The sequence below is a fragment of the Proteus sp. G2675 genome, assembly GCF_963886535.1.
GTDB lineage: Bacteria > Pseudomonadota > Gammaproteobacteria > Enterobacterales > Enterobacteriaceae > Proteus > Proteus mirabilis.
In genome coordinates, this window is sequence record NZ_CAWPCB010000024.1 from 115,344 (window position 1) to 168,246 (window position 52,903).

Here is a 52,903-nt window from a genome sequence, read left to right on the forward strand (position 1 = left end):
CAGATAAAGAGAATAGTTTTCTAATTCAATCATGGGTATCTGATAATCAAGGTAATAAAAATAATGATTTTATTGTTACCCCTCCTTTATATATTCTTGACGCTAATAAAGAGAATGCTTTAAGAATTATGTATACAGGTGAACCTTTACCTGCAGATCGCGAAAGTTTATTTTGGATGAATGTCAAAGCTATTCCTTCTTTAGATGAAAAGCTTGCTAATGAAAATACACTACAAATTGCCATCCAGAGTCGGATAAAGCTTTTCTACCGTCCTAGTGGATTGTCCGCTTATACTGAAAAATATGCCAATGAAGTGACTTTTTCCTATAAAAATGGGGAGTTAATTGCCCATAATCCAACACCTTATCATATTACTATGGTCAATTTAGCTGCAGCCGACAGTCAACTTCCTTCAAGTATTATGATTAACCCATTTTCACAATTAACATTAGGAAAAGTTAATCAGAATGCTAATACCATTTCATTCCAAACCATTAATGATTATGGCGCACAGGCTCCTGTTTTAAAAAAAGAAATCGTTCATTAATCACAGCATCTTTTTCAACCCTGTTGGTCAAAAACCATGGTTAATAAGAATACTAATAAAGATATCGTTTATTTTCTCTTTCCAAGTGTCATTGCATTGTCATTGACGCTGTCCTTTTCATCATATAGCGCAAACCGATTTAATCCTGCATTTTTGGCTGACTCTCCTGATGCCGTCACCGATTTAAGTTATTTTGAAGCAGGCAACCGCATTAAACCCGGTGATTATCTTCTTGATATTGTTTTTAATCATGAGTATCTGCGTAGTGAAAATATTCATTTTATTAGTCAAGATAACCATGTTATTCCTTGTTTAAATCGAGATTATTATCAATCACTCGGGATCAATATTAAACTATTTGCTGATTTTGAAAAATTCTCGGCAAATGAATGTATTGATATTGAAAAAATCATTCCAGATTCTGTTGTTAATTATGATATTGAGAAACAAGCTTTAAATATTCAAGTCCCTCAAGCCGCGTTAGATTTGAAAGCACGCGGTTATATTCCACCAGAAAAATGGGATAACGGTATAACAGCAGGTATTTTAAACTACACCTTTAGTGGCGCTAATAGCTGGGGAAATTCTCATAATAATAGCTACTACTTAAATCTACGTAGTGGGATCAATATTGGTGCTTGGCGATTACGCGATTATTCCACTTGGAATTCGTCAAACGGGAAAAACCAATGGAACCATATCAATGCCTATCTGCAACGCAATATTGTGTCATTAAGAAGCCAATTACAAATTGGTGATAGTTATACCTCATCAACACTTTTTGACAGTGTTAATTTTCGAGGTATTTCATTAGAAAGTGACGACACTATGCTACCTGATAGCCAAAGAGGATTTGCACCTGTAGTCAGAGGTATTGCTAAAGGCAATGCTAAAGTGGTGATCCGCCAAAACGGTTATGTGATTTATCAAACCTTTGTTTCTCCGGGTGCTTTTGAAATCCGTGATCTCTATCCAACGTCAAATAGTGGCGACCTCTATGTCACCATTGAAGAAAATGATGGTAGCAAACACAGCTATGTTGTGCCTTATTCTGCTGTACCTATTTTACAGCGAGAAGGCCAAAAACAGTTTGTCATCCAAGCCGGTGAAATACGCCAAAATAACCAAAATAAAAAACCTCGCTTTATACAAGGTCATCTTATTTATGGCTTACCCTATGACACCACTGTCTATGGCGGTGCATTAGCAACAAAAGATTACCAATCTTATGCCCTAGGAGCAGGTAAAAATATGGGTACCCTAGGTGCCTTCTCTACCGATATCACCTTTGCTCATAGCCAATTGCCAAATAACTCAACATCAGATGGTTATTCTTTACGTTTTCTTTATGCCAAGTCGTTAAACCAATTTGGCACAAACTTTCAATTGCTCGGTTATCGTTACTCTACTTCGGGTTTTTACACATTAGATGAGACATTAAATACACGTATGTCCGGTTATCTGTATGAAGATAATCAAAAAAAACCGTTGAGTTATTTTAATTTGCATAATCGCAAGAAAGGGAGCCTACAAATTAATTTATCACAACAACTGGGGGATTATGGCTCTATTTTTATGATGACCAACTGGCAAAATTATTGGGGAACTAATGAGAAAAATGTCCTAGTACAAACCGGCTACAATGGCAATATTAAAGGGCTCTCTTATAACGTCATTTATAGTTATAACAGAATGATGAATAGTGGTCAGCGTGACCAAACATTGTCTGTGGGTCTTTCTATCCCATTACAATTGCTAATGCCGACAAGTTATCAATCCATCAATAGCACTTATCTCACATATAATTACAGCCACAATAATAACGGTTACTCGACACATAATGCGGGGATTGCTGGTACATTATTGGAAGACAATACCCTTAATTACAGTGTTCAACAAGGTTATAGCAATCAAGGCGGAAACTATACCGGTAGTGCGGCGTTGGGTTATCAAAGTCGCTATGGCAATTTAAATGCTAGCTATAACTATCATCAAGATGCTCAACAAATTAACTATAGCCTCGCTGGAGGTATGCTACTCCATAGTGGCGGATTAACCTTAAGCCAACCCTTAAGCGCTAATGCCATTTTAGTAGATGCTCGTAATACTGCGGATGTACCGATTGATAATGCGACAGGGGTTTATACTGACTGGCGAGGGTTTGCCGTTATTCCCTATGCTACCGCTTATCGACAAAATCGAGTGGCATTAGACACCACCGCATTACCCGATAATGTTGAAATTGAGCAAAACATTAAGCAGGTGATCCCAACACAAGGCGCCGTCATTAAAGTTCAGTTTGATGCTAAAAAAGGGTATCGCTTATTACTGACGCTACAACACCAAGGTCGCCCACTCCCTTTTGGGGCAATAGCAACTGATAAACAAAATCATCTGTCCGGTATTGTTGGCGATGATGGCTTACTCTACTTATCGGGTGTCCCTGATTCAGGAAAATTAGAGATCCGCTGGGGGCATAATGCCTCTCAATACTGTCAAGTGAACTATCAATTACCCGCCTCTCAACTTGATGAACCTTTTGTGAAAATGACACAGGAGTGCCAATAATGCACAAATTAATGCTTATTGTAGCGTTGTCATTACTGTTTACCACTAAGGGATCTGCTTACGATACATTGGTACACATTAATGCCAGAGTAACAGGAAACACATGTACGGTAGAGACAAACTCAAAACGTATTACCGTAAAATTAGGCCAAATCGCCACAAAAGATTTTATTTCTACGACGATAACTCAACAACGTACGCCTGTTATCCCTTTTAGTATTAAATTAGTCGATTGCCAACCTGAAGCCAGTGCTGTGAAGGTCAGTTTTAATGGTCGTGCCGATCCTATTGATAACGCCTTACTCGCCATTGATGCAACGGGTGCCAAGGGAGTTGCCATTTCCATTATGGATAACTCAGGAGCTTCCATCGATATTAACGATAAAAGCCAGTCTTATACCTTATTGCCTAACCAAGATAATACCCTGCAATTTTATGCTCGCTATGTAGCGACTCAACTTCCTGTTCAAGCCGGATCGGCGAATGCAACAGCAACCTTTTTACTGGAGTACCAATAATGACACGCTCTTTTTCTTTCTTCACATTGCTGGTTTCTCTTCTTTGTATCCCGAGCCAAATGGCATGGGCTATTGCAGATCCATTAGTGGTAACCCCTCCACCTATGAATTTTGATGGTGCCGCCGATGGTACTCCCGCAGGAACGCCCATCACATCAACTTGGATAGGTGAAACCTCTGTCCATAATGGTTTCAAATGTGAGAAGAAATTTTTGCAAAAATGTTGGGTTGAAACCCTCTATGCTAATGCTACTGGTTCAAAAATTAGCGGGATCTACTATTACGAAGGTAGTAATCGTTATCCTGTTTATTCACTCCCCGGAGTTAAAGGTATTGGCTATGCTTTTGGTTTAAAAGATAACAATGATAGTGTTGCTTACGTACCTATTGATGTTGATAACGGTTCGGGTGCAACGGTGATTTATCCTGCAGTAGGCTCTACCGTTAACCATAATGTGGATCGCGTTTCACTGAAAGGCAAAGTCGTCTTTGTGGTGACAGATAAACATCTTGAGACTGGCGTTTATAACATTCCATATACAGTTATCGCCAATACATGGTCTGAATATGGTGGAGGCCATAAAGGCAATAATACCTCTATCGTAGCAATTAACCCCGTCACTATTACTATTAAAGCTCGAGGCTGTACCGTAAATACCAAAAATCTCACCTATGAATTAGGTGATATCTCAATGCGAGATATGGCAGCCATTGGTTCAACATCAAAAAGTCAGGCTAAACCCATCTCTGTTACATGCGATAGTAATGTGCATTTATATGCCAGCATGACCGATCAGTCTACCTATTCTAATAATACAGATATCCTCACACTGACATCAGACTCTGATGCTTCTGGTATTGGTATTCAATTTTTCTTTAATGATAATCCAACTCCCGTGGTGTATGGCCCTGATATCAGTGCGATAGGACAACCTAACCAACGTTTACTCCATATAACAACTTCTAACAACGAAAACTACATATTAAACCTGTCAACTCGCTATATCACGACTGGGACACTAAAACCGGGTAAAGCAAACGGATTAGCCAGTCTCACTTTTTCTTATCAATAATGATTTGAATTTTTAAGGCTGATGAAATGATTGATAGCAGCAAAACGATTAATTTTCGTATAGGACAACGAATACGTCACTTGCGAAAAAATTTAAAATATTCGGGGAAACTATTTGCCAAAGAGTTAGGCATAAGTCAGCAACAACTTTCACGGTATGAACGAGGAACAAATAGGATCAGTATTGAGTTTGTTTATTTAATTACTGAAAAGTTTGATGTTCATATCAGCTATTTCTTACAAAGTAACTATATGATTAATATTGAGCAACAACGAAATATACAAGAAAAAAACAGCCTGCTGATTGCCGAGGCTTGTATAAAAAATGGCACTAATCGCCCTTAACTTATTTATCCTTTCGGTTCAAATACACACTGTCATCTATTTTATCGTTGATTTAATGATAATGTTCTCTTTTTTCTATACAAAATAAGAAGCCACCGTTTAACGGTGGCTTTTTGATACTGATAAACTTAATTAACGACCCGCTTTCAGTTTTTGGTAATAACTTTCGTATAAAACCGTCGCTTCACCCACATCATTTTGCCATTCGCCTTTACTGATAATCTCTTCACTAGGGTAAAGTGAGCTATCTTTTGTGATAGCTTTTGGCAATAATTTTTGTGCCGCTAAATTAGGTGTTGGATAGCCGATATTTTCAGCCACTTTTGCAGCAACTTCAGGGCGTAATAAGAAGTCGATAAGCTTATGCGCACCTTCAACATTTTTTGCATTTGCAGGAATAGCTAAGCTGTCCATCCAGAAGATACCGCCCTCTTTTGGCCATACCAACTCAATAGGAGCACCGGCTTCTCGCGCAATAAATGCAGAGCCATTCCAGATCATCCCTAGATTCACTTCTCCTTGCATATAAGGATTGGCAGGATTATCCGAATTAAAAGCCAGTACATTAGGCATCAGCTTTTGTAACTCTTTATAGGCTTCTTCAATCTGTTTTGGATCTGTGGTATTACCTGAATAGCCTAATTTTAATAAAGCCATTTGGAATACTTCACGTGCATCATCCGTTAACAGTAAACTATCTTTATATTCCGGTTTCCATAAATCAGCCCATGAAGTAATGCTACTTACATCAACTTCATCACTATTAATCCCTATCGCAGTCGCTCCCCAAATATAAGGGATTGAGTAGTCATTTTGAGGATCGAATGATTTATGTAATAAACTTGGGTCAAGATTATCAAAATTACTGAGCTTTGATTTATCAATCTTCTGTAGCATCCCCTCATGACTCATTTTAGAAATAAAATAAGTTGAAGGAACCACCAAATCATAAGCACCGTCTTTATAGGTTTTTAATTTGGTATACATGCTTTCGTTAGATTCGTAGGTGGAGTAAATCACCTTAATCCCAGTCTCTTTTGTAAACTGTTCCAGCAATCCTGGCGGTACATATTCCGTCCAGTTATAGAAATAGATTGTCTTACCATCATCAGCCGATGCTGTACCAATACTTAATGCCATTACACTGGCAGCAAGTACAGAGGACCACTTTTTCATTTAGGCTTCCTTCAGTGGTTGATGCGTTAATATCAAATAGGCGTAACGCCTACCTCCAACAGATTTGGTCATCAAGACCGTAAAAAGTGCGAGAAACTCGCACTAATACTTTTAAATTACGCTTTGCCAGTTCTATCTCGTAAGATCAACTGACTAATTAATACTAATACTAATGATAGCCCTAAAAGGATGGTTGCCAGTGCATTCACTTCCGGTGAAACACCTACTTTTACCATTGAGTAAATTTTTAATGGTAAAATTTCATAGCTTGGTCCAGTCACAAAAGAGGAGACAACCACGTCATCCATCGATAACGTAAAGCTTAATAACCAACCCGAGGCTACTGCTGGCATCGCTAATGGCATAATGATTTTACGTAAAATAGTAAATTCACCCGCCCCTAGATCCTTAGCGGCTTCAAGCATTTTGACATCAAAACCACTGAGTCGCGAATAGACCGTGACCACCACAAAAGGCAGACAAAAGGTAATATGCGACACCAGTAATGACCAAAACCCTAAGGAAATGCCTAATAGCATAAATAAAACCAATAATGAAATCGCCATCACAATATCTGGCGACATCATCACCACAAACAGCATACCACCAACAAACTTTTTACCACGAAAACGATAGCGATAAAGCGCCACCGCAGCCAATGAACCAATCAACGTCGCAAAGGTTGCTGAGGTGACTGCCATCGTTAATGAATGCCCTGCAGCTTGTAGCAGGCTGTCATTATTTAATAAAATGGTATACCAGTCAGTGGTAAAGCCTTTCCAGTTGATCCCGAAACGTGATGAGTTAAAAGAGTTAACTATCAGAATGATAATCGGGATATAAAGATACGCGTAAATGATGGACATAAATCCACCCCGCAATAACCGTCCTATCATTCTATTTCTACCTTCTTATGCAGTAGTTTTACGGCTCGGTAATACACAAATAGCATTAACCCCATCACCAGTGTTAAACAGATACTGGTAGCTGCCCCAAATGGCCAGTCGCGAATATTTAAGAATTGGCTCTTTATTACGTTACCAATAAGTAGGTTTTTCGCGCCCCCCATTAAATCCGCCACAAAGAATAAGCCCATGGCAGGTAACATTACCAATAAACAACCTGCGATGATCCCCGGCATAGTTAATGGGATAATAATACGAATAAAGGTCTGTAATTTATTCGCACCGAGATCTCGAGCCGCTTCCAAACAGGGTTTATCCAGTTTTTCAATGCTGGAATAGAGTGGCAGAACCATAAAAGGTAATAAAATATAAACCAACCCTAATACTACCGCCTCTGGGGTATAAATGATCCTTAGCGGTTTATCGATAAGCCCTATCCACAATAGAAACTCATTAAAATAGCCTTTCGTACTGAGAAAAATCTTTAACCCATAAATACGAATAAGTGAGTTAGTCCAAAAGGGAACTATTAATAAAAACAGCAGTAATGGTTGTATTTTCTTAGGTATTTTTGCCAGAAAAAAAGCAAAAGGATAACCTAATATTAAACAAGCTAAGGTCGCTACCAATGCCATATTAATAGAGTGCAGTAATACTTCTGCATACATTGGATCAAATAAGCGATAATAGTTATCGAGCGTAAAAACCATCTCGACTAAATTCGCATCATCACGGGTTAAAAAACTGGTGGCGATGATCATGATATTCGGTAAGAAGACGAACACCATTAACCAACCCACAACACCAGTAATAACGATGTTTTGAAATAGTTTACGTGTTTTCTTCATCAGCCAGCACGACCTCCCAGCTCTCAACCCAAGTTACCGCTATCTTTTGGTCTAACGAGTGATCAACATCCGGATCATCTTCATTAAAGAATTCACTCACCATCACCATCTTGCCATTTTCCATTTCAACAACAGAATCTAGCGTCATGCCTTTATAGTTACGTTCACGAACATAACCGATAAGTCCCGGAAGGTTTTCAAGATCGTGTATCTCTTCAACGCGCAGATCTTCTGGTCTGAGTAACACTTTCAGTTGCTGATTTTGAGTAACAGGTAATTGCGTGTAAATATCGCATTCGTGCCCTTCAACATCCGCTCTAATACGTGTCTCATCAATACGATGTAGGACACGTGCATCAAAGATATTGATTTCACCTATAAATTGAGCAACGAATAAGTTAGTTGGCTCTTCATAGATTTCTCGAGGCGTGCCGTCTTGCTCAATACGCCCTTCTTTCATTACCACGATCCTATCTGACATAGTCAGTGCTTCTTCCTGATCGTGGGTGACGAAAATAAAGGTGATCCCCAGTTTTCGTTGTAAGGCTTTTAGCTCATTTTGCATCTGCTTACGTAATTTGTAATCCAGAGCAGACAATGATTCGTCTAACAACAATACCTTCGGCTTATTGACCACCGCCCGTGCAATCGCGACGCGTTGCTGTTGACCACCAGAAAGGTGAGCAGGACGACGTTGGGCAAAGTCCTCCAGTTGCACCATACGTAACGCTTCCATAACGCGACTATTGATCTCTGCAGCAGGTGTTTTCTGCATACGTAGACCAAAAGCCACATTTTCAAATACGGTCATATGGGGAAACAGGGCATAACTTTGGAAAACGGTATTTACAAAACGCTGTTCTGCTGGAATATGGGTAATATCCTGTCCATCTAGGATAATTTGCCCATCATCCGCGTCTTCTAAGCCCGCAATTAAACGTAATACCGTCGTCTTACCACAGCCTGAAGGGCCGAGTATGGTTAAAAACTCGCCATGGTTGATAGTCAGATCGAGGCGGGAAATGATTTGTTTTCCGTCGAAACCTTTACTTAAGGATTTTAATTCGACTAGTGGTGTCAGAGATGTTTTCTCAGTCATTTAAGGTAATACTCTATCCCGAAGAATAATGCAGATAGAACCGCCGCCGGAAAAGACTGTGTGAGCTGCCGGAGCAGTATGCTCCACAGAAGCCCAAAACCAGCAACGCCGTATGTATAGTACAAGGGGCAAATGATAAACGTAGTGAGGTAAAATTGAAAGCAAAAAGGTACATTTCTTATGAAAAACTATTCATTTTTAAGCTTTTCATCATAACTCTAGACTTTGTTATAAAAAACAAAAAATATAATATAATCAAATAATTAATAATAAGCATAAATACTAATAAATTATTTTAATTTATGATTAAATAAATTTTTTATCACAAATCATTCTATCGCGGTATTTTCAAGTCTAAAACAGACTTAAAAAAGATTATTTTCAGCAAGATAAATACTAAAAATACCTTCCATAGTCTTAAGCCATAGAAGGTATCCTTTCTATTAATTATATTGGATTAAATTTTTTAAATGTAAGATGGCATTATTCACATTAGGCAAAGGGCCAATCTTTTCATTTAATGATGGATAGGTTCCTGTTTTAATCAGTAGCTCTCGCATCTCTATTGGCGTTAATACCGTGTTGGTTTTATCTTTATACCAAGATTGAATAACTGCAGCCGCCCCCGCGACTAATGCACAGGCTGATGATGTTCCACTAAAATTAGCCGTATATTTGTTATTCCCATCACCATGAAAAAGATCACCATATCCGGCAGTAGTCACATCTTCTCCCCATGCTTGCACATGAATGGGGGAGCCATGCGTTGAGAAAGGTAAACGATTTAGCGTATAAGGCGAGCCCGCACCGACACGTATAGAGTGGTTATCGCTACGTTGACGATAGCTATCATAAAAAGGTAAATCGAGATCAACCCCCCCATTGCCGGCAGCCATGATCACAATAATCCCCGCTTCTGTTAATGTACGAGTTGCCTCCCAGATATGCATTTCATAATCAGCAGGAACATAAGCATGATGTTCACAAACTGTCTGCATCTCATATAAAACAATATCACCCGCGTGTAATTTCTGTTTACTGGCAATAATTGCTTCAATACGACCACTACTTAATTCTGATATGGCATAAAACATATCTAATTTATAAGCAAGCCCAGTAATACCTTTACCGTCTTTTTTCCCCATAATTAACCCCGCCACTGCCGTACCATGGTCGGCTTGATCGGTTTTTTCAGTTAAAGGAAAAAGTGGCGTGATATTATTAGCTAACAAATCGGGATGTGATAAATCAAAATCCCACTCAATATCGGCCACCTGTATACCTTGCCCATAAGCATTTTTATTCCAAGCGTCTATAATACCTAACCCGTTTATTTCATTTGATTTTATTTTTGGGGTTTTTAAATAATGCTGATGGCGAGTTAAATCCGGCGTAATATTAGGTGGCTGTACAGGTAATTTTGGAATTTTTTGCACATATTCTATATCAGGATGTTGTTTTAATATTTTAATAATTTCATCTAATGTATATGTGTTATCATTAGGTAAATTTAAATAATAGTAATCATTTAAATGATTTGATGTAAGAGAAAGATGATTTTTAGGTGGTAATTGTGATGACGATAATACTGGAACAAAAGAAATATTAGATAAAAATGTATTATATTGATTATGGTAACCAGAGCGTAATAGTTTTTTATTTTGATCAAGTGAATGTATATTTTTTAGTTTGACTAGTATTTTCCTTTCAATATTCATAACCAATGCTCCTTTTCTATTTTTTATTTTTACTTTTGTTTTATAACGTAGATTTTTGAGCATTGGCTATTTTCATTTTTAATAGCATTGAGATAAATTTAATTATTAAGATAATATACTGTGTATTAGTCGCCCCTCTCATATCGAACTAAACACATTCCTCCATCAAGCAAATGGCGTAGCAAGTAGCAATAACTTGACCAAAATGCATCTACTTTAATCTTTAATACTTATCTTTCTGGCTGTATCATACTTAACAACTTGCTATGTTATACTACTCCTTTATTTCTACCTTTATGTTCATCAGGGTAGTCGCCATCTAAATCGACGAAAGAATTACAGCATGTCAGAAAATACAGAACGCAATAAAACAACAGAAAATCACCCTATTAATGATAATAAAAGAACAGATAATTTGAATCGCTTCTCTGTTGCACCTATGCTCGATTGGACTGATCGCCATTGCCGTTATTTCTTTCGCCAGCTTACCAAAAATACTTTGCTGTATACTGAAATGGTCACAACAGGTGCCATTATTCATGGCAAAGGTGATTATTTAAAATATAGCAACGAAGAGCACCCGATCTCATTACAGCTTGGCGGCAGTGATCCACAAGCGTTAGCGCAATGTGCAAAATTGGCACAAGAGCGTGGCTATGATGAAATTAATTTAAATGTAGGTTGCCCTTCTGATCGGGTACAAAATGGACGCTTTGGTGCTTGTTTAATGGGTGAAGCACAACTCGTTGCAGATTGCGTGAAAGCTATGCGTGATGTGGTCGATATTCCTGTGACGGTAAAAACACGTATTGGCATCGACAACCAAGATAGTTATCAATTTCTATGTGATTTTATTGATACCGTCAGCCGTGATAATAACTGCGATACCTTTATTATTCATGCTCGCAAAGCTTGGTTATCGGGATTAAGCCCCAAAGAAAACCGCGAAGTGCCTCCTTTAGATTATCCTCGTGTTTATCAATTAAAACGTGATTTCTCGCATCTCACTATGGCAATTAATGGGGGAATTAAGTCACTAGAAGAGGCGCAGGAGCACTTAAAATATATGGATGGTGTTATGGTAGGTCGCGAGGCTTATCAAAATCCATCAATATTGTCTCATGTGGATCACGTGCTTTTTGATAATCAGTTACCTGTTACTAATGCCGTCGCTGCCGTAAAAGCTATGTATCCTTATATTGAAAAAGAGCTCTCACAAGGCACTTATTTAGGTCATATCACCCGCCATATGTTGGGAATTTTCCAAGGTATTCCTGGGGCAAGACAATGGCGCCGTCATTTAAGTGAAAATGCCCACAAACAAGGTGCTGATTTAACCGTGCTAGAGAATGCGCTCAAGTTTGTGACCGAAAAATAGTCCTTTTTAACCCGTGATAAAAATCCATCTTACTCAAATTGCTTAATCAACTATTTAGTTAATCAGTTAATAAAGATGGATTTTTTATACTTGTAAACTTTAAAAACTATGGGATCAATAGACTTGAACCTTGAGATTGACGACTTTCAAGATAACGGTGTGCGGCTTTAGCATCAGCTAATGCAAATTTCTGATTATCTGGCACACTGACATCAATTTTACCACGACCAATTAACGTAAATAGTGCTTCACTTGCTGCATCTAACTCTTCGCGCGTCGTAATGTAGCCGGAAATAGAAGGACGAGTAACATAAAGTGAACCCAATTTATTAAGAATACCTAAATCAACCCCTGTTACCGCACCAGAAGCGTTACCAAAACTGACCATTAAGCCTCGGCGTTGCAAACAGTGCAACGAATCCAACCAAGTTGCTTTGCCAACAGAATCATACACAACGGGTACTTTTTGGTTATTGGTGAGCGCAAGGACACGTTCAACAATAGATTCAGTTTGATAGTTAATCACTTTCCATGCACCTGCGGCCTTAGCTTTAGCCACTTTCTCATCACTGCCTGCTGTACCAATCATTTTAGCGCCAATCGCTTTCGCCCATTGGCTGGCAATTAGCCCGACGCCACCAGCCGCTGCATGGAATAAAAAGGTTTCCCCTGCACGTAATTTGTATGTTTCATTGAATAGATAATAAACCGTTAATCCTTTCAAAAAAGAGGCGGCGGCTTGTTCAAAAGAGATATTATCAGGCAGGCGAGCTACTTTATTTTCTGGTACATTATGCGTATCGCTGTAGGCGCCTAATGGAGATTGTGCATATACAACTCTATCCCCTTCTTTAAGTGAAGTAACATGAGCGCCTGTTTTAATCACAACACCGGCAGCTTCAGTTCCTAAGCCACTTGGGAAATGCTCTACTGGATATAATCCGCTACGCACATAAGTATCAATATAATTAATGCCAATGGCTTTATTGGCAACCTGTACTTCGTTATCGCCTAGAGGGGCGGGGGTAAATGAAGTTAGCTCGAGTACATCGGCATTACCATGAGCTGCAAACTGAATGCGTTTAGCCATCGTAATCTCCTTTATAAGATTGATGATTGACCTAGGATTATATAAACCAGCGTTGTAACGACCTGTAGAGATAATGACAAATGATCGTTATTTCTACAAGGCACAGATTATTGGGTTAGCGTATACTAATGCGCTGATTGATATTTTTTCGACTTTGTGCAGGATTTATGGCCAGAAACAAGACCACTGACAAGCTAATGTCTGAGATAAAAGATCGCCAAATGGAAGGGTTGAAGCTTCCCCCCCATTCGCTAGAAGCCGAACAATCGGTGTTAGGCGGTCTAATGATAGATAACGAGCGTTGGGATAATGTCTCCGAGCGTGTCACTGCCGATGATTTTTATAGCCGACCTCATCGCACTATTTTTGCGCAAATGCAGCGTTTACTTGAGCTGGGTAAACCTATTGATCTGATAACCTTATCAGAAGCACTAGAACAAAACGCAGAATTAGAAAGCGTTGGAGGCTTTGCTTATTTAGCAGAACTATCCAAAAATACGCCAAGTGCAGCCAATATTAACGCTTATGCCGACATTGTTCGTGAGCGTGCTGTCGTTCGCGATATGATCAAAGTCGCCAATGAAATTGCTGATGCTGGATTTGATCCCCAAGGACGCACCAGCGAAGATCTGCTCGATTTTGCTGAATCTCGCGTCTTTCAAATTGCCGAAACCCGCGCCAATAAAGATGAAGGGCCAAAAGCAATTGATGCCATTTTAGAAGAAACCGTTGAAAAAATAGAGCAACTCTACCAAAAACCTCATGATGGTGTGACGGGGGTATCCAGTGGCTATCAAGATCTGGATAAAAAAACTGCCGGACTGCAAAAATCAGATTTAATTATTGTCGCAGCACGTCCTTCTATGGGTAAAACCACCTTCGCGATGAACTTATGCGAAAATGCGGCAATGACGGAAGAAAAACCTGTACTTATCTTTAGCTTAGAGATGCCAGGTAACCAAATCATGATGCGTATGCTCGCTTCATTGTCTCGCGTGGATCAAACCCGTATTCGTACTGGGCAACTTGACGATGAAGATTGGGCGCGTATTTCAAGTACCATGGGTATTTTGCTTGAAAAACGTAATATGTATATTGATGATTCCTCTGGTTTAACCCCCACCGAGGTGCGCTCTCGTGCCCGAAGAATTTATCGTGAACATGGCGGTTTAAGCCTAATCATGATTGACTACTTGCAGTTAATGAGAGTACCTTCATTATCTGAGAACCGAACTTTAGAAATTGCTGAAATTTCACGCTCTTTGAAAGCATTAGCTAAAGAATTACAGGTTCCTGTTGTCGCTCTGTCACAGTTAAACCGTAGTTTGGAACAACGTGCTGATAAGCGCCCAGTTAACTCTGACTTACGTGAATCGGGCTCTATTGAGCAAGATGCCGACTTGATTATGTTTATCTATCGTGACGAAGTTTATCACGAAAATAGCGACCTAAAAGGGGTGGCAGAAATTATCATTGGTAAACAGCGTAATGGCCCTATCGGTACGGTAAGACTAACCTTTAATGGTCAATGGTCTCGCTTTGATAACTACGCAGGCCCTGCTTACGACGACGAATAACCATCCACCTTGACGGAATAAAAGGAAATAGAGAAATAACATGAAAGCGGCAACCGCAGTAATAGATCGCCGCGCTCTGCGTCACAATTTTCAGCATGTAAGAGACTATGCACCACATAGCCACCTGATAGCTGTCGTGAAAGCAAACGCTTATGGTCATGGGTTATTAGAAACAGCATATACTTTAATGGATGATGCTGATTGTTTTGGCGTAGCACGTATCGGTGAAGCCTTAACATTACGTAGTGGGGGGATTGTGAAACCCATCCTACTACTTGAAGGCTTCTTTGATGCTGTTGATTTACCCATTTTGGTGGTTAACCATATTGAGACTGTTGTTCATAGTGAAGAGCAACTCGAAGCGTTAGAAAATGCCGATTTAGAAGAACCCGTAAAAGTCTGGATGAAGCTCGATACTGGAATGCATCGTTTAGGCGTCCGTCCTGAAGAAGCTGAGGCTTTTTATCAACGACTTTGTGCTTGTAAAAATGTCCAACAACCCGTCAATTTGGTCAGTCATTTTAGTCGCGCGGATGAGCCTGATATTCCTGAAGTCACACAAAATCAAATTCAGCTATTTCAAACCTTTATCCAAGATAAAGCGGGTGATAAATCTATCGCTGCTTCTGCGGGAATTTTATTTTGGCCACAAGTCCATTATCAATGGGTTCGCCCTGGGATCATCACATACGGTATCTCACCAACGGGTGATAACAGAACAGGTAAAGACTTTGGTTTAACCCCGGCAATGACACTAAAAACGAGCCTTATTGCGGTTCGTAAACATAAAGCAGGTGAACCCGTTGGTTATGGTGGTACATGGGTAAGTGAAAAAGATACTTATCTGGGTGTTATTGCTATCGGTTATGGTGATGGTTACCCACGTAGTGCACCTTCTGGTACTCCTGTTTGGATCAACGGTCGAAAAGTGCCGATTGTTGGACGCGTTTCCATGGATATGATCAGCGTCGATTTGGGATCTGAGCTAATTGATCGTGTTGGTGATGAAGCTATTTTATGGGGAGATGTGCTACCCGTAGAAGAAATTGCCAAATATACTGGTATTAGCGCGTACGAATTAATTACCAAATTAACTTCGCGCGTCATTATGGAATACCTAGACGAACAATAGCACACAAGATATTGTATCTATCTGGCACACAAAAAGTGATTGGAGAATAAAAGCCGTGTTTCAACAGGTTGAAGCGTTTGCGGGAGATCCGATTCTCTCATTAATGGATGTCTATAATAAAGATCCACGTCAAGATAAAATTAACCTAAGTATTGGTCTTTATTATGATGAAGAAGGCAAAACCCCCATTCTAGGCACTGTATCTGTGGCACGTCAGCAGCTTAATGCGATGACACCTACCGCAACACTGTATTTGCCAATGGAAGGACTCGCCCCTTATCGCCACGAAGTACAGACTCTCCTTTTTGGTGCTGATAACCCGCTTATTGCAGACAAAAAGATTGCTACCATACAAACATTAGGTGGCTCCGGAGCGCTAAAAGTCGGCGCAGATTTTCTACATCGCTATTTTCCAAGCTCTGAAGTTTGGATCAGTGATCCCACTTGGGACAATCATGCGTCTATTTTTGCGGGCTCCGGTTTTAAAGTAAATTATTATCCTTATTTTGATCCCGAAACCAAAGGGGTCAAATTCAATGCATTAATAGATTGCTTTAAAAAGCTTCCTGAAAAAAGCATCGTACTGATGCACCCATGTTGCCATAATCCAACAGGATCCGATCTCACCAAAGCACAATGGGATCAGGTCATTGAGATCCTCAAAGCGCGTCAAGCAATCCCTTTCCTTGATATTGCTTATCAGGGATTTGCTGAAAGTTTAGATGATGATGCTTATGCGGTTCGCGCTATGGCAAAAGCAGGGTTACCTGTATTAGTCAGTAACTCATTCTCTAAAATCTTCGGGATTTATGGGGAACGGGCGGGTGGCTTATCGATTGTATGTGATAACGCGAAAGAGTGTGAGCATGTATTAGGGCAATTAAAAGCGGGCGCACGTCGTATCTATTCAAGTCCTGCTAACTATGGCGCACAACTGGTTAATCAAGTTTTATCAGATCATGTATTAACCGCACAATGGCAAAAAGAAGTGGCTCATATGCGTGACCGCATCAAAGAGATGCGTGTGACTTTAGTTAATGCCTTAAAAGAAGCATTACCTGAGAAAAACTTTGATCACTTATTAACACAACGCGGTATGTTCAGTTATACCGGCTTTTCACCAGAGCAAGTAGATAGATTACGTGAAGAGTTTGGTATTTACCTGATTGGTACAGGTCGTGTTTGTATGGCGGGTGTCAATAACAATAATGTGCAGCGCATTGCACAAGCCTTTGCAGCCGTCAGTTAATTAATATAACCAACCATTCGTTGCTGATATTAGCTTAAAAAAATACCTGCCTATTTTCATAAGCAGGTATTTTCTTTACTGCATTACAACATTTTTCACTGTCTTTTTAGGTCTTTGCCTTTTATGCATTGACAGCTTGCTGCTTTTCCCCGGCATTACGGCGTGCTTTTTCTTCCATGATCTCAATAATTTGAATATCTGTATGTTGCATTGCACGACTGGCTAATGCGCAGAGATTCGCAATTGAACTATCAACATCATCACTGACAATCCCGTCAGTGCCCGCTACACTTTGATTTTGCATCGCCATTAAAACGGCTTTATACGCACTCGCCGCACTACTTGATACTTTCATTGCACAGCTATTCGAGGCGCCATCACAGATAATGCCACTAATATCACCAATCATACTGTTGATTGACATACTTACAGTGGTGAAATCTTTAGTCAGTAGCCATGCCATACCCGCAGCCGCCCCCATTGATGCAGTGGTTGCCGCACACAATGCAGACAGAGGTGGGAAATGGCTATGAACATAAATCGCCATTAAGTGCGATAAAACTAATGCCCGTAATAAAGTTTCGTCATCTGCTTGAATAAATTCAGCAACTACCATTACCGGCAATGTTGCAGCAATGCCTTGATTACCGGAGCCTGAGTTACTCATAGCAGGTAATACAGCGCCCCCCATACGTGCATCTGAAGCGGCAGACGTTCTTATCATGATTTCACTCAGTAAATCCTTACCTAATAAGCCATTCTCTTGCTGTGAAACCAGCGTCCGCCCTATCGCCAACCCATAACTATTTTTTAGTCCTTCTTCTGATAAAGCACCATTTAGATAAGCCGCATCAAGCATAAAGGCGACTTGATCTATAGGTACATTGAGTGCAAAGCGATAAATATCTTCAGCACAAACCGTCGCAAAAGGCTTTTCTTCTACGCTATCCCCGGCATGAGTCAAACTCGTTTTATCATCCTCAAAAACAACTTTGCCATTACACTCACAGCGCACAACATGGGTATGCTCTTTAGCAATACTGACAATGGCATAACCTGACTGACCATATACTTTTGCTTCGGAGTAGAGTACATCACTACATGGCGTTTTCACGCCAACCGTCACTTTTCCTTCAGCAACCAATGTCTTAGCCTGAGCGATAGCTTGTGGTGATGCTGTAAGTAATACTTCAAGGCCAGCATCCGGATTGCCCCCTGTCGCCCCTAATGCAGCCGCGATGGGCAATCCCGCCATTCCCGTTCCTGGTACTGTTACGCCCATTCCGTTTTTCATTAAATTAGGCGAAACCCACGCTTCAATACCAACAACAGGCTCAGCTAATAATGCGGTTGCTTTTGCCGCAGCTAATGCCAATGAAATCGGCTCAGTGCAACCTACTGCTGGCTTAACACCTTCACGTAATTGACGAATAAACTGCGACCATAAATGAGAATTATTGTTCTGGCTCATAATCTAACACCTTGGATTAATATCGTTTTTAATAACAGCTAACTCGAACCGCAGTTGACGACTATGAGAATGCCAAGAACGGAGAAACACAAAGTAGCAGACCCGTAAAGATAATCAGATAAAGTGATGCGCCTTTGTATTTATGTAACATCGGTACTTTGTACACTAGGTATGCAGGGATAAGACAACCGACCATACCAAAGATAGGACTACAAATTGAGGTAAAGCTCAGTACTGGTGCATTGAGAATAATGGCGCCCCAAGCTAACAGCACAGCAAAGATCATAATGCCGTTTTGTACCCATTTTTCATTGATTTTTTCAACGGGCATCATGCGCTGCAGAATATTCATCACAATTCCTTGTGTTGCTTCACGGAAACCGAGATAGACACCAAAGAATGCGGTCATTACTGCGAAAATATTCAGCATCACACTCACTACGGTTACCCAACCACCAGGGAAGAATTTTGCCGCAATCGCTAATGCAGAGATATTTTGCTCATAAGCTTTTACTGCTTCATCATGTCCCATTGCTAATGTGAAGGAGATTGCATAGAAAAACACCGTACAGAACAACACACCGAAAGCGATATTCATTGCACGTAATGCTTTATGACGCGCTACTTCACGATTTTGGTTACGACTACGATAAGAGATAACCATTGGGCTTAATGTTTGGATAAACAAAATAGAAGTTAATGTAAAAGGTAGTGTGATAATGGCTTCTTTAATTAAACGTCCGGCAGGGGGTAATGCGCCAACATTATACAGATGCCACATACCAATCATTGAAAGACCTAATGCCGCAACAACCAGTAGTTTTGTCATTACCATAAAGCTTGATAGCTTAAACAGTAATTGTTCACCACGAGAAGAAATAGCCACTAACGCACAGATTAAAATCAGACCATAGAATGGATTTTCTGATAATAAACTGTCAGTCACACCAAAAGTTTGTAGATAAGAAGCACTGTCATTCGTGATAGCTGTGGAATAGACAAACATCCAAATCACTAACATCACAAAATAGAGTGCACCTAATAAAATACCCCAGTTTTTACCGAGATAACCGGTGATAACGCTTGGGTAGTCTTTACACTCAGGAGATTCAGCCAACGTATTAATAAATAGGCGTTGGAAAAGGTACATTGCGGGGTAACCAATCACGGAGGAAAGTAAGAAAACCCACAATCCCATTAAGCCAACCTGTACAGGTAAAAAAACAATCCCTGCACCGATAGCCATACCGATACTCATGATAACCCAGCCCACATCATTGCCGTCAAATTTAATTGCTGCACGCCATTGTTCTTCTGTCATACCTGCTCGGCGAGCGCCAGCACTAGTTGCGGGATAGCTTGTTGTCTCTGTTTTTGAGGAAGCCGTTTCCATATTAGTACTCACTTTTTATATTGTAATTGTTAATAGCAAAACGAATTTTGGGGGTAAAAAGAACTATCTAACTTTGCGATGACCTAATAGCCTTACTTTTTGCAGGTATTTTTATTATGGGTAAATGATAGGAAATATTGCGGAGAAAAAAGTTGTTATAAATCGTGATAGCTGAAAACGTTTTGGGAAATAATTCTCTCACAAGGAGAAAAGTAGGATTATCTGTTCAAAGGGAACAGTAAATAATAACCTTCCCCCTACGGCAACCTTTTTATTTACATAATACTTTGAAATATAACAAAATATCACTATTGTTATACAATAATAGTCAAGTATAACAAATGAAACAAATCCATGAATAAACTGTGCTATGCATCACGATATACTATGATAATCCTTTCTATTTAGCTTTGTTATCTCGTATTTAGTTAAAATAATGTAATAAAACAGCAGAATTAACTATTTATTCTTTTTTTTATAAAAAGAGTGTTAATTATATAAAAAGCGGCTATCAGCGTGACTGACGAAAAAAGAATAGTTTTATCTAATAGAATTAATTTCTCTAATAAAATATCAAATTCCTTTTTATAAAGAAAAACGCTACAAACAAAATTTGTAGCGTTTAGACAAGAAGTGCGTAAACCGAGTGCTATTAATAACCGCGCTCTAAAATTGGTTTCAAAAACCTTGCCGTGTGGGAGCCTTCAAAGTCAGCAACTTGCTCTGGCGTACCGGATATCAAGATCTGACCACCACCACTGCCTCCTTCAGGCCCTAAATCAACGATCCAGTCAGCGGTTTTGATCACATCGAGGTTATGCTCAATCACCACAATTGTATTACCCTGATCACGCAACTGATGGAGCACATCAAGAAGTAACTCAATATCGGCAAAGTGCAAACCCGTGGTCGGTTCATCCAAAATATAGAGGGTTTGGCCTGTACCCCGTTTTGACAACTCTTTGGCTAATTTAACCCGTTGTGCTTCACCACCCGATAACGTAGTGGCAGACTGTCCTAAACGAATATAAGAGAGTCCCACATCAATCAATGTTTGTAGCTTACGCGCTAATGCGGGCACCGCATCAAAAAACTCTCTTGCTTCTTCGATTGTCATATCTAGCGCTTCGTGAATATTTTTCCCTTTATATTTAATCTCAAGGGTTTCACGATTATAACGTTGCCCTTTACACTGATCACAAGGCACATACACATCAGGTAAAAAGTGCATTTCAACTTTTAATACACCATCGCCTTGGCAAGCTTCGCAACGCCCCCCCTTCACGTTAAAACTAAAGCGCCCTGGCGTATAACCGCGAGTTCGTGATTCTGGTACACCAGCAAAAAGTTCACGGATCGGGGTAAATACTCCGGTATAAGTCGCAGGGTTGGAACGTGGCGTACGACCGATAGGACTTTGGTTAATATCAATCACTTTATCAAAGTGCTCTAATCCCTCAACGTCTAAATAAGGTGCTGGCACGCTATTAGTGGCGCCATTTAATTGACGTTGAGCAATGGGGAATAACGTATCATTAATTAAGGTTGATTTACCCGAGCCAGATACACCGGTAATACAAGTAAATAAACCAACAGGTATTTTTAAATTAACGTTTTTTAGGTTATTACCTTTCGCCCCTAAAATAGTGAGCATTTTTTCGCGATCAACAGGAACACGCTTTTCAGGGATAGCAATACGGCGTTCGCCACTTAAGAATTTACCGGTTAATGAGTTGGGATTATTAACAATATCTTCCAGTGTACCCTGAGCGACTATCTCACCACCATGAACGCCAGCACCCGGCCCAATATCAATAATATGATCAGCGGCACGGATAGCGTCTTCATCATGCTCAACGACGATCACCGTGTTACCTAAATCACGCAAGTGGATCAACGTTTCCAGTAGGCGATCGTTATCGCGTTGATGCAAACCAATTGAAGGCTCATCAAGTACATACATTACCCCTACTAATCCAGCACCAATTTGGCTTGCTAGGCGAATACGCTGCGCTTCGCCGCCTGATAATGTCTCCGCTGAACGAGAAAGAGTGAGGTAATTTAATCCCACATTGACCAAGAATTTTAATCTGTCACCAATCTCTTTTAATACTTTTTCGGCAATTTTCGCTCGCTGACCACTGAGTTTTAGATTTTGGAAAAAGCTCATCGCATGACCAATACTGTAATCCGCAATTTCAGGTAACGTGGTATTTTCAACATACACATGGCGAGCTTCGCGACGTAAGCGAGTACCACCACAAGAGGCGCAAGGACGATTGCTAATATATTTAGCTAACTCTTCACGCACCGCACTCGATTCTGTTTCACGATAGCGGCGCTCCATATTATTTAATACCCCTTCAAAAGGATGATGGCGAACCACAACATCCCCTCGATCATTGGTGTATTTAAATTCAATATTTTCTTTACCTGAACCGGATAAAATCACTTTCTGGATCTTGTCGGGTAATGAGTCAAAGGGGGCTTCAACATCAAAATGATAGTGCTCGCCTAATGAGCGCAACATTTGGAAATAGTAAAAATTGCGCCGATCCCACCCTTTAATCGCACCACCGGCCAGAGAGATTTCTCGATTCTGGATCACCAAATCAGGATCGAAAAATTGTTGAACCCCTAAACCATCACAAGTAGGACACGCACCTGCGGGGTTATTAAAAGAGAATAACCGTGGCTCTAGTTCACTCATGCTATAACCACAAATAGGACAGGCAAAGTTTGCAGAAAAAACGATATCTTCAGCACTGCTATCGTCCATATCAGAGATAACAGCAGTACCGCCAGAAAGCTCTAATGCGGTTTCAAAAGATTCTGCTAAACGTTGAGCCAGATCGTCACGAACTTTAAAGCGATCAATGACCACTTCAATGGTGTGCTTTTTCTGTAACTCCAAGGTAGGGGGATCTGATAAATCACACACTTCACCATCGATACGAGCACGAATATAGCCTTGTGCAGCAAGATTATTGAGTAATTTTACATGCTCACCTTTGCGCTCTTTTACGATTGGCGCCAATAACATTAAGCGTTTACCTTCAGGTTGCGCTAAAACATTATCCACCATTTGGCTTACCGTTTGAGCCGCTAAAGGGATATCGTGATCAGGACAGCGCGGTTCACCCACACGTGCAAATAATAGACGTAGGTAATCGTGGATCTCGGTAATGGTGCCGACCGTTGAGCGTGGGTTATGTGATGTCGATTTCTGCTCAATCGAAATAGCGGGCGATAACCCTTCAATATGATCAACATCAGGCTTTTCCATTAAGGAAAGAAACTGACGAGCATAAGCTGAAAGCGATTCAACGTAACGCCGTTGGCCTTCCGCATAAAGCGTATCAAAGGCTAAAGAGGATTTACCTGAGCCAGAAAGTCCCGTAATAACAATAAGTTTATCGCGGGGAATGACCAAATTGATATTTTTTAGGTTATGGGTGCGAGCGCCCCGTACTTCGATTTTATCCATGAATATATCCCGGATTAAGTGAGTCGCCGAAAAAGAAAGAATCGGATAATTATGACACAAAACTAGCTGAATGGATATACAGTATATATATTGAAACTGAATGATAATGAAAATTTGCCATATTAAGACAACAAAATGTCGATCCTGTTCTCAATGGAGAAATTCATTACTCATCATATTCAAATTTTAGCTTACGTGATAAACTTCATCGCTTATGATTTCAAAAAATTTACTTTCGCAGGAGTACCTCACATGGCGAGCAGAGGCGTTAACAAAGTTATTCTTATCGGTAATTTAGGGCAGGATCCAGAAATCCGTTATATGCCAAGTGGTGGTGCAGTGGCAAATCTGACACTAGCAACTTCAGAAAGCTGGCGCGACAAACAAACCGGTGAAATGAAAGAGAAAACCGAATGGCACCGTGTGGTCATTTTCGGCAAACTAGCAGAAATTGCTGGCGAGTATCTGCGTAAAGGTTCACAAGTTTATATTGAAGGTCAATTACAAACACGTAAATGGCAAGATCAAAGTGGTCAAGATCGCTACAGCACTGAAGTTGTGGTGAATATCGGTGGCACAATGCAGATGTTAGGTGGCCGTGGTGGTCAAGATAATGCACCTTCACAAGGCCAAGGCGGTTGGGGTCAACCTCAGCAACCACAAGCATCACAACAGTTTAGTGGTGGCGCACCATCTCGCCCAGCACAACAACCCGCAGCGGCACCAGCGCCAAGTAATGAACCACCAATGGACTTTGATGACGATATTCCGTTCTGACGGTTACTTAAGAACTTACCTTATCTTCTAAGTCATATAACATCAAACGCTAAAGCCTGTTATATCATTAACGGGCTTTTCTTTGTTTCATGCTTACCTCGTATTTGCCAATCCTATTGTCACACCTTGTCTATTTCCCATTGACTATTACTCGTTCATCATTGGCGTTAAGATAAGTCTTGTGAATGAGTATTAGCCCCTTTCACCATGGTTAGATTTGATTTACTGATAATGACAATTTATAACGTTATTTTCTCAAAATCCCACTTTCCACAAAGGTTTGCTCAAAAAAAATATGGTAAGATCATCGTAATTAATCACGTCTGAGAGCATCCTATCCTATGAATGAAGAGAAATTGCTCGCTCAGGCAGAAAAGATCTGCCAGAAACGAGGTGTTCGCCTGACTTCACAACGTCTGGCAGTATTGCGTCTGATCATGCAACAACCTACCGCAATCAGCGCTTATGATTTATTAGATTTATTACGCCAAGTAGAGCCTCAAGCTAAACCACCTACCGTATATCGTGGATTGGAATTTCTACTTGAACAAGGTTTTATTCACAAAATAGAATCCACCAATAGCTATGTGCTTTGTCATCATTTTGATGATGCTGAGCATACATCGGTGATGTTAATTTGTGATCGCTGCTTATCAGTCACAGAAAAAAGTAGCCATAAAATTGAAGGGGTGATCACCACACTCGCTAAAGATAATGGCTTTCATTTACGCCATAGTGTAATTGAAATTCATGGGCTGTGCGCTCAGTGCCATGAAGCCCAAGCCTGTACACATCCGGAAGGTTGTCACCATGATCATAGTATGGATGATAATCTTAAGCAGAAAAAAACCGGTGACTATAAGCCTCGTTAAGCAGATAAAAGATAAAAAGTCAGCGGAACATATGTTTTTTGTATAAATTAAAAAGAGAAAATGCAGATGATTTTATGTTTTTACACATCATCTGCATCTTTTTGACGTTCTCCCCGCCCTGATGAACTGGAGGACGAGGTTTTACGGCGCATCTGATACAATAATTTGTATTGAATGACTTAGATACAAATTATGATACAAATTACAGCCATTCGCCGTTACGGATAACCCCTACTGCTAATCCTTCCACAGTAAAGCTCTGCTCACGTAAATCAACGATAATAGGTGAAAACTCTGGATTTTCTGCGTGCAGTTCTATCTTACTACCGACTTTCTTAAATCGTTTTACGGTTACTTCATCTTCAATACGTGCGACAATCACTTGGCCATTATGGACATCTTGTGTTTTATGCACAGCAAGTAGATCGCCATCCATAATACCGATATCTTTCATCGACATACCATTAACACGCAGTAAAAAATCTGCGCTCGGTTTAAAAAGCATAGGATCAACTTGATAATGGCTTTCGATATGCTCTTGCGCTAAAAGTGGTTCACCGGCTGCAACTCGTCCAATTAATGGTAAGCCTTCAGGCTCTTCTTCAAGTAGCAAACGGATACCTCTAGATGCACCAGAGACAATTTCTATCACGCCTTTGCGAGCAAGTGCTTTTAAATGCTCTTCTGCCGCATTAGGTGAGCGAAAACCAAGTTGGGAAGCGATTTCCGCCCGTGTTGGTGGCATACCCGTTTGCGAAATGTGATCACGAACCAAATCGTAAACCTGCTGCTGCCTTGCAGTTAATGCTTTCATTCCGCCCCCTGTTTGTTTATACAGTCAGACTGTGAGTATATACAGGTATATGCCGATTGGGAACTACAAATGCATATAAAACACGCATCTTTGCATTATTTTTCGACAATTGTCGATTTTTTTTACTTTATGCAAAAAAATGATGCCAAAGAATGGTTCCCCAAGTAAATAATCCCAATATAATAGCGACGAGAACGGCAGCTGATCCCATATCCTTTGCTCGTCCTGATAATTCATGACGTTCTGTACCAATGCGATCGACGACAGCTTCTATAGCACTATTGACCAGTTCTAAAATGACGACAAAGACGACTGAACCAATCAATAAAATGCGCTCTAGAACACTGACATCGATAAAAAATGCAAGGATAATTGCTATTAAGGTCACAATAGCTTCTTGTCTAAAAGCGGCTTCATTGATCCAAGCGGCGCGTAAGCCCTGATATGAATAGCCACCAGCTTTAATGATTCGGGTAAGACCTTTATTTTGATTAGCCATAATAAACTCTATCGAAAACAAACGATTATTTTGCCACTTTTCTCTATTAATATTGTCACAGCACCACAGATCTACGAAAGACTTTCTGTTATGCTTTCGAAGTATTGCTAATAAGAGGCTACAACTATTTATGTCAGCTTGGCGTAAACTATATTATAACACATTGAATTTACCACTGAAATTGTTGGTAAAAAGTAAACGAGTTCCGACTGATCCTATCACTGAGTTAGGCTTAGATACGTCGCGATCTTTCCTTTATGTTCTGCCTTATCACTCTAAAGCAGACTTACTGACATTACGTCAGCAATGTTTATCTCTTGGCTTGCCAGATCCTCTGCAACCCATAGAAATTAACGGAACCAAACTGCCAGCCTACGTCTTTATTGACGATGGTCCTAGAGTATTCCGTTACTACTCTCCCGATCCGCGTAAAGATTCAGTGAAAACATTCCATGCTTATCTTGATGCTCATCGTAACAATCCGCATCTTGATATTGAAATGTTACCTGCTTCAGTGATGTTCGGTCGCTCACCGGGTCGAGAAGGTCATAATGGCGTCCCCCATTTGCGCTTATTAAATGGGATCCAAAAATTTATTGCCATCCTCTGGCTAGGTCGAGATAGTTTTGTCCGTTTCTCGCCGACCGTATCCATGCGCCAAATGGCGAATGAACATGGAACCGATACCAGCATTGCTCGAAAACTTGCGCGTGTGGCACGTATTCACTTTTCACGTCAGCGTTTAGCAGCAGTTGGCCCAAAACTGCCTGCACGCCAAGATCTCTTCAATAAACTATTGGCATCCAAAGCCATTGAAAAAGCCATTGAAGATGAAGCAAAAGCGAAAAAAATTACGCTTGATAAAGCACGTAAAAATGCCACTGATATCATGGAAGAGATCGCCGCTAATTTCTCTTATGAAGCGGTACGAATGACTGATCGTGTATTAAGCTGGACATGGAATAAGCTCTATCAAGGTATCAACGTTTTTAATGCAGAACGTGTGCGCCAACTTGCGCAAGATGGACATGAAATTGTCTACGTACCTTGTCACCGTAGTCATATGGACTACTTATTGCTTTCCTATGTACTTTATCATCAAGGATTGGTTCCCCCACATATTGCTGCGGGTATTAACCTTAATTTCTGGCCAGCAGGACCGATTTTCCGTCATTTAGGGGCTTTCTTTATTCGTCGAACCTTTAAAGGAAATAAACTTTATTCAACCATCTTCCGGGAATATTTAGGTGAATTATTCTCTCGAGGCTACTCTATTGAATATTTTGTTGAAGGTGGACGCTCCCGTACAGGTCGACTGTTAGATCCTAAAACAGGGACGCTGTCAATGACCGTGCAAGCCATGTTACGTGGTGAGACACGCCCTATTTCCATCGTTCCCATTTATATTGGCTATGAGCATGTCATGGAAGTTGCCACTTATGCCAAAGAGTTGCGTGGTGCGACAAAAGAGAAAGAAGGTTTTATGCAGATGATCAGAGGATTGCGTAAACTACGTAACCTTGGTCAAGGCTATGTCAATTTTGGTGAACCTATTTCGCTATCACAATATCTTAATCAGGCCGTGCCTGACTGGCGCGATGATATTGATCCCATTGAGCCACAACGTCCAAGCTGGTTAAATCCTGCAGTTAGTGCGTTAGCGGATAATATTATGGTCAATATTAATAATGCCGCTTCGATTAATGCGATTAACCTTGTCTCTACGGCGTTGCTAGCGTCCCGTCAGCGAGCACTAACTAAAGAACAATTATTAGAGCAAATAGATTGTTATCTACAGTTACTGCGTAATGTGCCTTACTCATCAGATATGGTTGTCCCCGATAAAAGCTCAGAGACATTATTAGCACACGCCTTGCAAACAGATAAATTCCAAGTTGAGCAGGATAGTCTTGGTGATATTATTATATTGCCTCGTGAAAGTGCCGTATTGATGACTTATTATCGCAATAACACCATTCACTTAATGGTTACACCATCATTAATTGCGAGCATTGTCTTGCATCACGAGCGTATTCACCGTGATGACTTAATGAAACAGGTAGAATTAATTTTCCCTCTTATCAAAGCTGAGTTGTTTATTCGCTATGAAAAAGAGGAGTTACCTGATGTGGTTAATACACTGATTAGTGAGCTTTGTCGCCAGCGTCTAATTTGCTGTGCTGATGATGGCATATTACGGATCAATCCAGCACGTATTCGCCCATTACAGCTTTTAGCAGCAAGTGTTAGAGAAACGCTACAGCGTTATGGTATTACGCTCTCTCTACTCAATTTTGCTCCTGAAATTAGCCGTGCACTATTAGAAAGAGAAAGCCGCATTTTGGCGCAACGACTTTCTGTATTGCATGGTATTAACGCACCTGAGTTCTTTGATAAAGCGGTTTTCTCCACTTTAGTTTCTACACTGCGTGAAGAAGGTTATCTCAAAGATAATGAAGATATCCTCAAAGCAGATGCCTCTGCACTTTACCAAGTTATTGCGAAATTAATGTCACCAGAAATTCGTTTAACCATTGAGAGTGTAGGCGTTACTGAAGATAACAATTCAGCACAAGCGATTGAGGAAAACCCTGAATCCAACATGGATAAGTAGTTGCTTAATAGCAAATCGCGCTATAATCAGTAATAGAAAAGGGATAAGCAATTGGCTTATCCCTTTTATTTTTATGCAATTTCAGTGATCAGCTAGCGCTGGTAATATGTTTATTAGAAATAATTAAATAAAATACCTGCAAATAAAACAAAACCAACATAATTATTATTCATAAACGCTTGAAAACAAGGGGCTCTTTCCCGTTCAGCAATTAATTTCTGTTGATAAATAAACAGGGCTGTCACGAGTAACAATGACCAATAATAGATCCCTTTCATATTCAGCAAAATGCCAATCGCCACTAATAATGCCAACATTACTAACTGTAAAATACCAATAATGATTTTATCGTAACGACCAAACAGAATGGCTGTCGATTTCACCCCTATTTTTAAATCATCATTGCGATCGACCATGGCATATTGAGTGTCATACACAACAGACCAGATAATATTGACCAAAAAGAGTAACCAACATACTAAAGGTAGTGTTTCAGAAACTGCAGCAAATCCCATAGGGATAGACCAACCAAAGGCCATACCTAAAATTAATTGAGGCAAATTACTAAAACGTTTTACAAAAGGATAAAACCATGCGAGTGCAAGTGCGGCAATAGATAACCAAATGGTCATGGTGTTTAACGTAAGCACTAATCCAAACGAAAACAGCACCAAGACAATAAAGATAATCTTGCTCTCTTTCTCCGTTACAGCACCACTAGGTAATGGTCTATTTTTAGTTCGTTCAACGTTGCCATCAATTTTTCTGTCAGCAAAGTCATTTATTACACACCCAGCGGCACGCATGGAAAACACACCTAGAGTAAATACAATTAGGATATGCCAGTCAGGAAAGCCTTTAGCGGCGATCCATAATGCCCAATACGTTGGCCAAAGTAATAATAGCGCTCCAATAGGCTTATCTATACGCATTAAACGGCTATACGCCTGCCATTTATTGTGCGTCATACTTCCCTCCAATTTTAGCTCCCCCTAACTACTGCTTATATACAGGTGATGCAGGCAAAAACACCTCAGTTAATAATAAAGGTTTATCTGAAAGCTGGAAACGGGAACGACGTAACCAATGTCCATTTTGTTGCCCAATATGAATAAAATCACGACTTAAGGTTGTTTCCTGGAACAGATAACGTCCTAATGGCACCGTACGCAAATTCACTAATTGGCGATCTTCACCCGTTAATGTCTCTTCCGGCACTAATGTTCGCCCTAATAACCAAGGTACATTATCCCCACAAAGGACGATTTCTCTTAACCAATAGCGTCGGCTATAAGGTAAACACTTTTGTTCATCAGCAGGCTCGATATATTCAATAAAACCTTCTTGATATGGCATTACCGTCACTTGATGGCAATGTTGCTCAAAACGTCGTGTCATTGAACCTAATTCCAGCAGCCAACTTAAGGTATTTTCTGCGACTTCTTCACGCTCTTCATCTGATAACCAGTGAATAGGTGCGTGAGTAATTATGGATTTTTTAAACATTCTTTCATCATCACAACTATGATGATCCTAACTTTATAAATCATTATGCACTAAGGATATCATGATGTAGCGATAGGAAGTTAAAAGCTGATAACATTTCGTATAAATAATCTAAAAAAACGTTAAAAGATAATCAGAATTCACTCAAATTGAGAAAAAACAAAGGAGGTCACCATCAACCTCCTTGGTTATAAGCGCTTAATCACACTTAATTTATTCTCTTAACGCCATGCTTTGTAACGATTAATTAAATTATTTGTTGAACTATCATGACTGTTAACACTTTCCTTACCTTTTAACTCAGGCAATATGCGATTAGCTAATTGTTTGCCCAACTCAACGCCCCATTGGTCAAAGGTGAAGATATTGAAAATTACACCTTGTACAAAGATTTTATGTTCATACATCGCAATTAACGCACCTAATGAATAGGGAGTGATCTCTTTTAAAAGAATGGAGTTGGTGGGACGATTCCCTTCAAACACTTTAAATGGTGCCACATACCCCATGGTTGCGGGATCTTTTCCTGCTGAGGCAAACTCTGCATCGACTTGCTCACGAGTTTTACCAAATGCCAATGCTTCGGTTTGTGCAAAGAAGTTCGACATTAGTTTTGCATGATGATCAGATAATGGATTATGGCTGATCGCTGGTGCAATAAAATCACAAGGGATCAGTTTGGTTCCTTGATGAATTAATTGATAAAACGCATGCTGGCCATTAGTTCCCGGCTCTCCCCAAATAATAGGTCCGGTTTGGTAACTGACTTTGTTTCCATCACGGTCGATATATTTACCATTGGATTCCATATTACCTTGTTGGAAGTAAGCAGCAAAACGGTGCATATATTGATCGTATGGCAGAATCGCTTCAGTTTCGGTACCAAAAAAATTGTTATACCAAATGCCAATAAGCGCCAATATCATCGGAATATTATTTTCAGCTTCAGTGGTTCTAAAGTGATTATCCATAGCATGAGCACCGGACAGTAACTGCTCAAAGTTGTCATAACCAATAGATAATACAATGGATAAACCAATTGCTGACCATAATGAGTAGCGGCCACCAACCCAATCCCAAAACTCAAACATATTTGCGGTATCAATACCAAATTTTTCTACTTCAGCACTATTAGTTGATAACGCAACAAAGTGTTTCGCAACAAAAGCACTCTCTTTAGCCGCAGATAAGAACCAATCTCTTGCAGAGTGTGCATTGGTCATGGTTTCTTGTGTGGTAAAGGTTTTTGAAGCAATCAAGAATAGCGTTGTTTCTGGATCGCATTTCTTCAAGGTTTCAGCAATATGTGTGCCATCAACATTAGAAACAAAATGCATGGTCAAGTGGTTTTTATAAGGGCGCAGTGCTTCTGTCACCATATACGGGCCTAAATCAGAGCCACCAATACCGATATTGACCACATCAGTAATCGCTTTACCTGTGTAACCTTTCCATTCACCACTAATCACACGCTCACTAAATACTTTCATTTTATGCAATACGGCATTGACTTCTGGCATCACATCTTTGCCATCTACCATAACCGGTGTATTGCTACGGTTGCGTAATGCGGTGTGGAGTACCGCACGATCTTCCGTACAGTTGATTTTTTCACCGCTAAACATACTCTTTATCGCACCAGCGACATCACACTCTTTAGCCAGAGCCTGTAATTTATCTAATGTTTCTTGGGTGATACGGTTTTTTGAAAAATCGACTAGAATTTGGTCTGAAAACGTTCTTGAAAAGGTGTTAAAGCGTGATGGATCTTGAGAGAACAGTGTTTTCATTTCTGTATCTTTCATCACGGCAAAATGGTCTTCTAATGCCTTCCAAGCTAAGGTATGAGTTGGGTTTACATTTTTCATTCACAATACTCTCTTAAGATTACAATCCGATACTCTCAGATTGTAGCCTGTCATTTAATAGTTACGGTCAATTCTTTCTTATTTGATGATATTCGTCAAAACCATTCAACAAATCTAGTATTAATTACTTACATAGGCAAAACCGATAATCTTTGAGTGATTATTAATTAAATTGATTATCCTTCACTCTTGATTGACTCTTTTGGCAATAACCGATATTCCTAACTGTGTTTAACATCTCACTGGGACTAAAGGAATACAACAATGAAAGATAATACTGCAACACCTTCATCACCTTTTACTATCGCCAAATTTGGTGGCACTAGCGTGGCAAATTTTGCGGCGATGGAAAAGTGTGCAGATATTATCTTAAAACAGAAATCAGTCCGTGTGGTGGTTCTTTCTGCTTCAGCGGGGATCACCAATTTGCTTATCGAACTTGCGACAGGTGTTGACGCAACACAACGAGCCGCTTTATTGGCTCAAGTTCGTGATATTGAATACGCCATCATCAATCAACTATCACAATCAGAAATTATTTCTCAAGAAATAAACCGCTTATTGGAAAATATTGAAATGCTGTCAGAAGCGGCAGCCTTGGCAACTTCTGATGCGTTAACCGATGAGTTAGTCAGCCACGGTGAATTGATGTCAACGTTATTGTTTGTTGAACTGTTACGTGAAAAAGGAATAAGTGCAGATTGGTTTGATGTCAGAAAAGTGATGAAAACCAACGATCTGTTTTGTCATGCTGAGCCAGATATGGCGCAATTAACTGAGTTAACACAAAGTTTAATTCAGCCCCGTTTAACAGAAACCGTGATTGTTACCCAAGGTTTTATCGGACAAGAGCCTAAAGGAAAAACCACCACCTTAGGGCGTGGCGGAAGTGATTATACTGCGGCACTGATTGGTGAAGCATTAGGGATGTCACGTGTCGATATTTGGACTGATGTGCCTGGTATTTATAGCACTGATCCAAGAATAGTCCCGCAAGCACATCGTATTGATCATATTGCCTTTGATGAAGCGGCTGAAATGGCAACCTTTGGTGCTAAAATTCTCCATCCCGCAACGTTATTACCTGCAGTGCGTAGTGGCATTCCTGTGTTTGTCGGCTCAAGCAAAGCACCAGAAGAAGGTGGTACATTGGTTTGTGCACAAACTGATAATCCTCCTGTGTTTCGTGCCATTGCACTACGTAGAAACCAGACACTACTTACCCTGCATAGTTTGAAAATGCTTCATGCCCGTGGTTTTTTGGCAGAAATATTTACCATTTTATCACGCCACCATATTTCGGTTGATGTGATAACCACATCAGAAGTCAGTATTGCTTTAACATTGGATACCACAGGTACCACTAGCTCATCAGGCAGTCTGTTAACTAATGCTCTATTAACAGAATTATCCGCATTATGTCGCGTTGAAGTAGAAGAAGATCTGGCATTGGTCGCTATCATTGGTAATTCACTATCGCAAGTCAATGGCTTAGGAAGCCAAATTTTTGGCACTTTAGAGGATTATAATATTAGAATGATAAGTCATGGTGCGAGTACCCATAACTTATGCTTATTAGTGGATGGCAAAGATGCAGATAATATTGTCAGAAAACTACACGACACCTTATTTTAACTTATTACTTAGTAAATATTTATAGAATAAATATAAACAACATAAGATTAAGATATGGAAATAGAATAACAACATTTCAATAACTTTAGAATTTAACATCGGCTTCTTGCAATAAGGAGCCTATTTTTATTTATTTTTACAGCTAAAATGATTTATATTTAAAATTATTATATTTAAAAATGATATAGAGTATTTTTAATTTATTTTCTCATCTTTAAGAGGGAGTTATGTCTATAAAATTAAGCTATGATATTTGTAAAACTGTCCAAAATATGCATGTGAACTTTATAAATAAGAGTGAAAAATTAAAAGAACTACGAAATGAAATAAAATCACTATATAATTTATCACAACCTTTCCACAATTCACGTGTTGATACTCATACTCTTTATCAACCACAAAATAGCATCACAGCCCCAATAGTAAAAATCAATAATAGAATTAATATCAATCACAAAATAATTATAGGAATAGACTCAAAATTAAAACATGAATATAATAATAAATTAGATTTTCTTTCATATCCTAATCAAGAAACTCTCAATTTTTTGTTCTATACTGAAGTTTTCCCCAACAGAATCGAAAGAGAATCAATACCAAAAGAAAAAATCAATATTGATTGTATCAACAATATGATAAACATCCATAAAAAGAGTTTGTTTAAGAGTTTGTTTATCAGTTCAGAGAACAAAGGAAAAATAAGCACATATAAAGAATTTTTAAAAAAATAAATATACCTTTCTAACAATATCCAACCCTATTACAATGTTAACGTAAGCGGACGCCTTTCGATAGAAAGATCCGCTTTTTATTTTTTAATAAACTCGATAACCACCATATTTTTTAGCAAATTGATTAAATTTACCAAAATCAATCAACGCGATTTCTAACGAGCGATAGGCAATATGAGACATCTTAGCCACTTGTTCCACAAATACATGGTTATCTTCAAGAAGCTTAGCTGTAAGTGCTGAGGCAATAATCTCACACTCTTTCGGTGTCACAATCCAACCATCATTTGTAGCAAACTTATAAATTGGAATACACCCTTCTTTTTCACTCTCTTTAGCTAACAATGCCTCTTCTTCTTGCATAGCTTGCTTAAATAGTGTGATCTCTTCTTCTAGGGGGGCTGGATGTGTAGGAATATGATGATAAATATAGTCACCAATTTCTTCCATGCGCGCCGGTGTCATTTCAGCCTTAAGCCAAATCTTATCAAACATTTTTTCATCTAATAATGCATCTGTATCCAAATTCCCTGTTAATTGCATCAGATTTAAAAACGCATTAATGATAACTTCATTTAATGGGTAATTTCCTTTGGCTAAAGAAGGAAAAGGAACTTTAGTGCCAACTGTTGGGGTTTGCTGAAGATACAAAGTATAACTCATCATCATGTCCTTTTTTCTGATACAGGCTTACAGCTTATACATCTTTAATGGGAACTGCGAGAGAAAATAACAAGGGGATATGATTATCACCTTGTTATTTATTACATTATTACAATCTTCAGATACCGTTTAATTAAGGCTCATAGCCTAAATTAGGGGCTAACCAACGCTCAACTTCACTCATACTCATACCACGACGTTTGGCGTAATCTTCCACCTGATCTTTTTGAATTTGAGCGACGGCAAAATATTTACTTTCAGGATGACTAAAATACCAACCCGATACCGAAGCCCCCGGCCACATCGCGTAAGCATCAGTAAGCTTCATACCAATGCGATTTTCTACATTTAACAGTTGCCAAATTTTTGCTTTTTCTGTGTGCTCTGGGCAAGCCGGATATCCCGGTGCAGGTCGTGTTCCTTGATATTTTTCTCTAATCAACTCGTCATTAGAGAGCGCTTCGTCAGGACTGTAACCCCAAATCTTGGTTCTCACTTGTTGATGCAAATATTCGGCAAAAGCTTCTGCAAGACGATCGGATAGCGCTTTTACCATAATTTTATTGTAATCATCATGAGCATTATCATACCCATTAGCGAGTGCATCTTCTTCTAGACCGCCGGTAACTGCAAAAGCACCAAAATAGTCAGCAAGACCACTATCCACAGGGGCAATAAAGTCTGCTAAGCAATAGTTAGGGTACTCTTTTTTTTCTGTTTGTTGGCGTAAATGGCAACAACGTAATAACTCATGCTGTCGCGTTTCATCTTGGTAAATAATAATGTCATCACCAAGGCGATTAGCAGGGAATAAACCAACGATACCTTTTGGTGTCAGTAATTTTTTACGGCTGAGTTTATCCAACATGGCATTCGCATCTGCAAAAACGCGTCTCGCCTCTTCTCCGACAACCTCATCTTCTAATATACGTGGATATTTCCCCGCCAATGACCAAGTCATAAAGAAAGGCGTCCAGTCGATATACTCACGTAAAGTTTCAATATTGGCTGTAACTTGTTGTACCCCTAATTGGTTCGGCTTAGGTGGCGTATAGTGTTGCCAGTCAAGCTGCAATGCATTGGCACGAGCTTTCGCTAAGGAAACGGGAGGTGTACGCGGTTTTTTTCTCGCATACTGCTGACGTACCACTTCATATTCATGGCGTGTTTTAGCGACAAAATCAGCCTTTTGTGTGGCCGATAATAATGCAGCGACCACCCCGACCGTTCTTGACGCATTCTGCACATAAACGGTTGGGTGGCTGTAATTAGGTTCAATTTTTACTGCCGTGTGCGCTTTCGATGTTGTCGCACCACCAATCATTAAAGGAAGAGAAAAACCGCGTCTTTCCATCTCCTTAGCAACATTCACCATCTCATCCAGTGATGGAGTGATCAATCCAGACAATCCAATAATATCAACATTTTCGTCAATGGCTGTTTGCAAGATTTTATCGCAAGGTACCATGACCCCCAGATCGATAATTTCATAGTTATTACATTGCAACACCACTCCGACAATATTTTTGCCAATGTCGTGGACATCTCCCTTTACTGTCGCCAGTAACACTTTTCCTGCCGAGCTGCCTGCTTTTTTTGTCGCTTGAATATAAGGTTCAAGGTAAGCTACGGCCTGTTTCATCACCCGTGCCGATTTTACTACTTGGGGTAAAAACATTTTACCTTCACCAAACAGATCGCCCACAGTGTTCATGCCATTCATTAATGGCCCTTCTATCACTTCGATAGGACTCGAAGCTTGTTGGCGGCACGCTTCGGTATCTTCAATGATAAATTCGGTGATCCCTTTCACTAACGCGTACTCTAGGCGCTTTTCGACCTCCCATTGCCGCCATTGCGCAAGCGTAGAGTGCTGTTCCTCACTTTTAGTACCACGATAACGCTCTGCGAGTGCCAGTAAATTATCAGTACTTTCTGCATGGCGATTTAAAATAACATCCTCTACCGCATTACGTAGTTCATCCGGTAATGAGTCATAAATAGCGAGTTGCCCAGCATTGACAATCCCCATATCCATACCATTTTTTACAGCGTAATAGAGAAAAACGGAGTGGATCGCTTCCCGAACGGGATCATTGCCCCGAAAAGAGAATGACACATTAGAAACACCGCCAGAAATTAAAGCATAAGGCAGTTGAGATTTAATATCCGCACAAACTTCTATAAAATCAACCGCATAATTATTATGTTCAGCAATACCCGTTGCTACAGCAAAAATATTGGGATCAAAAATAATATCTTCTGGTGGAAATCCGGCTTTTTCAGTTAATAGATAATACGCACGCCGACAAATTTCTATTTTTCGCTCTCGAGTATCTGCTTGCCCTATTTCATCAAACGCCATCACGACAACCGCAGCACCATACTTACGAACTAATTTTGCATGCTCAATAAAAAGGGCTTCCCCTTCTTTCATCGAAATCGAATTGACTATTCCCTTACCCTGAATACATTTCAATCCTTCCTCAATGACTTGCCATTTTGACGAGTCAATCATAATCGGGACTTTGGCAATATCGGGTTCACCCGCAATAAGATTAAGAAAACGTGTCATTGCTTCTATCGCATCTAACATGCCTTCATCCATATTGATATCGATGATTTGAGCACCGTTTTCAACTTGCTGACGAGCAACATCAAGGGCTTCTTGGTAATTACCTTCTTTTATTAAACGTTTAAATTTAGCCGAACCTGTCACATTCGTTCGTTCCCCCACATTGACGAACAGCGAATTATCATCAATGACCAAAGGCTCAAGACCTGAGAGTCGACAGGCTTTTTTAATGACAGGTAATGTTCTAGGTGCTATGCCATCAACCGCTTGAGCAATAGCCTGAATATGGGCAGGGGTTGTGCCACAACAACCACCGACAATATTAAGAAACCCAGCTTGCGCCCACTCCTTGATTTGTTCCGCCATCTCATTGGCATCTAAATCATATCCGCCAAAGGCATTAGGTAAGCCAGCATTAGGGTGAGCACTGACATAAGTTTCTGATATTTGGGAGAGAGTTTGAATATATTGGCGTAATTCTTTTGGCCCTAGCGCACAATTTAAACCAAATGATAACGCGTCGGCATGACGTAGTGAGTGATAAAACGCTTCTGTGGTTTGCCCTGTTAATGTTCTACCTGACGCATCAGTGATAGTCCCTGAGATCATCACCGGTAATTCAATATTAAGATTATCAAACTCACATTTAATCGCAAAAATAGCCGCTTTAGCATTTAGAGTGTCAAAAATGGTTTCCACCATAATTAAATCCACCCCTCCTTTAATGAGTCCGCAGATCGCCTCTCGATAAGCCATCACTAATGTATCAAATGAGATATTACGAAATGCGGGATCGTTAACATCAGGAGAAATGGATGCTGTTCTATTGGTTGGCCCTAATACCCCTGCAACATAACGTGGTTTATCTGGCGTTAATGCACTCCATTTATCAGCACAGGCTCTGGCAAGTTTAGCAGCCTCTTCATTCAATTCTGCACATAACCCTTCCATCTGATAATCAGCCATGGCAATAGAGGTTGCATTAAAGGTGTTTGTTTCTACGATATCTGCACCGGCTTCAAAATAAGCATTATGAATTTCAGTAATGATCTGCGGCTGCGTCAAGACTAAAAGGTCATTATTCCCTTTAACATCACATTGCCAATGGGCAAAACGTTCACCTCGGTAATCTTCTTCTGCCAACTGATATTGCTGGATCATGGTTCCCATTGCGCCATCAAGGACTAAGATACGTTTGGCTAATGCTTGCGTAATCTGCTGAGTTATCATGGTCACATTGCTTCCTCTACCAAAGAATATTGTGTTGTTGTTATTTTCGTTATATAGCAAGTTCGTTGTTTTTTTATCCTATCATATCTCTTTGCAAAGATTCCTAAGAGGAATATGAGAGATTTTCACCTAACCATAACCCGATAACATCAATATTTGTTTTCATATGCTTTGTTTTGAAAAATATACAGATCAGAGGAGTTTTATTACGTTATATAGGTCATAATAGAGGATAATATGGACAGTATTTCTGGAGTGTAAGTATGACCGTCTCCCCTACCAATAAAAAAGCTCGTAAGCCAAAAACACCCGCAACTCAAAGTACTGCACAAGGTGGCCCCGTTCAGTCATTAAGCCGTGGCTTAACATTATTGGAATATATTTCCGAATCTCCAGGCGGTATTGCTTTAACTGATTTAGCTTTTCAAGCAGGACTACCCAATTCCACTACTCACCGCTTACTTACTACTTTGCAACAACATGGTTTTGTACGCCAAGTAGGTGATTTAGGTTTATGGGTAGTGGGCACTCATGCCTTTATTGTCGGTAGTAGCTTTCTGCAAACCCGTAACCTACTGGTTATGGTGCACCCTATATTGCGTCAATTAATGGAAGATTCAGGTGAAACCGTTAATTTGGCTATTCTTGATCAAGTTGAATTTGATGCGGTGATTGTCGACCAAGTACAATGTAATGCATTAATGAGAATGTCTGCCCCAATTGGCGGCAAGTTGCCAATGCATGCATCTGGTGCAGGTAAAGCATTTCTATCCACTTTACCGGAAAATAAGTTACTCCCCCTTTTACAGAAAAAAGGTCTGATGGCCTATACCCCTTATACCAAAACCTTACCTTCCGCATTAAAAGAGAATTTAGAACAAGCTCGTAAACAAGGTTTCTCTTTTGATGATGAAGAGCATGCATTAGGTTTACGTTGTATTGGCGCTTGTATCTATGATGAACACCACCAGCCTTTTGCCGCTATTTCACTCTCTGGCCCCGTATCTAGAATGACAGATTCACGCATTACGGAATTAGGTGCACTGGTGATAAAAGCGGCTAAGCAGATCAGCCGTGAATATGGTGGTGTAAAAAGTTAACCCAGCTAGGCCTTTCTATTTATTTATGTACAAATTAGGAAGGCTTCTCCTTAAATAAAACGATTCAGCTTATGCAAAAATCGTTTTTTTTCATTTTTAGCCGTTAAATATTAAAAAACTGTTACTTATCATCTTAAAAAATTGATATCGATCACAGATGTTGTTTAAGCTTGGTTTAAGAGTATTGCAACTGAGCTTGTTACCCGTAACAATGTTACCGGTAACAAGTTATTGCTAAGCGCTTATATTTTTTCTTATAGCAATAAGTAATGCCGTCACCCTGTGTGAATAAAGGAAGCACTATTATGAACCCGAAAAATCATGACCAGTTTCAGAACAACTTCGCCGCATTAAACGAAACCGTACAACAAGTGACTGAACGTATTGTTGCTCGCTCACAAATAACTCGTCGCGCTTATCTGAAAAAAATTGAAGCTGCTAAAAGCCAAACCGTACACCGTGCCCAGTTAGCTTGCGGTAATTTGGCTCATGGTTTTGCCGCCTGTCAAAGTGAAGATAAAAATTTACTTAAGAATATGGTTCATAATGATATCGCCATCATTACTGCGTATAACGATATGTTATCCGCTCATAAACCTTATGAAGATTATCCACAAAAAATTAAAGCGGCATTGCATACTGTTGGTGCTGTAGGTCAAGTCGCTGGTGGTGTGCCTGCGATGTGTGATGGTGTGACACAAGGGCAAGATGGAATGGAGCTATCACTGCTAAGTCGCGATGTTATTGCCATGTCTGCAGCTGTAGGGTTATCTCATAATATGTTTGATGGCGCCCTTTATTTAGGGATCTGCGATAAAATCGTTCCAGGGCTTACTATGGCAGCACTGTCATTCGGTCATCTGCCTGCAATTTTTGTCCCTGCAGGTCCAATGACCAGTGGTTTACCCAATAAAGAAAAGGTGCGTATTCGCCAACTGTATGCAGAAGGCAAGGTCGATCGTAATGCTTTATTAGAAGCAGAAGCAGCCTCTTACCATAGTATGGGAACTTGTACTTTTTATGGTACAGCAAACTCCAATCAAATGGTGATGGAGGCAATGGGCTTACATTTACCTGGCTCCTCTTTTGTTCACCCAGACACTCCATTACGTGAAGCATTAACAGAAGCGGCAGCAAAACAAATTGTACGCTTAACAGAAAACTCGGGGAATTATTTACCTATTGGTCAATTAGTTGACGAAAAGGTGATTGTTAACGGTATTATTGTGCTGTTAGCCACAGGTGGCTCAACAAATCTCACCATGCATTTAGTGGCAATGGCACGGGCGGCGGGCATTATGATTAATTGGGATGATTTTTCTCAATTATCACAAGTTGTGCCATTAATTGCTCGTATTTATCCTAATGGTCCGGCAGATATTAATCAATTCCAAGCGGCAGGTGGTCTTGCTCTTATTATTCGTGAATTACTGAAAAAAGGCTTAATTCATCGCGATGTCAATACGGTGGCAGGATTTGGTATTGAACGCTATACCTTAGAGCCGTGGCTAAATGAAGGTAAACTTGATTGGCGTGAAGGTGCAATACAATCTTTAGATAAAGATGTGATTGCCGATATCAATAAGCCATTCTCTTCACACGGCGGAACACAGGTGATGGAAGGTAATTTAGGTCGAGCAGTGATGAAAACGTCGGCGGTGCCTGATGAAAATAAAATTATTGAAGCACCTGCTGTTGTGTTTAATAGCCAACATGATATTGCCGCTAAATTTAGCGCCGGTGAATTGAATAAAGATTGTGTAGTCGTTGTGCGTTATCAAGGCCCCCAAGCCAATGGGATGCCAGAATTACATAAACTCATGCCTCCTTTAGGGGTATTGATGGATAAAGGCTATAAAGTGGCATTAGTCACAGATGGCCGTCTTTCTGGTGCATCAGGTAAAGTTCCTGCCGCTATTCATGTAACACCAGAGGCGGTAAACGGTGGACTATTAGCAAAAGTACAAGATGGTGACATTATTCGTGTTAATGGCAAAACAGGTGAATTAACACTCTTAGTTGATGAACAAACCTTAGAAGCTCGCCAAACCGAAATACCTGATCTCAGCGCAAACAATAGCGGTTGCGGTCGTGAGTTGTTCGTTAATTTACGTCGCCATTTATCAGGTGCTGAACAAGGTGCTTGCTGTATTGATTTTTAATACATAAAGTTTTCATTGCCTAATGAGGAGCAAGCCTATTTATTTGCTCTTCATTATTTCTGATTAGGAAAGATAAAGATGAATCATTGGAATACAAGTGCAGAGTCTGTACTAAAATCAGGGCCCGTTGTTCCTGTTATTGTTATTAATCATATTGAAGAAGCTGTACCTGTCGCAAAAGCGTTAGTCGCCGGTGGCGTAAAAGTTTTAGAAGTGACACTACGTACAGACTGCGCTATTGAAGCTATTCGTCGCATTGCTAAAGAAGTACCAGAAGCCATTGTTGGTGCAGGGACAGTGATCAACCCTCAACAATTAGCCCAAGTCACAGAAGCGGGTGCACAATTTGCCATTAGCCCAGGCTTAACCGATGCGCTATTAAAAGCTGCGGTAGCAGGCTCTATTCCTCTTATCCCTGGTATCTCGACTGTTTCTGAATTAATGCTCGGTATGAGTTACGGTTTAAATGAATTTAAGTTTTTCCCAGCAGAAGCTAATGGTGGCGTTAAAGCATTAAAAGCAATTGCAGGACCATTCTCACAAGTACGTTTCTGCCCAACCGGCGGTATTTCGCCTGAAAACTACCGTAACTACCTTGCACTGGAAAGTGTACTTTGTATCGGTGGCTCTTGGTTAGTTCCTAGTGATGCTGTGAAAGCAGGGGATTATCAACGTATTACTGAGCTAGCAAAAGAAGCTGTTGCTGGCGCTCAACATTAATTTAATGCTTTAATTATTACCCAATAAAGATAGGTATATCATTCGATTATCTATCTTTATTACTCTGTTTTATTAACAGATATCGTTATCAATAAAACGTTTACTTTGTGGATAGGCGTAAACATCTTCAATATACCCTTGTTTAATTCTTTGCTGCTGTTGTTGCCAGTATTCAGGTGAAAGAAGATCACGATGTTGAGCTTCAAAATAATGACATACTTGCTTATCACAACATAAAAAGTAACGAAACTCTTCAGGAAAAACATCATTTTCAGCAACGCTATACCAAGGCTCACTGGCCAGTTCATCTTCAGGATAGCGAGCGGGAGGAATGGCACGGAAATTCATATCTGTCATATAACTTATTTCATCATAATCATAAAAAATAACGCGATGATGACGTGTCACGCCAAAATTCTTAAATAACATATCACCAGGAAAAATATTTGCGGCAATCAACTCTTTAAGTGCTTGGCCATAATCTTCAACCACGGCTTTTAACTGTTTATTGTCACACTGCTCCATATAGATATTAAGTGGCGTCATACGGCGTTCCATATACAGATGGCTGATCAGTAACTTATCACCTAGATCTTCTAATTTGTTGGGGATCTCCTGTTCTAAGATCGCCATTAAGTCGTTACTGATCCGCTTTTTATCAATAACAAAGTTCTCAAACTCTTGCGTATCCGCCATTCTCCCAACACGATCATGCTCTTTCACCAAGCGATAGCACTCTTTGACACGCTCTGCAGTCATTGTTTTTTGTGGCGCAAACCTATCTTTGATCACTTTAAACACTCTATCGTAAGTAGGCAGTGTGAAAACGAGCATCACCATTCCTTTTACCCCCGGAGCTTCAATAAATTGTTCCGATGAAAAATTCATAAAAGCAAGGTATTCACGGTAATATTCAGTTTTGCCATGTTTCTGACAACCAATCGACATATAGAGCTCAGCAATAGACTTTTCAGGGAGAATATCCCGTAACCATGTTACTAATGCCGCGGGAAATGGCGCATAAACCATAAAATAAGAACGAGCAAAGCCAAATACAATACTGGCTTCATCTGTTGTCGTTAAACAGGTATCAATAACTAAGTGCTGTTCAATATTATGAATAGGTAATAACAGGGGAATGAATTGATTATTTATCGCTATCTTACCAATCATCCATGCCGCTTTATTACGGTAAAATAGCTCATTAGCAATGTGAAATACCGCATTTTGTAATTCCTCATGGCTAAATTGCGCATAGAGCGTTTGGCAAATAAATTGAATATCTCGCGATTTATTTTGCCACGGTAAACGCAAAGGTAGGCGCGATAAAATATCTTGCAATAATGCGGGTAAATCACTTTGTATAACAAACGTTCTTGATAAAGGGCGAGGGGCTTGCGCAAAACGATACGCAGGTTGTGATGAAAAAACGAATAAGTTTTTTTTATTAAGCTCTCGATGATGAAATAGACGACAATAAACTGAATTAAAAAAACTTTCAGCGATTTCAAAACGGGGATAGTTAGGTAATAATTGTGTGTATCGCTCTTTGACTTTTTGTAAGAAAACACTTTCTTTATCAATATCATGTCGGATACATCTAAGTTGTTCCACAACTAATCCAACATGATTATCGTATAAGCGGATGCGCTCTTTCATCGCCAATTGAATACCATGCCAATCTGCTTGCTCAAAACGATATTGAGCACCTGACGTTATCTCAAGAAAACGCCCATATTGTGCATCAAAGCCTTGTAAGATCGTTTGAGCGACTAAGTCTTCAGCTGTCATCAACTGACCTCATGAAAAAGAGGAGCATCCTGCTCCTGAATTATCACCACAAAAGTGCATCACAGTAAGAACTAGAATTGTTGCTCTTCAGTAGAGCCAGTTAATGCCGTAACAGATGACATACCACCTTGAATAATCGTCGTCACTTTATCAAAATAGCCGGTGCCCACTTCTTGTTGATGAGATGAGAAGGTGTAGCCTTTCGATAGTGCAGCAAATTCTTTTTCTTGTACCTTTTCAACATAGTGTTTCATACCTTCACCTTTAGCGTAATCATGCGCTAAATCGAACATATTGAACCACATACTATGAATACCCGCTAAAGTGATAAACTGGAATTTATACCCCATCGCAGAAAGCTCATCTTGGAAATGGGCGATCGTGCTATCGTCAAGATTCTTTTTCCAGTTAAAAGATGGAGAGCAATTATACGCTAACATTTTACCGGGATATTTATCATGGATCGCTTCGGCAAATTTAGCCGCCATTTTCAGATCTGGCGTGGAAGTCTCACACCAAACCAAATCGGCATAAGGGGCATAAGCAAGCCCTCGACTAATGGCCTGATCAATTCCTGCATGAGTACAGAAAAAACCTTCAGCGGTACGCTCACCAGTTAAAAATGAACTATCGTAAGGATCGCAATCTGAAGTTAAGAGATCGGCCGCATCCGCATCAGTTCTAGCAACTAATAAGGTAGGAACATCCGAAACATCTGCCGCTAAACGTGCTGCCACCAGCTTTTGCACAGCCTCTTGCGTAGGTACTAAGACTTTTCCGCCCATATGACCGCATTTTTTCACTGCGGCTAACTGATCTTCAAAGTGAACGCCTGCTGCACCCGCCTCAATCATTGCTTTCATTAATTCAAATGCGTTAAGTACACCACCAAAACCCGCTTCCGCATCAGCAACAATAGGAAGGAAAAAATCAATATAATCTTTATGCTGAGGGCCGATACCATTTGACCACTGAATTTGATCAGCTCGTCTAAACGTATTATTAATACGCTGAACAACATTGGGTACAGAGTCCACCGGGTATAAAGATTGATCAGGGTACATACTGGCAGCAGTATTCGCATCAGCCGCCACTTGCCAACCAGATAGATAAATGGCTTCTAATCCCGCTTTAGCTTGCTGTAATGCTTGCCCTCCTGTTAAAGCACCTAATGCATTGACATATCCCTTCTTCGACTTACCATTTAATGATGACCAAAGCCGTTGCGCACCACGTCTTGCTAAGGTATGTTCAGGGTTAACGGAACCTCGTAATTTAATGACATCTTCTGCGCTATAAGGACGTTTGATCCCTTTCCAGCGAGGTTGTTCCCACTCTTTTTCTAATTGGGCAATCTGCTCTGATCTACTCATAGACATAAAATAACTCCTATAAATCTGGTAGTGATGATGTTTTATATTTGCAGTTTATAAATACGTTATGACGTATCTTTTTTAATTTAAAAGTTGATAACCCGGTAAAGTCAGAAAATCGACTAATTCATCTTGGGTAGTAATGTTATCCATTAAGGTCGCTGCTTCTTTAAAACGACCTTGCTCAAAGCGGGTATCACCCACTTCTTGGCGAATTACCTCCAGCTCTTCTTTCAACATGTTGCGAAAAAGCGCTTTTGTTACAATCTGTCCATCCGATAATGGTTTTTGATGACGGATCCATTGCCAAATAGAGGTTCGAGATATCTCTGCCGTGGCGGCATCTTCCATTAGCCCATAAATAGGCACACAACCATTACCTGAGATCCACGCTTCAATATATTGCACAGCAACACGGATATTCGCTCTCATTCCTGTTGCTGTTCTTTCACCTTCACAAGGGGCCAATAACATGTCTGCGGTGATCTTTTCATGACGTTGTACATCAAGTTGGTTTGCTCGCTCTCCTAATACCGCATCAAACGCAGATAACACCGTTTCGGCTAATCCAGGGTGAGCTATCCAAGTACCATCATGACCATTAGTTGCTTCAAGCTCTTTATCCTCAAATACCTTTTGTAAAATGACACCATTTTGCTCCGCAGAGCGACTGGGGATAAAAGCAGACATTCCTCCCATCGCAAATGCACCACGTTTATGACAAGTTTGAATAAGTAGTCGGGAATAAGCACTTAAGAAAGGTTGAGTCATAGTAATACCCTGTCTATCCGGTAACACACGATCAGGGTAATTCTTCAACGTTTTGATATAGCTAAAGATATAATCCCAACGTCCACAATTAAGGCCCACAATATGCTCTTTCATATGGAATAAGATCTCTTCCATTTGAAATACCGCAGGTAAAGTTTCAATTAATACTGTGGCTTTAATAGTTCCGCTGGCTAAACCGAAGCGTTTTTCAGTGAAATGAAAAACATCACTCCACCATTTTGCCTCTTGCCAAGTTTGTAATTTAGGAATGTAAAAATAAGGCCCGCTGCCCTTTGCCTGTAATGTTTTATAGTTATGGTAAAAATATAAGGCAAAATCAAACAAGCACCCAGGAATAGGTTTTCCCTGCCATAGCACATGCTTCTCTGGCAAGTGTAATCCCCTGACTCGAGCAATTAACACCGCAGGCGATGCTTTTAGTTGATAGCACTTACCTTGTTCATTGGTGTAGGAAATTGTTCCTTTGACAGCATCACGTAAATTAATTTGGCCATCAATAACCTTATCCCATGTCGGGGCAAGTGAATCCTCAAAATCTGCCATAAATACTTTTACATTAGCATTTAATGCATTGATCACCATTTTACGATCTACGGGGCCTGTAATTTCGACCCGACGATCTTGCAAGTCTTTAGGAATTGGATTCACTTTCCATTCTGAGTTTATAATGGAATCTGATTCTGAAATAAAATCAGGAAGCATTCCATTATCCACTTTTTGTTTCCAAATTTCTCTTTCTGCTAATAAGGTGTCACGACGTTCTGAAAACTGACTGACCAAATTAGTCAAAAATGACTCAACATCATGATTTAATATCTCTTTTTCAGCTATCCCAAAAGGTTTTGTGAAGCTTAATGCTTCTGTAGTTAATGATTGTGACATTCTGCATTCCCCTAAAATCTTTTACACACCTGATTAAGATTAATGCAGTTTTTACAAAAATCAAAAATGAATTCCATTTTTATTTAAACATTTTTTAACAATGTGATTACACCAATGTTTTTTGGCTGAATAAAAATGGCTATTTCAAAAATAACTCGAGTGATCTTGGTTTGTTGAATGATTAAACAAACTAAGATCATGCGAAGATCACATAAAGCTCGGCTTATAACATTTACTTATATGAATATTCTTCATATACAGCATCTACACCTCGACTTTTAGATCTGAATTGGCTAAATTCAGGCTTCTAGATGTCTAGATGTTTTTTTAGAGGTTATTGAGATGCCAATCAGAGTACCAGACGAACTACCCGCAGTGAGTTGTTTACGCAATGAGAATGTCTTTGTCATGACATCAAGTAGAGCGAGTATTCAAGATATTCGTCCTTTAAAAGTACTGTTACTCAATCTGATGCCCAAAAAAATAGAAACAGAAAATCAATTTCTACGATTGCTCTCTAATAGTCCATTACAAATTGATATCCAATTATTGCGTATTGATTCTCGTGTTCCCAAAAATACACCTGTTGAGCATCTTGATACTTTTTATTGTGATTTTGCCCAAATTAAAGAACAGAATTTTGATGGCTTGATTGTAACGGGAGCACCATTAGGTTTAGTTGAATTTGAAGATGTGGCTTATTGGGAGGAAATAAAAGAAATCATTACATGGGCAAAAGAGCATGTTACTTCAACACTTTTTATTTGCTGGGCCGCTCAAGCGGGCCTAAATATTTTATATGACTTACCTAAATATACCTTAAAACAAAAAATTTCTGGGGTATATCGTCATACAACATGTGATCCTTTCGCGTTACTGACTCGTGGGTTTGATGAAACATTCTTTGCCCCTCATTCACGTTATGCTGGTTTTCCTGTTGAGTTTATTCAACAAAATACAGATTTAGAAATATTAGCAACATCAGAGCAAGCAGGGGCTTACCTATTCGCATCTAAAGATAAACGTGTTGTCTTTGCCACAGGTCACCCAGAATACGATCCCAATACATTAGCTGACGAATATCATCGTGATGTTAAAGCTGGATTAGCACCACAACTACCTGAAAATTATTTTCCCGATAATAATCCTAATAAAAAACCTCTTGTATCTTGGCGTAGTCATGGCCATTTACTCTTTGCAAATTGGCTAAATTATTATGTTTATCAAATTACACCATTTGATCTGGCACAGATGAACCCAACTTTAGATTAAAATAAAACCCCAAATTCAATTTATTTGGGGTTTTATATTCAAAAAAAATACTTGAGATTATTTATAGCGATGCGCTAATGCATTCGCTGCAATCATTGCGTTGTAGACATCTTCTTCAGTCACTTTCATAGGCATATTGCCCATGGTATCACCTTCTGCACAAGCAATTTTCGCTACATTACGCCATTCACTTTCAATAAACTCTTTCATTCCCATATCTTCAAGCGTTAATGGCAATTCAGCCGCTTTGATAATACGAATAACTTCATCAATTTCTTCTTGTGGCGCATTTTCTAACACTAATTGTGTTAATAATCCAAATACCACTTTTTCACCATGTTGCACATGATGTAAGGAAGCAACTGCAGACATACCATTATTGACCGCATGAGCGGCGGCTAAACCACCTGCTTCAGCTCCCACACCACTTAAATAAATAGTCGCTTCAATAGTTTGCTCTAAAGCTTGTGTGGTAATTTTATGGCGCACAGCATCCATTGCTTTATCAATATTTTCACTCAATATTTCAAAACACAATTGTGCTAGACCTAAACCTGTACGTGATGGACGTTGATTAACTAAATTAAGTCCATCAGCTTGATAGCAAGCACGTGCTTCAAAATAAGTGGCTAAAGCATCACCGACACCTGCAGAGAAGAAGCGTTGTGGTGCAGAAGCAATAATCGCGGTATCCGCAATCACCATATCAGGGTTCTGAGGTAAAAATAAGTATTTATCAAATTCACCATTTTCTTTATAAAGAACAGAAAGAGCCGTACAAGGCGCATCTGTAGAAGCAATCGTTGGGAATAAAATAACAGGGAGGTGATGATAATAAGCAACCGCTTTAGATACGTCTAATGTTTTACCGCCACCGATACCGATAATAACATTCGCTTTATTTTCAACAACAATTTTACCCAAGCGATCCACTTCAGCTTCTGTACATTCGTAATTAAATTTTTCAACGAAACCAGATAGCCCATTTTCTTTAATTGACGACAAAGCTTCTTTATTTACTTTTTCTAGGAAAAATTCATCGCTGATAATAAAAGCATTATCTCCGAAATCTTTCATATAATTACCAACAGAAGCAAGTAATTGACTACCAATAAAGAATTTTTTAGGGGATGTTACAGAGCGAGGTAATATAGAAGACATAACTAAATTCCTTTATTTAGATTTTGCTACAGTAAGTAGCAGAATTAACATTTATCTTACCCCTCATCAGAATTCGAATCTAGTAAACTCTGTAATAGATATTATCAATATATTCTATTTAGTTTAAAGAAAACAACATGTTAATAAAATAATAAATTTTATAGAATGGCAAGATAGCTTATCGTAAAGAAGATAATTTCCCTTAAAACTTCAATTAAACCTAGAAAACTAAACAACTATATTATGATGTTATCAGTAGCGTTACCCACTAATACCATTAAAGGAACAACACAATTAACCATTATTTGATATACATGCATGGTATATTCGCGTTATAACTCTCTTTTATTTTTACCAAGGTGATTTTTGTGAAAGACGCCGTGATCCTCGTTGATAAAAATGACAATGAGCTAGGAACCATGCCCAAGCTGGAGGCACATATTACTGGTGCCTTACATAGAGCCTTTTCATTATTTATTTTCAATTCTAAGCAACAAATGTTGATCCAACAACGAGCACTGACTAAATATCACTCTGGCGGTCTATGGGCGAATACTTGTTGTAGCCATCCTTTACCCAATGAACCTCTATCACAAGCAATACATCGGCGTTTAAATGAAGAATTAGGTATGCAGTGTGATATGCAACCTATTGGTACGATTTTATATAATGAGAAAGTCACGGATGATCTTATTGAGCATGAGTTTGATCATCTTTTTTTAGGCTTTAGTGATAAAACACCACAGTGTCATCCCGATGAAGTTATGGATCATCGTTGGATTTCATTAAACGAGCTTTATCATGATGTAGAAAAACATCCTGAAAACTATAGTGCATGGTTCTGCCATATATTAATGGCTCTTGGTATAGAGCAGTTTACTCGATGGAGTAAAAATATTACTTAGTTGCTCTCTTATTGAAATTGATACTTAACTATAAAAAAGTGTTAGCATGACTCAAGGTAAAATACGATCTTCTAAACGCAAAAAAGCCAACCCATTGGGTTGGCTTTCTCGTCTTATTTAATGCTTGGCAGTTCCCTACTCTCACATGGGGAGACCCCACACTACCATCGGCGCTACGGCGTTTCACTTCTGAGTTCGGCATGGGATCAGGTGGGACCACCGCGCTATGGCCGCCAAGCAAATTCTGTTTTAATTACCCGTTATCTTCTGTTATCACAGTCTATAACCAGTAATTCAATCTTAAACAAGCTGACTTCATCGTTTCGTCTCTCTGACAAAACACTTTCGGTGTTGTCAGGTTAAGCCTCACGGTTCATTAGTACTGGTTAGCTCAACGTATCGCTACGCTTACACACCCAGCCTATCAACGTCTTAGTCTTAAACGTTCCTTTAGGTCGCTTAAAGCGACAGGGAAGACTCATCTCGAGGCAAGTTTCCCGCTTAGATGCTTTCAGCGGTTATCTCTTCCGCACTTAGCTACCGGGCAATGCCATTGGCATGACAACCCGAACACCAGTGGTGCGTTCACTCCGGTCCTCTCGTACTAGGAGCAACCCCTCTCAATCTTCCAACGCCCACGGCAGATAGGGACCGAACTGTCTCACGACGTTCTAAACCCAGCTCGCGTACCACTTTAAATGGCGAACAGCCATACCCTTGGGACCTACTTCAGCCCCAGGATGTGATGAGCCGACATCGAGGTGCCAAACACCGCCGTCGATATGAACTCTTGGGCGGTATCAGCCTGTTATCCCCGGAGTACCTTTTATCCGTTGAGCGATGGCCCTTCCATTCAGAACCACCGGATCACTAAGACCTACTTTCGTACCTGCTCGAGCCGTCACTCTCGCAGTCAAGCTGGCTTATGCCTTTGCACTAACCGCATGATGTCCGACCATGCTTAGCCAACCTTCGTGCTCCTCCGTTACTCTTTAGGAGGAGACCGCCCCAGTCAAACTACCCACCAGACACGGTCCCCGACCCAGTTTATGGGCCTAGGTTAGAACATCAAACGTTAAAGGGTGGTATTTCAAGGTTGGCTCCATGCAGACTGGCGTCCACACTTCAAAGCCTCCCACCTATCCTACACATCAAGGCTCAATGTTCAGTGTCAAGCTATAGTAAAGGTTCACGGGGTCTTTCCGTCTTGCCGCGGGTACACTGCATCTTCACAGCGAGTTCAATTTCACTGAGTCTCGGGTGGAGACAGCCTGGCCATCATTACGCCATTCGTGCAGGTCGGAACTTACCCGACAAGGAATTTCGCTACCTTAGGACCGTTATAGTTACGGCCGCCGTTTACTGGGGCTTCGATCAGGAGCTTCGC

At 39.9% G+C, this 52,903-nt stretch carries 39 protein-coding genes and 2 rRNA genes (1 of these 41 running past the window's edge); 19 read left to right on the forward strand and 22 right to left on the reverse strand.

Annotation, left to right across the window (positions count from 1 at the left end; genetic code table 11):
• The 5 genes in view from AACQ49_RS06375 to AACQ49_RS06395 are tightly spaced (at most 36 nt apart) and all read left to right on the forward strand, a layout consistent with a single transcriptional unit that may run on beyond the window.
• Nucleotides 1–548, forward strand: partial view of a fimbrial biogenesis chaperone gene (locus AACQ49_RS06375; RefSeq protein ID WP_036977012.1) — the 3' portion only. Its footprint begins 130 nt before the window's first position; the window shows 548 of its 678 coding nt (coding positions 131–678); its start codon lies off the left edge, out of view; it ends in the stop codon at nt 546–548.
• A gap of 36 nt (nt 549–584) precedes the next feature.
• Nucleotides 585–3,116: a fimbria/pilus outer membrane usher protein gene (locus tag AACQ49_RS06380; protein WP_161778943.1), complete on the forward strand. Its 2,532-nt coding sequence runs from the start codon at nt 585–587 to the stop codon at nt 3,114–3,116.
• A complete protein-coding gene (locus tag AACQ49_RS06385; RefSeq protein WP_004245882.1) occupies nt 3,116–3,634 on the forward strand; it encodes a fimbrial protein in 519 nt (172 codons plus the stop codon). The genes AACQ49_RS06380 and AACQ49_RS06385 overlap by 1 nt, the downstream gene beginning before the upstream one ends.
• A complete protein-coding gene (locus AACQ49_RS06390) occupies nt 3,634–4,707 on the forward strand; it encodes a fimbrial protein (RefSeq protein ID WP_004250113.1) in 1,074 nt (357 codons plus the stop codon). Before AACQ49_RS06385 ends, AACQ49_RS06390 begins: the two co-directional genes overlap by 1 nt.
• A 26-nt stretch (nt 4,708–4,733) precedes the next feature.
• Nucleotides 4,734–5,051, forward strand: coding sequence for a helix-turn-helix domain-containing protein (locus AACQ49_RS06395; protein WP_004245886.1), 318 nt, complete (start codon nt 4,734–4,736; stop codon nt 5,049–5,051).
• 132 nt (nt 5,052–5,183) lie between these two features.
• Here AACQ49_RS06395 and potD read toward each other — a convergent pair whose 3' ends face one another.
• From potD to AACQ49_RS06420, 5 genes are all read right to left on the reverse strand, one after another.
• On the reverse strand, nt 5,184–6,227 hold the full coding sequence (gene potD / locus AACQ49_RS06400; RefSeq protein WP_004245887.1) for a spermidine/putrescine ABC transporter substrate-binding protein PotD: 1,044 nt from the start codon (nt 6,225–6,227) through the stop codon (nt 5,184–5,186).
• A gap of 116 nt (nt 6,228–6,343) precedes the next feature.
• Entirely contained in the window at nt 6,344–7,123 is a 780-nt protein-coding gene (gene potC, locus AACQ49_RS06405) for a spermidine/putrescine ABC transporter permease PotC (RefSeq protein ID WP_004245888.1), read from the reverse strand.
• A complete protein-coding gene (gene potB / locus AACQ49_RS06410; RefSeq protein WP_129623613.1) occupies nt 7,120–7,980 on the reverse strand; it encodes a spermidine/putrescine ABC transporter permease PotB in 861 nt (286 codons plus the stop codon). Before potB ends, potC begins: the two co-directional genes overlap by 4 nt.
• Nucleotides 7,964–9,079, reverse strand: coding sequence for a spermidine/putrescine ABC transporter ATP-binding protein PotA (gene potA / locus AACQ49_RS06415; protein WP_004245891.1), 1,116 nt, complete (start codon nt 9,077–9,079; stop codon nt 7,964–7,966). The genes potB and potA overlap by 17 nt, the downstream gene beginning before the upstream one ends.
• Before the next feature lie 443 nt (nt 9,080–9,522).
• A complete protein-coding gene (locus AACQ49_RS06420) occupies nt 9,523–10,797 on the reverse strand; it encodes a S8 family peptidase (protein ID WP_223878647.1) in 1,275 nt (424 codons plus the stop codon).
• Between the two features lie 343 nt (nt 10,798–11,140).
• Between AACQ49_RS06420 and dusA the strand changes: the two genes are divergently transcribed.
• Complete coding sequence (gene dusA, locus AACQ49_RS06425) at nt 11,141–12,175, forward strand: tRNA dihydrouridine(20/20a) synthase DusA (protein ID WP_049219003.1); 1,035 nt, start codon at nt 11,141–11,143, stop codon at nt 12,173–12,175.
• 106 nt (nt 12,176–12,281) lie between these two features.
• On the opposite strand, the gene AACQ49_RS06430 is transcribed toward dusA, so the two are convergent.
• Entirely contained in the window at nt 12,282–13,265 is a 984-nt protein-coding gene (locus tag AACQ49_RS06430) for an NADPH:quinone reductase (protein ID WP_004245895.1), read from the reverse strand.
• Nucleotides 13,266–13,432: 167 nt separating this feature from the next.
• Between AACQ49_RS06430 and dnaB the strand changes: the two genes are divergently transcribed.
• From dnaB to AACQ49_RS06445, 3 genes are read left to right on the forward strand one after another with little or no spacing between them, the layout of a single operon-like run.
• Nucleotides 13,433–14,842, forward strand: a complete 1,410-nt coding sequence (gene dnaB, locus AACQ49_RS06435) for a replicative DNA helicase (RefSeq protein WP_004245896.1) — start codon at nt 13,433–13,435, stop codon at nt 14,840–14,842.
• 40 nt (nt 14,843–14,882) lie between these two features.
• Nucleotides 14,883–15,974: an alanine racemase gene (gene alr / locus AACQ49_RS06440; protein WP_129623612.1), complete on the forward strand. Its 1,092-nt coding sequence runs from the start codon at nt 14,883–14,885 to the stop codon at nt 15,972–15,974.
• A gap of 55 nt (nt 15,975–16,029) precedes the next feature.
• Nucleotides 16,030–17,223, forward strand: coding sequence for an amino acid aminotransferase (locus tag AACQ49_RS06445; protein ID WP_004250110.1), 1,194 nt, complete (start codon nt 16,030–16,032; stop codon nt 17,221–17,223).
• 121 nt (nt 17,224–17,344) lie between these two features.
• Here the strand turns inward: AACQ49_RS06445 and AACQ49_RS06450 are convergent, their stop codons facing one another.
• The 3 genes from AACQ49_RS06450 to uvrA form a co-directional block, all read right to left on the reverse strand.
• Nucleotides 17,345–18,694, reverse strand: a complete 1,350-nt coding sequence (locus AACQ49_RS06450; RefSeq protein WP_004245900.1) for an L-cysteine desulfidase family protein — start codon at nt 18,692–18,694, stop codon at nt 17,345–17,347.
• A 61-nt stretch (nt 18,695–18,755) separates the two neighbouring features.
• Nucleotides 18,756–20,087 (reverse strand): amino acid permease, encoded by a 1,332-nt coding sequence (locus AACQ49_RS06455; RefSeq protein WP_004249166.1) that lies wholly within the window; start codon nt 20,085–20,087, stop codon nt 18,756–18,758.
• A 652-nt stretch (nt 20,088–20,739) separates the two neighbouring features.
• The gene (gene uvrA / locus AACQ49_RS06460; RefSeq protein WP_004249165.1) at nt 20,740–23,574 is read right to left on the reverse strand and encodes an excinuclease ABC subunit UvrA; all 2,835 of its coding nucleotides are present in this window, start codon (nt 23,572–23,574) and stop codon (nt 20,740–20,742) included.
• A gap of 252 nt (nt 23,575–23,826) precedes the next feature.
• On the opposite strand from uvrA, the gene ssb1 reads away from it, so the two are divergent.
• Nucleotides 23,827–24,351, forward strand: coding sequence for a single-stranded DNA-binding protein SSB1 (gene ssb1, locus AACQ49_RS06465; protein ID WP_004249162.1), 525 nt, complete (start codon nt 23,827–23,829; stop codon nt 24,349–24,351).
• 341 nt (nt 24,352–24,692) lie between these two features.
• Nucleotides 24,693–25,223: a zinc uptake transcriptional repressor Zur gene (zur, locus tag AACQ49_RS06470; RefSeq protein WP_161778944.1), complete on the forward strand. Its 531-nt coding sequence runs from the start codon at nt 24,693–24,695 to the stop codon at nt 25,221–25,223.
• Between the two features lie 202 nt (nt 25,224–25,425).
• Here zur and lexA read toward each other — a convergent pair whose 3' ends face one another.
• Complete coding sequence (gene lexA, locus AACQ49_RS06475) at nt 25,426–26,037, reverse strand: transcriptional repressor LexA (protein WP_004245906.1); 612 nt, start codon at nt 26,035–26,037, stop codon at nt 25,426–25,428.
• A gap of 127 nt (nt 26,038–26,164) precedes the next feature.
• Nucleotides 26,165–26,536, reverse strand: coding sequence for a diacylglycerol kinase (locus AACQ49_RS06480; RefSeq protein ID WP_161778945.1), 372 nt, complete (start codon nt 26,534–26,536; stop codon nt 26,165–26,167).
• A 130-nt stretch (nt 26,537–26,666) separates the two neighbouring features.
• Between AACQ49_RS06480 and plsB the strand changes: the two genes are divergently transcribed.
• The gene (gene plsB / locus AACQ49_RS06485; RefSeq protein ID WP_012368492.1) at nt 26,667–29,150 is read left to right on the forward strand and encodes a glycerol-3-phosphate 1-O-acyltransferase PlsB; all 2,484 of its coding nucleotides are present in this window, start codon (nt 26,667–26,669) and stop codon (nt 29,148–29,150) included.
• A gap of 113 nt (nt 29,151–29,263) precedes the next feature.
• Here plsB and ubiA read toward each other — a convergent pair whose 3' ends face one another.
• The 3 genes from ubiA to pgi all read right to left on the reverse strand — a co-directional run bounded on the left by ubiA (nt 29,264) and on the right by pgi (nt 32,524).
• A complete protein-coding gene (ubiA, locus tag AACQ49_RS06490) occupies nt 29,264–30,118 on the reverse strand; it encodes a 4-hydroxybenzoate octaprenyltransferase (protein ID WP_004249157.1) in 855 nt (284 codons plus the stop codon).
• Nucleotides 30,119–30,146: 28 nt separating this feature from the next.
• On the reverse strand, nt 30,147–30,656 hold the full coding sequence (gene ubiC / locus AACQ49_RS06495) for a chorismate lyase (RefSeq protein WP_004245914.1): 510 nt from the start codon (nt 30,654–30,656) through the stop codon (nt 30,147–30,149).
• A gap of 221 nt (nt 30,657–30,877) precedes the next feature.
• Nucleotides 30,878–32,524, reverse strand: a complete 1,647-nt coding sequence (pgi, locus tag AACQ49_RS06500) for a glucose-6-phosphate isomerase (RefSeq protein WP_004250104.1) — start codon at nt 32,522–32,524, stop codon at nt 30,878–30,880.
• Nucleotides 32,525–32,788: 264 nt separating this feature from the next.
• Here pgi and lysC point away from each other — a divergent pair, with 264 nt between their 5' ends.
• Nucleotides 32,789–34,159 carry a lysine-sensitive aspartokinase 3 gene (lysC, locus tag AACQ49_RS06505; protein ID WP_088206995.1) on the forward strand — a complete coding sequence of 457 codons (1,371 nt, stop codon included), beginning with the start codon at nt 32,789–32,791 and terminating at the stop codon, nt 34,157–34,159.
• Between the two features lie 227 nt (nt 34,160–34,386).
• Nucleotides 34,387–34,890, forward strand: a complete 504-nt coding sequence (locus AACQ49_RS06510) for a hypothetical protein (protein ID WP_004249154.1) — start codon at nt 34,387–34,389, stop codon at nt 34,888–34,890.
• Between the two features lie 84 nt (nt 34,891–34,974).
• Here AACQ49_RS06510 and AACQ49_RS06515 read toward each other — a convergent pair whose 3' ends face one another.
• Both AACQ49_RS06515 and metH read right to left on the reverse strand, forming a co-directional pair.
• Nucleotides 34,975–35,553: a hypothetical protein gene (locus AACQ49_RS06515; RefSeq protein WP_004249153.1), complete on the reverse strand. Its 579-nt coding sequence runs from the start codon at nt 35,551–35,553 to the stop codon at nt 34,975–34,977.
• 133 nt (nt 35,554–35,686) lie between these two features.
• Nucleotides 35,687–39,358 carry a methionine synthase gene (metH, locus tag AACQ49_RS06520; protein WP_088206994.1) on the reverse strand — a complete coding sequence of 1,224 codons (3,672 nt, stop codon included), beginning with the start codon at nt 39,356–39,358 and terminating at the stop codon, nt 35,687–35,689.
• A gap of 263 nt (nt 39,359–39,621) precedes the next feature.
• On the opposite strand from metH, the gene iclR reads away from it, so the two are divergent.
• The 3 genes from iclR to AACQ49_RS06535 all read left to right on the forward strand — a co-directional run bounded on the left by iclR (nt 39,622) and on the right by AACQ49_RS06535 (nt 43,340).
• A complete protein-coding gene (gene iclR, locus AACQ49_RS06525; RefSeq protein WP_004245921.1) occupies nt 39,622–40,458 on the forward strand; it encodes a glyoxylate bypass operon transcriptional repressor IclR in 837 nt (278 codons plus the stop codon).
• Nucleotides 40,459–40,763: 305 nt separating this feature from the next.
• Nucleotides 40,764–42,620 carry a phosphogluconate dehydratase gene (gene edd, locus AACQ49_RS06530; protein ID WP_049202975.1) on the forward strand — a complete coding sequence of 619 codons (1,857 nt, stop codon included), beginning with the start codon at nt 40,764–40,766 and terminating at the stop codon, nt 42,618–42,620.
• A gap of 78 nt (nt 42,621–42,698) precedes the next feature.
• The gene (locus tag AACQ49_RS06535; protein ID WP_004245923.1) at nt 42,699–43,340 is read left to right on the forward strand and encodes a bifunctional 4-hydroxy-2-oxoglutarate aldolase/2-dehydro-3-deoxy-phosphogluconate aldolase; all 642 of its coding nucleotides are present in this window, start codon (nt 42,699–42,701) and stop codon (nt 43,338–43,340) included.
• A gap of 72 nt (nt 43,341–43,412) precedes the next feature.
• On the opposite strand, the gene aceK is transcribed toward AACQ49_RS06535, so the two are convergent.
• From aceK to aceB, 3 genes are all read right to left on the reverse strand, one after another.
• Nucleotides 43,413–45,131 carry a bifunctional isocitrate dehydrogenase kinase/phosphatase gene (gene aceK, locus AACQ49_RS06540; protein WP_060961229.1) on the reverse strand — a complete coding sequence of 573 codons (1,719 nt, stop codon included), beginning with the start codon at nt 45,129–45,131 and terminating at the stop codon, nt 43,413–43,415.
• Nucleotides 45,132–45,202: 71 nt separating this feature from the next.
• Nucleotides 45,203–46,510 (reverse strand): isocitrate lyase, encoded by a 1,308-nt coding sequence (gene aceA / locus AACQ49_RS06545; protein ID WP_004245925.1) that lies wholly within the window; start codon nt 46,508–46,510, stop codon nt 45,203–45,205.
• Between the two features lie 75 nt (nt 46,511–46,585).
• A complete protein-coding gene (aceB, locus tag AACQ49_RS06550) occupies nt 46,586–48,178 on the reverse strand; it encodes a malate synthase A (protein WP_088206993.1) in 1,593 nt (530 codons plus the stop codon).
• Nucleotides 48,179–48,520: 342 nt separating this feature from the next.
• Between aceB and metA the strand changes: the two genes are divergently transcribed.
• Entirely contained in the window at nt 48,521–49,450 is a 930-nt protein-coding gene (gene metA, locus AACQ49_RS06555) for a homoserine O-acetyltransferase MetA (RefSeq protein WP_004245927.1), read from the forward strand.
• Nucleotides 49,451–49,507: 57 nt separating this feature from the next.
• On the opposite strand, the gene AACQ49_RS06560 is transcribed toward metA, so the two are convergent.
• Nucleotides 49,508–50,611 (reverse strand): glycerol dehydrogenase, encoded by a 1,104-nt coding sequence (locus tag AACQ49_RS06560; RefSeq protein WP_004245929.1) that lies wholly within the window; start codon nt 50,609–50,611, stop codon nt 49,508–49,510.
• Between the two features lie 359 nt (nt 50,612–50,970).
• Between AACQ49_RS06560 and idi the strand changes: the two genes are divergently transcribed.
• Nucleotides 50,971–51,516 carry an isopentenyl-diphosphate Delta-isomerase gene (idi, locus tag AACQ49_RS06565; RefSeq protein ID WP_004245930.1) on the forward strand — a complete coding sequence of 182 codons (546 nt, stop codon included), beginning with the start codon at nt 50,971–50,973 and terminating at the stop codon, nt 51,514–51,516.
• A gap of 122 nt (nt 51,517–51,638) precedes the next feature.
• On the opposite strand, the gene rrf is transcribed toward idi, so the two are convergent.
• Nucleotides 51,639–51,754: ribosomal RNA gene (gene rrf, locus AACQ49_RS06570) — 5S ribosomal RNA — on the reverse strand.
• A 117-nt stretch (nt 51,755–51,871) separates the two neighbouring features.
• A 23S ribosomal RNA gene (locus AACQ49_RS06575) occupies nt 51,872–52,903 on the reverse strand; the annotation flags it as partial.

Bases quoted from the DNA above. Each gene is read 5' to 3' on its own strand.
- AACQ49_RS06380 (WP_161778943.1), top strand. From the start codon at position 585: ATGGTTAATAAGAATACTAATAAAGATATCGTTTATTTTCTCTTTCCA.
- AACQ49_RS06385 (WP_004245882.1), top strand. From the start codon at position 3,116: ATGCACAAATTAATGCTTATTGTAGCGTTGTCATTACTGTTTACCACT.
- AACQ49_RS06390 (WP_004250113.1), top strand. From the start codon at position 3,634: ATGACACGCTCTTTTTCTTTCTTCACATTGCTGGTTTCTCTTCTTTGT.
- AACQ49_RS06395 (WP_004245886.1), top strand. From the start codon at position 4,734: ATGATTGATAGCAGCAAAACGATTAATTTTCGTATAGGACAACGAATA.
- potD (WP_004245887.1), bottom strand. From the start codon at position 6,227: ATGAAAAAGTGGTCCTCTGTACTTGCTGCCAGTGTAATGGCATTAAGT.
- potC (WP_004245888.1), bottom strand. From the start codon at position 7,123: ATGATAGGACGGTTATTGCGGGGTGGATTTATGTCCATCATTTACGCG.
- potB (WP_129623613.1), bottom strand. From the start codon at position 7,980: ATGAAGAAAACACGTAAACTATTTCAAAACATCGTTATTACTGGTGTT.
- potA (WP_004245891.1), bottom strand. From the start codon at position 9,079: ATGACTGAGAAAACATCTCTGACACCACTAGTCGAATTAAAATCCTTA.
- AACQ49_RS06420 (WP_223878647.1), bottom strand. From the start codon at position 10,797: ATGAATATTGAAAGGAAAATACTAGTCAAACTAAAAAATATACATTCA.
- dusA (WP_049219003.1), top strand. From the start codon at position 11,141: ATGTCAGAAAATACAGAACGCAATAAAACAACAGAAAATCACCCTATT.
- AACQ49_RS06430 (WP_004245895.1), bottom strand. From the start codon at position 13,265: ATGGCTAAACGCATTCAGTTTGCAGCTCATGGTAATGCCGATGTACTC.
- dnaB (WP_004245896.1), top strand. From the start codon at position 13,433: ATGGCCAGAAACAAGACCACTGACAAGCTAATGTCTGAGATAAAAGAT.
- alr (WP_129623612.1), top strand. From the start codon at position 14,883: ATGAAAGCGGCAACCGCAGTAATAGATCGCCGCGCTCTGCGTCACAAT.
- AACQ49_RS06450 (WP_004245900.1), bottom strand. From the start codon at position 18,694: ATGAGCCAGAACAATAATTCTCATTTATGGTCGCAGTTTATTCGTCAA.
- AACQ49_RS06455 (WP_004249166.1), bottom strand. From the start codon at position 20,087: ATGGAAACGGCTTCCTCAAAAACAGAGACAACAAGCTATCCCGCAACT.
- uvrA (WP_004249165.1), bottom strand. From the start codon at position 23,574: ATGGATAAAATCGAAGTACGGGGCGCTCGCACCCATAACCTAAAAAAT.
- ssb1 (WP_004249162.1), top strand. From the start codon at position 23,827: ATGGCGAGCAGAGGCGTTAACAAAGTTATTCTTATCGGTAATTTAGGG.
- zur (WP_161778944.1), top strand. From the start codon at position 24,693: ATGAATGAAGAGAAATTGCTCGCTCAGGCAGAAAAGATCTGCCAGAAA.
- lexA (WP_004245906.1), bottom strand. From the start codon at position 26,037: ATGAAAGCATTAACTGCAAGGCAGCAGCAGGTTTACGATTTGGTTCGT.
- AACQ49_RS06480 (WP_161778945.1), bottom strand. From the start codon at position 26,536: ATGGCTAATCAAAATAAAGGTCTTACCCGAATCATTAAAGCTGGTGGC.
- plsB (WP_012368492.1), top strand. From the start codon at position 26,667: ATGTCAGCTTGGCGTAAACTATATTATAACACATTGAATTTACCACTG.
- ubiA (WP_004249157.1), bottom strand. From the start codon at position 30,118: ATGACGCACAATAAATGGCAGGCGTATAGCCGTTTAATGCGTATAGAT.
- ubiC (WP_004245914.1), bottom strand. From the start codon at position 30,656: ATGTTTAAAAAATCCATAATTACTCACGCACCTATTCACTGGTTATCA.
- pgi (WP_004250104.1), bottom strand. From the start codon at position 32,524: ATGAAAAATGTAAACCCAACTCATACCTTAGCTTGGAAGGCATTAGAA.
- lysC (WP_088206995.1), top strand. From the start codon at position 32,789: ATGAAAGATAATACTGCAACACCTTCATCACCTTTTACTATCGCCAAA.
- AACQ49_RS06510 (WP_004249154.1), top strand. From the start codon at position 34,387: ATGTCTATAAAATTAAGCTATGATATTTGTAAAACTGTCCAAAATATG.
- AACQ49_RS06515 (WP_004249153.1), bottom strand. From the start codon at position 35,553: ATGAGTTATACTTTGTATCTTCAGCAAACCCCAACAGTTGGCACTAAA.
- metH (WP_088206994.1), bottom strand. From the start codon at position 39,358: ATGATAACTCAGCAGATTACGCAAGCATTAGCCAAACGTATCTTAGTC.
- iclR (WP_004245921.1), top strand. From the start codon at position 39,622: ATGACCGTCTCCCCTACCAATAAAAAAGCTCGTAAGCCAAAAACACCC.
- edd (WP_049202975.1), top strand. From the start codon at position 40,764: ATGAACCCGAAAAATCATGACCAGTTTCAGAACAACTTCGCCGCATTA.
- AACQ49_RS06535 (WP_004245923.1), top strand. From the start codon at position 42,699: ATGAATCATTGGAATACAAGTGCAGAGTCTGTACTAAAATCAGGGCCC.
- aceK (WP_060961229.1), bottom strand. From the start codon at position 45,131: ATGACAGCTGAAGACTTAGTCGCTCAAACGATCTTACAAGGCTTTGAT.
- aceA (WP_004245925.1), bottom strand. From the start codon at position 46,510: ATGTCTATGAGTAGATCAGAGCAGATTGCCCAATTAGAAAAAGAGTGG.
- aceB (WP_088206993.1), bottom strand. From the start codon at position 48,178: ATGTCACAATCATTAACTACAGAAGCATTAAGCTTCACAAAACCTTTT.
- metA (WP_004245927.1), top strand. From the start codon at position 48,521: ATGCCAATCAGAGTACCAGACGAACTACCCGCAGTGAGTTGTTTACGC.
- AACQ49_RS06560 (WP_004245929.1), bottom strand. From the start codon at position 50,611: ATGTCTTCTATATTACCTCGCTCTGTAACATCCCCTAAAAAATTCTTT.